We start from the raw sequence: 56,119 nt of genomic DNA, 5'->3' as shown, positions 1-56,119 counted from the left end.
CCCAGTCTTCGTAGAAATATTCGGCGAGCAGCGGGATGACCTTGTGGCGCATGACCTCGTCGACGTCAGCGCGGGTCGCGCAGCGGATGAAATAGGCGTGGCCGATCTGATGCTCGCGGTCGAACAGATACTCGATCCGCTCGTTGATCGTGGCGAGCAGGCTGGCAACGTCGATGCCGTCGACCGGCTTGAGCAGGCTGGCGTCCGGCATCAGCTCACGAAACTCGAACCGGCGGCGCAGCGCGGTGTCGAGCAGCGCGATCGAGCGGTCGGCGGTGTTCATCGTGCCGATGATGTGCAGGTTCGCCGGCACGCCGAACCGCGCCTCGCTATAGGGCAAGGTCAGCCGCATTCCCTCATCCATGCCTAGCCGCTTGTCCGGCTCGATCAGCGTGATGAGCTCGCCGAACACCTTGGAGATGTTGGCGCGGTTGATTTCGTCGATGACGAGGACGTGCTCCTCGGCGCTTGCCTCGGCCGCTTCGGCCATCTGGCGCAGGATGCCGGGCTTGGCCTTGAGCGTGAAGCCGACGCCGTCCGCCAGCGGTTGCGGGCGCAGGCCCTCGACGAAGTCCTCATAGGCGTAATTCTGGTGGAAGGTGACGAAGCCGATCTGCCCCTGAATTCTCAGTTCCTCATACGCCCTGCGCAGTTCCTGCCGACGGTCGACATCGGTCAGCAACAGGTCGTTCACGGCCAGCCCGCGGCATAGCCGCACCGCCTCGGCCATCGTGCGATAGGTCTTGCCCGTGCCCGGCGGCCCGTAAAGGATCAGGTTGAGCGGTGAACGCTTCACCGGGTCCGGCGCGGGCGCTTCCTCGGCCGGCAGGCCGCCCCAGTGCGACATGTTGCGCAGGAACCAGTCGTAATCCTGCGGCGCGTCCATGAAGGCGAAGCGGATCAGCCGCTGCGCCATCTCGTTGGTCGGATACACCTCCCAGATCGTCGGCTGATAGGTGTAGTGATACCATTCGCGCGGGGTGTACCCTGCCTGCCAGTCGACGGACACGCGCTCGCCGTCACCGGCATTGGCGGTGATAGTGCCGATCGCCTTGATCGACATGACCGACACTGATCGCCCGCGCCCGTCGAACGGCAGACCGTTCTTGCGGACATAGGTCGCCTTGATCGCGATCCGCTCGCCCGGCTGCATCCGCAGCACCTGCTCGCGGTTGCGATCGCTGGGACTGTCGATGTCCCAGATACCCTCGGCCAGGAACCGCTCGACCTGATCGTCGCGGCGGCCATAGGATGCGCCGACGAACCAATAGGGGCCGTCCTGCAACACCTCAGCCTCGACCGTCTCGACTGGCGTAGCCGGCGGCGGCGTCTCCTCGCCGTCCCATTTGTCTTCCAGCGCCACCCACACAAAGCCCTGCACGTCGAACAGATCGAGCGGATCCCAGCCCAGCTCCTCCCCGAACAAAGCGAACAGCGCCCGCAGCAGCTGAAGATATTCGTCGAGATCGGTCGGCTCGAACTGCGGATGGGCGAACAGCTTGCGGCCGAACAGGGTCTTGCCCATCGCTTCGACACGGCTGACCTTGAACCAGCTCGCCGCTTCCGGGTGGATCGTGCCGACGACGCTGATGGTGATCGCCAGCACCTCACCGCGACGCAGGCCGGCGATACCGTCCGCCTTCAGCTGTTCGAGCGTACGGGCGCCATCGGTAATCGTCGCCAGCGGATCATCCTCGCTGCGCGCCAGCCGTGCGACGATCTCGAAGAAGCTGTCGCGCAGGGGTGCGTCAGCCTTCTGCACCTCGTCGAGCGTGCGCCAGCTGAGCGGCAGGCCCTGCACATCGACACTGAGCGCGCGATAGATCTGCTCGCCGGCAGTGCGATCATCGGCGTCCGACGCGGCAAGCGCGCGAACCTTGTCGATCGTCTGGTCCTTGTAACGGCGTTCGATCGTCCAGTAATCGCCATCCTGTCGACGAAAGTCCTCGAACCCCGTCATGCGGGATAGGAAGGTATCGCGTACCGCCTTGAACGCCGGCCAGTCGATAACGACGAAGCCGAGTGCATCGAGCGCGGTTTTGCACTGCGCGCCACCGGGCAGTGCTTCGCTGCCGGTGTGCGCGAGGGCGTCGCGGACGATGGCCTTGCTGGGATAGCGCTTGCCACGGTGAAGCAGCCAGAACTTGGCGGGCAGACCCAGCCCGTCATGGTCGGCGATGAACGCCTCGACCGATCCGGCGGCATCGCACCGCGCGATGGCGTCGAGGATGTCCTGTGCGGTTAGTCCAAGCCTTGCGCTCGAACTCTTTGCACCGGCGTCGTCCCGGCCGACGATCGTGTAGCCCAGCGCTTTTAACAGAGCATAGGACTGGCTTTCACCAAAGCCACCGAAAAATTCGCTGGCGGTCCTGGGCATTTCGCCGGGCAGTTTGCCGACCGCGATCCCGACGATGGCCTTCGCCGGATAGCGCTGGCCGTTCGACGGGCGAATGGCCCAGTTCGACGGCCGGATAAATCCATGGGCGCGCAGGAAATCATCGACGCCAGCAGCATCGCAATCATCCATCGTCGCCTCGATATCCGCCGCGGTCAGGCGAGCGATCAGCTCGGCATGACCCCGATCGCGGGCGGATGTGCTGCCGCCTTCGAGGAAGCGACGATAGTATCTCAGGCTCGTGGGCAGGTGTCCCCGCTCGCCATCGTTGCCGATATCTTCAGGCAGGTCGTTGCCAGCCTTCAATCGCGCCTCCAACTCGTCGAGCCTTCCATCCGCATGAAGTTGATCGAGATCACCGAAGACGCGGTCGAGCTTTCTAACCTTGCTCATCTGGGTGTTGATCGTGTTGCGAGAGTAGCCCTGCGCTTCCATCCACGCTTTGAACTCAGCTTCTTTCACAAATCCTCCCGCCTGTTTGCGCTCAATGCAGCCACATGTTCGGCCCACGCCTGGCATTCGTCTCGTTGTGTTGTGAACCAGGCAGCGAGCGCCTCGGTCGCCCGCATGCCCAACTCGATCTGTTCCCGCTGAGCACCGAAGTCGGCGAGATTGTCTATCGTGGGCGTGTCCGTCACGATCATGAGTCCCGCACGTCCGCCGGCCCTTTTGTTGATGGTTGGCACGATCCGATATGGGGTGTCGGCAAGCGCTGATGCCATCTGCCCAGCGAGCCGGGAAAAATGGTCCCCCCAACCGTAGAGGCAGATATTGGCATTGCCCTCCCGCAACTGATGGACCAGCCGCGTTTGTGGCAGGAAATCCCATTTCGGCAACGCGGACGGCGCGAAGATCATCGTCTTGCTTTCAGCCGGCGCTTCCTTGAGCATGCTGGGACCGGGCGGAAGCGCGATCCCGAGTTCGCCCAGCATCGCGACATAGGCGCGGGTGAAGTTGCCAACGGCAGCAAGCGGAACGGCCTGATATCCGCGCCGTCCCTTTTCAATAGCCTGCGACATTAGCTCGGCGCGATGTTGCAGTCGGAGAGCCAGTTCACCGGTTTCCGAACCTGCGCGCGCCTTCAACACGGCAAGAACACGCTCGTAGGTGAAAACGGCATCGAACTTTTCCGCGAAGGCCGGTGCCTTCGCAGCATAGGCTTCAGGACAGACGAGCACCGTCAATGCTTTGTGAAATCCCTCCGTAACGAGTGCCGTCGCTTCCATTCGATAGGACTCCGCCTGCTGCGGCTGCTCGGTGGTGTCGAGCTTGTTCTCGATGAGGACGGCATATCTGCCGTCATCGCCATCGATCTCGAGAAGCACGTCGATCTCACGTCGACTGTGCATGCGCCGTCGGCTATGGGAGACCCGGCCGCCGCGATGGCTGAGCGCAGCGCCGGTGAGCAGCGACAGCTCCGAAATGAAACGATCACGAAAAGCGTGAGAGCAGCGCAATTCCTCGACAAGCAACAGATCGATATCCCGTTCGGTCGCATGGCTCAGCGTCAGAATGTCGTCGGTCACGGTTGTGTTGCTCCGGTTAGCCGCCGCGCCAGCATGATCATCGCTTCGGTATCACGACCGCAATAGGCGCGGAGCGCGGCGTCCAGCGCCAGCCGGCGTTCGGCCGAGCAATCCGTGGCGATCGCTTCGGCATAGGCTTCCTGCGCGCTGCCGCCGTCCTTCACTTCAAGCGCGGCGTAATCCATCTCGGCGGCGATCGTCGGCAGCACGGCCTTGATCGACCAACTGCCGCGCTGGTCACGGTGATACCAGTTGGCACGGGTGACCGGTAGCAGATCGACGACGCGCGCCGCCATCGCGGTCAGCGCGTCCGCAAGGTCCGGGAACGCGGCGGCCAGTTCGAGGATGCGCCCCTTTTCGAAGCTGGCGTTGTAGCCGATGACCGCGCCGGTCGGCGGCACCATCTCGACCAGCGCCTCGGCGCACGCGCGGCGAGGATCACTCCCATCAAGGCTGAGGAATTCGCGGTGCATGATGACGCCGTCCGCGGTCTCGACATGGGCCGAGAACTGGAACGGCACTTGGCTGTACGGTCGCGTGCCGATCCAACGCGGAACAGCGAAACCAATCGTCTCGAAGTCGAGCCAGGTGCGTGGGAACGCCCAGCCAGCCATCGCTGCGCGGGCGCCCTCGACATCGTGATACACCTCGCCTGATATGGTTGCGCGATGGACGCGAGCGTGGACGGCGTTGGTCAGCGCGGCGGGATCGACGGCCAGCAGATCGACGACACCCTGCTCGATCCAGCGCTTTCCGCCGCCATGCGGCAGCACTGTCACCGGCCATTCCGGTTTGGCCGGCAGCGCCGCATGGCAATAGCAGGCGAACTCGCACGTAAACGGTGCATCGCAGTGTGCGCCGGGCGCGTTATCCGGTTCAGCACCGGCCAGCGTCGCCCGCGCGGCTGCGACGGTCTCGCCTCGACCGGCGATGATCGGCTCGGCCTGCGCCATCAGATCGGTGTCGGCGAACAGGCCATCGTAATCGCCATCGCGTTCGAGGACGAAGCTGCTGTCGATATGGCGGATCGCCGCGCTGCTGATCGGTACACCGGCGTTGCGCGCGACCCAGAGCTGGGTCGCGAGGTCGCCGACGTGATAGTCCTTGGCCTTGGTCGAGTTCTTCACCTCTGCCATTTGCCAGCCGCCTGCACCATCCGGCTCCAGCACGTCGATGCGCACGAGGACGCCGTCGTGCTGGAAGGTCGCCTCAAAGATCGGCTGATTATGACCACGATCGAGCAATGCCCGCGTCGTTGCGAGCGCGGCGGCAAGATCTGGTTCCGCCTCGACCATAACGCCATCCGGCAGCAATGCGCAGGCGATCGCGCCGACCTCGTGCCCAGTGGCGAACCGAACCTCGGCCCCATGATCTTGCTCTGCCAAGTCCGGGCGATGAACGGATAGCCACAGCCGCTTGGGGCATTGTTCGAATGCGGTGATGCGCGACTTGGACAGGCCGTGACGGCGCAGAACGGCCGTCATGGCGTGATCTCTTCCTCGACGAAAAGCGCGGGCAGAAATTCGGCAAGCGCCGCGTCGCCTGCGTAGATGAGACGGCGTTTCACGACGCGGATCGGCCAGCCAGGACGAGCTGATCGAACAGGTGCAGAGCCTGCTCTGCCACGCCCAGGACCGCCATTAGCGGGGCGAGCACCACGTCAAAATCCTCGTCAGCAAACGCCGCGCCCAATTCGCCCGCATCAAGGATTACGGGATATGCGATGGTACCGGCGCGCGTGTCAGTTTCGAACTCGCGCTCGCGTAATTGCTGAAGCAGTTCGTCCGACTGGCTGAGCAGCGTCTGCCACGCCCGCTTCTTCGGGCGCTCGCGCTCGAACGAGAGGACATACCGGTTGCCGTGCGCACTGGCGCCAACGAACGGAGCGAGCGCCGTCACGTCTTCGCCATTATCCCCAGACGTCACGGTCAGCGAGAACCAGAACTCGGCATCGTCCTCGTCGTCCGGCGACTGCCACGCGCGGGGCGCCAACCAATAGTCACCTTCGGTTTGTGGATCGACGTCCTTGATCCAATCGCGCTCCGCCGCCCAAGCCTCCATCCGGTTCGAGACGGCCTCCCAAAATTTGGGTTCGAGAACGCCCTTCACATGGCGAACCGCCCCCTCGATGTCGCTGAGGTGCCTCATGACAATTGTGTCCGCGGTATCAGGTTCGGTCATTGGCTCTTTCCTCAGAAACCGCCGACGTGCGCCGCAAAGCTGCGCAAAACTCGGCTGATTGGGTTGGCGGGATCGGTCGCAGCGATTTCACGAGCGGCTGACGCCACGTCGCTCCAATCGGCCGCTATTGCATCGGGCACCTTCATTCGGCGCCGCGCAAGGATGACGACGTGCGCTGATCGATCCCCGTCGCGAGCGCGACGGGCAATCGTCCGCACATAGCGGCCGAATTGGTCATCTCCCTCCGGGGCGTCGATCTTCACCTCGATACCGAGAAGAAAGCTGGGGCCTTCCAACGTCAGGTCGACGCGCTCGCTTGCAAGCCCGAGCGGACAATCTTCCGTTCGTACGCGATAGCCATGCCGGAGCGTGGCCAGCGTCGGGAGTGATCCTTGCGGATCGTCCAGTCGACGAAGCAACGCATGTAGAAAACGATACGCGAAATCCCCTGTCTGCCTTGGGGTCAAGAATGCTGCGAGCACCGATGCGTTGCGGACCTCGTCGCGCCGCAACCGGGCGGCAACCCAAGGATCGAAGGCATCCCCACGATTGAGGATATCACGCACTGCTCCGTTCAAAGCCGTCAGCGCCAGGGCGAGCTGCTCAGCGCCCAATCGTTCCGGCACCTCTGCTGTTTTGACGGATGCGATTGGCTGGCCCGCCCGCCATTCGGCGCTGAAACCCGACAAACCTTTCATCCATTGCAGATTCCGCCGCGGCGAATGATCAGTCGACCACGCTTTGCCGAATAGAGCGAGGCCATTTGACCAGCAGGGAATTTCCGCGATCATAAGGCAATCCTTACTTCAAGGCCGGAACTGATCGGCGAATGCGCCGGCATGGACACCGGCAACACCTCTCGCCGGCCAGTCGAGGCACATGAACGGCGCGAATGAGTATGAGCGTGTTGGCCATTTCCTAAACCAGCCGAAGACATTCACTGCCAAGGCGGCGCGAACGAAATTCTTTGGCACGCCAAGCAGGGAGGCGGATCGGTGAGTCGTCATGCCGAACCGATCGCATGCTGTTGCGACAGAAGCGGTCGCACCCCGATCTGCGGCAGCATCGTCTGCGCCGCGTCGATGCGCTCGCGCATCACGTCGATCAAGGCATCCGGCCCCTCGATCACCAACTCACCGCCCCAGGTGAATAGATGTTCGGCGAGTTCGCGCATGCCCCCGGTCGTGAACCGGATGCGCAGCCCACCATCGTCCAGCTCCTCGACCTGCTGGAGCCGATGAAAGCGCCAACTCCGCGCTCGCGCAGCAGAAGATGTCGGTACGCGTAGCGTCACGTCCTGCTTTTTGTCGCGCCAGACCGCGAAGCTCTCGGCCAGCCAAGCGTCGATATTCCAGTCGTCCGGTGCGCAGCCAAGCGTGTCGCTCACCTCCGCGCCCGTCATTCGATCGAGCCGGTAATAGACCGGCTGATCGTCCCGACCCGGCATCTTGCCGAGAAGATAGGTCAACGGGCCATGGACGAGGCCATAGGGGATCACGCGTCGCCACCGAGGTTCCGGTCGATCATCGGTCACGTAATGAAACTCGACGCAGCGGCCGGCGAGCATCGCGCCTTGGACCATCGCGACTGTTTCAGGTGCCACCGCTGCGATCGGCCCGGCTGTCACCAGATTCCGCTGAAGCCGGACAAGTGCGTCGAGGTCCGGGTCGATCCGACGTTTCTCGCGATCGTCCAGCGCACCTTTTACTTTCGCCAGCAGGCTGCCCAACTGACTGGCGCGCGCCGCCTTACCCGCGGCGCGTTGTCCCTCGACCTCTGCTTGTAACGCCGCCACCTCGCCCGGTGTCGGACGGGTATAGGCTCGACGAAGGCTGTCGCGGATGAGAAAGCGCTTGCGGCGGTCGTCCGCGATCTCGTCGAGATCGAAGTGATTGGCGATGATATCGCGCATCCGCTCGGCTGTTCGTCGGTTGACGCCGAGCCGCTCGGCCATCCCGTCTAGCGTCAGACCGTCGGTCGTTTCCGAAAGCGCGTGAACCAGCGCCAACAGCCGGTCCAACTTGGCCATCCTGTCCGTCATTGACCACCCCACGTCCAGATTTGTCGTAGACTTCGATGGCTAAGGGGCGATTGGCAAGGCCTGATGATGCATGGGCGGAGGCCGCGATGACTCTGACATCGCGGCCTCCGCCAGTCACGCGGCGTCCTGCTCCAGCCAGGGGGCTAGCCGCACGGCGTCATTCGCAGCCTTGTCGTACTGGGCGGCGAACCGGGCGGCTCGGCGCGCCTCCAATGCGGCGATATAGCCACGTCCGGCACGCAGTTCGCACACGCGGCGGAGGATGCGGTCTTCGGCCATATCGGCGTCGACACGCGGATCGTGCAGCTTGCGCCAGCGGCACAGCAGCAGGGCCGTTGCGATCACGTCCCCCTCGCACTGCTCCTGCACCAGATCCCATTGGCCGCTCTCGATCAGCCGGGCGACGGCGAAGGCGGGCGCCGACAGTTTCGATGGTATGTCGAAGGCGGCCAGCAGCTCGGACTCATGGATCGGCTTCATCTTCATGTTGGCGGTGGCGACGCGGGCGAAATCGACATGGCGTTGGCGCCCGTCGCCGCCGAAAGCCAGCCACTTCCAGTTGTTCGGCAGGGTCAGGCCATGACGCATGGCCGCGCAGACCAGCATCGGCAGATCGTGGAACGACCCGGCCCAACTGACGAGGTCCGTGTCGGCGGGCGCGTCGGCCAGCACCTGCAGAAGCCCCGCGACGATCTCCTTCTCGGTGTGATCCGGCGCCGACATGGTCACGAATCGGCTGACTTCGGCGTTGCCGTCCGGATGTTCGGTCAGCACCATCGCGCAGGCCGTGGTGATCGACTGGAATATCCAGCGCGGGGTCCTGAGCGGGTCTTCGCCGCGCTTGTAGCCGCGACGGCCGGGCTGATCGTCGCCACTGTCGCGGGGCACATATCGCTCCATCTGCTGGTAGCGGCGATGCCCGGTTTTGTCGATCACCGCGCTTTCGATGTCGAAGATGATCCAGCTGCGGGTGCGGGTTTCGGATTTGAAGTCGATGTGCATAGGGTGTCTCCGCCGGGATGCGACCGGCAACAAGGGAAGATGATGGGCGGGCCTCGATGATCGAGGCCCGCCCTAGCGGCGGTCAGCCGAACCGGACGACTGCCCCGAAAGGCGCCTCCGGTTCGATCCAGTCCGCACCGGGCGGGACGAATTGGTTGTTGGCGAGCAGTTCGTCACCCATCGTGCTCGCCGACGCCTTGATGCGCTTCATCGCCAGCGCCTTGCCCTTGCCGATGCCGATGCCTTTCGGCTTGCCCGCGACCCGCGCGAGTGACCCGCGGCGATCGATGGCGAAGAATTCGTCCGCGTGGGTGCTGACGAGGATGATCGGCGAGCGATCGCTCGCGGCGAAGGGTACGAGGTTATCGACGACGTCGATGGTCAGCATCTCGCGATAGGCGATAGCGATGCTTGTCGGATCCTTGGCGCGGGCGCTGGCCCACCCGGTGTAGATCACGTCCCGGCCCGCCATCTGCGCGACGCGGGCGAGCTCGTTCCCGACGTCGAAAGAAAATTCCTGGCCGGATGCCCAGGAGATACAGTCGTTGGCGGGCCTGAAGCTCGGCCAACCCATCTCTTCGCGGAGGGCGATCATTAAGTTCTGGTGGTGCAGGATCATTGTCATGTGGGTCGTTCCTTTCTGTGGCGGCCGGTCGGCCGGAGCATTTCTTTTCCGCTCCTTCGCGGTGCTCGTTTCTCTTGTTTCCGAATGTGGGATCGGCGCGCCTGATGGCGCGCCTCTGATTGTCAGCGGTGCCGCTCGTTCCAGGTCAGTGGCCGGGTGCGCGGCGTCGGTCCCCACGGCGTCACCTCGCGCTGGATCCATAGCCTCTCATTTTCGAGGTCCTCGGCCGGGATCTCGATCCACCACGCCCTGGCGGCAGGATCCCAGCGATAGCCTCGCCCCTTAAGGATCGAGCGCTTGTCGAAAGGCGCGCCGGTCGCCTCGATGCGGACGGTCGGCCGCTCCGCATTGGCGAGGATTACGCCGATGACGGTCGATCCGTCGGCCAGTCGATGCGCGAGTAGGTGGAGCAGGCTTATGACGTCCGCCATCGCGCGGTGGCCGTTGTTGAAGCGCCCGATCTGCATCAGCAGGTGACCCAGCTTTGCGCCGTCGAAGCCGTATTCGAGCCAGTCGAAGTCCCGGGCAGAGCACGCCCAGGCGGCCCCCGCGAGGCCGGGGAGCAGCCATTCGACGAAGGCGATGTCGAATGCCGCGTTATGGGCGATGCGCACGTCCGCGCTGGCGATCAGCGCCTCCAGCGCGTCGAGGTCGATGACCTTGTCGCACACATCCGCGTCGGTGATGCCGGTCAGCCTGGTGATAGCGGAAGGGATCGGCATGCCGGGGTCACGCAGCGCCTGCCCCGCGCGGTCGATGCGCACGATCTGTCCGACCGGATCCACGGCGACGATGACGACGGCGATGTCGATGATCTCGTCGTGATCCGGGTCGGTGCCGGTGGTTTCGGTATCGATGACCGCCACCGTGCGGATCGGTCCGTCGCCCGGTTCGGCGAGGGGAAAGTCGCTGAGTGACGACACGCGGTGCAGGATCCTGATGTCTGCGTCGCCCGCGAATGGAGAAAGCGCTGCCTCGCCCGAGGCGGCGCTGGTGATGTGCGTCATGGTCGATATCTCCTGATATAATCGACCGAGCGGATGCGAGGCTTTTCCTCTCAACCTTCCTGATCACAGGAGTTGCCGTCGAAGCGGCTTTTCCTTCGATGCTGCACAAAAATGGCGAACAGTGACATCGGTCGGCCGCGATGCTTGGTGGCGGCGAGAAAATTTCCTATAAGGACCGCATGATTTCACCGATCCATCCTTCCTCGACAGACGGCGCCGCGTCGACGTCGGCGATGGACGTGTCGGTGCTTCAGGTGCTCGGCCAACTTCTCGCCGCCGCCGCGCGTATATTGGATGGCGATGCATTCCGCCGCCTTGGTGGACCATGACTGTACCGCCGACTCGTATCCGTCGTGATGGCATTTCTAACGTTCGCCATCGTCATGCGCGTGCGTCAGCGCGCCAGCACCGCGGGCCGGTGCTTCCTCCATAACGTCTGCGAAGCCCGGCGGCATCTCAGCCACCCACCCGCTGGCTGGGCGGCACCGTAACCCCCCATCGTCAAGGCTAGCTGCGCGCCGCCTTCGGGCGGTAGCGCGTCGATGACGATGTGTGGACGATCGCTCCTGCGATAGATGCGACACCTGCGATAGCGCGGGTATCGCAGGAGCGTCGTCTCGCAAGGTGCGAGACAGACCGTGAGGAACAGTGATGAATGGGTCCGCCAGCCGATGGTGAACAAGGCCGCCGACGAGATCGTCGCGGCCCGTGGGTGCACGCCGGGCGAGGTTACGCCGTATCAAGTGGCCAAGCGCCTGAGCAGCGAGCCAAATGGAGCGCTCTATGCCAAAGTTCGGAATTGGCGCCGGCGTCGGCAGGACGAGATGGGGCTGGCGGCGATCGATATGCCGGCCGGCGCGGAAGCCGATTTCCGGGCGCTGCTCGAGCAACTGACGTTGCAGGCGGTCGACCATTTCGTCCGGACGGTGCGCACGGTCGGCGGTGACCTCGATCGTACCGCGGCGATGCGCGTCGCCGATGCCGAGCGCCGCCGTGTCGAGGCGGAGAGCGAAACCGCCGAAGTGCTGGACATTTGCCAGAAGGCCGAGGCCGAACTTTCGGCCGCGACCGTCCGGATCGGCGCGCTGGAGGATTCGCTGGCACAGGCGCAGCGCCGCGAGGATGTGCTGCGCGGGCGGCTCGACCAGCGTGAGGCCGATGCCGCGAGGCACGACACGGCCGCCGAGCCGGAAGAGATCGCCACGGCGACCGGGGCCGCCGGACCGTCCCCCAGCGATGCGGTGGATGCCGATGCGCCTGCGCAGCAGTCGATTGCGTTCGGCGAGCATGGAGAAGCGTCCGAATGATTCGACCGGCATCGCTCCCGCCGGAATGCTCTTTCGGCAGAAATCCGCGCGTTTTCGACGGGAACATCCGAGCCAAGGCGACCGGCACGGTGATCTCCTTCTGCAAGGAGATCACCGTGAAAAATTCCGCCGCCCCGTTTCCGATCGCGATTCCTCACGAACCGGTCGACCGTTTGAACGCGCTGATCGCCGCCGCACGCGCCGATATGGCGGCAGCCGATGCGGAGGCGGCGAAGGCCGAGGCGGACATGGCCGCGATCGAGCCGCACCCCCATGCGCACGGCTATACCGCTGGCGGCGACTGTCGCTATGCGGGCCTCAAGCCGCGGCATCGCCTCGCGCTGGCAGGCCTTCTGGCCCGCCCGTGGCGCTCTCCTCTGGTCACGCTGGAGGTCGCCAAGCTCAATAAACGGCTGGACTATCTGCTCGCGGCCTTTCCTTCTGTCCTCAATGATGGCGGCGATGGTCTTGCGGAGGAAGGCGCGACGGCGCTGATCAAGCGCGGTGCAGCGGCTACCGATAAGGTCGCGCACAACCCCATGCTGGGGTTCGGCATGGTCTGGCACCGCTTCGGCTTCCACCACCGCAATCGCATCGCATGGGTCGCCGCCTTCGCCTATCGCGGGGGGCTCTCCCAGCTCGTCGATCGCACGGCTGGCATCGACAGGGACACGCCGCTCGGCGACGCGCTGACCGCCACGGTCAAGACCCACGCGACGCTTCTCGCCCCGATCGGCGAGCGTGAGCTCCTCGCACGCGCGGCGCGCCGGGACGCGCAGCGACAGGCATCGTGGTCGGCGGTGCCGGAGCCCTATCGCGAAAATGGCCAGTGGCGTGACCGGGCGCCGACCAAGCGCCAGCGTCACATGATGCAGCGGATCGAAGCGGCGCGTGGCCTGCCGATGATCGAGCTCGGTCGCCGCGGAGACAGCTCCGAATGGATCGCCGATGCGGGCGGCAATCCCCGTTTCCAGCAGTCCGACGAGGAGCAGCGCTAATGGCAGACGATCAGCCGTGGTCGATGCGGCCGATGGTCGTCACGGTCACCGACAAGGGAGAAACGTTTCAGGTCGCCGACGTGCAGCGCTGGATCGACGAGCGTAAGCAGCTGCTTCGGCGGGCCCGGGAAATCATGAACGCCTATAACGGGACGACGGCATCGCTCTACAGACATTACGCCACGCTGGTCGGAATCGCGTCCCGACTGGCCGAGATCAAGCAGATCTTCGATACTTTCAGTGACGAACGCACCCGTCACGCCGATGCCAATATCGCCGCGCTGGTGGCCTATTTCAGCGACCCGAAGACAATGGAGGGCATCGATGATTGACCTCGTCGATCCCGTCCAGCGTCATATCGCCGCCATCGTCTTTCGCGATACCGTCGTGCCCGACGACGCGTCGGATATGGCATCGTGTTCTGAGGCGACACCGAAGCAGGTCGATCGCCAACTGCGGGCAATGCTGCCCGGCGTCGACGTCCCATGGAACAGTGGCAACGGCATGCTTGATGACCCGGTCGGCCGTCGTGTCGGCCGAGCCGCCTTCAATGCCGCAATCCGTGCGCTCTGGCGAGATGGCGTCTGGACGGGCGGGACGCCCGCACCGCATCGCCTGCCCGAGGACGCGGGCGGCATTGAGCGGTTCATTCGCGCGCAGACCCTTCTTGGCGTCGGCAATCCCGATGACGCGAGCGGCGACGACCTGAGCGAACAATTGCTCGGCTTCAGCATCGGCGACCACGCCCGAACCTCCGACATCCTGCGCGCCAATGGTTGGCGGGCGAAGCTGTTCGTCGCTGCATCGATGATCGCGGCGGCCTGTGCATCCTATGAAACGAGGCGGCGCAGGTCCGACAAGACCGGCCGCAACAAAGGCGCTGTAGAGCTTGCCGCGCTTAATATCGAAGCCGCGGTCATCGGCGCGGCGCGGATCGCGACCGGCATTTACTTCTCAGACGAACGGCCGGTCGCCGCACGGCGCATAGCCATGCTCCTCGCGGAAGAGGTCGAGCGCTTCCGCCGGGCGCGCGCGACCAAGACCGTCGTGCATTCGATCAGAGTAGCCGCAGGTGCCGCCGATGCGATCCACGTCTATATCACGCGCGGTACGATGCGCGGCATCCCGCCCGAGCATGACCGCAACGCCGGGCGACTGCCGAGCCGACTGGCGACGCGCAACCCCGCCATGGAAACCGCAGTGCAGGCGATGATCGAAGAGGTGACTGCGGTCGACGCCCCTGACGTCTACCGCCTGCTGATGGCACGGCGGCTCGACGTCGCGCTGGCCAGGCATCGCTGGCTGGCGGCCCCGCACCCGATCTTCCGGCTCAGCTATGCGTATATCGACGCCCACGCGGCGTTCGCCGAATTCGAGCGGCTGGGCGCTATCTCGATTTGGGAGCCTACCACCGAGCGGTCACAACCGGCTTCATCAGGCGGAAGGTGTATTTGATGGGCACGACGGTGCCGCGCTACACACATCACGCCTATGCGTTGGGAACACGGATCTGCGATCTGGCCGCTTCCGCGGCAGATCACGCGACGCATGATTTCATCCGCCGATCCGAACTGGACAAGCCGACTGAGCGCGGCGTGCGTGCGAAGCACCTCGTCCTGTTCTACGGCCTCGACGTCGAAAACACGGTTATCCTCGCCGTGCGTCAGATCACGGACAGGCTCAGTCACCGCGGTGTAAACGGGGCCGACTGGCGGGTCGCCTTCGGCCTCATCGTATATCGGATCCTGTCACACACGATGCCTACGTTGGCCGGTCGCTTGGCGGCGACATCCTCGCTCGATGCCGACGAAGTCACTTGCAAGGGATTGGTGAATAGGGCGAGCAATCTCGCCCAACGGTTCGACGATCACGACTTCGACCGCCCATGTGGAGCCTTCTTCGACTATGGGGGCTGGTTCGATCGCGACCGGGACGTCGACTTCTGGGACCGGCTTCAAAAGGATGCGAAGGTGTATGGCGCCTCGTCCTCCACCTTCGTTAAAATGCATGAGGAGCGGGAAGCCCTGCCTAGCCGTCAGGGACGACCTTCGACGCCAGCCGATGCGCCGCCCTCGCGCTGGCAGCAGATCATGCTCGAAGCGAAGAAGGCGGTTCACGCCTACCTGCCGCTCTACGTTAAAAGCCGTCCGACCCGCCTGACCGCGCGAATCATGGCGAGAATGAGCCAGGGTTATTCGGCACTCGCCTCCGATCCGCAATTCTGCACGATCTTCAGGACGTAAAAATCCCAGTTTTCCGCGGACTTTTGGCGGGAACCTCTCCCGGATCGCCATCTGCACCACCGGCGCATGGACCCGCCGACGCAACCTCCAACACCACGCCAGCCGCCTAAACCGACTCATTCCGGGACGGTCACGCGGCTGGTCCGCATTTTAGCGCCGGCGCCCGACTTTGTGCCGCCACTGAAGGGGGAATCTGATATGCTGCTCCACCTGCTGGGTCAGGCGTTCACGGACCTGATCGAGGGAGCGTAACTATGCGTATCAAGCCCGAAGCCGAACGGATCGTCGGCTATGTCCGCGTCTCGACCGACGATCAGGCCGATCATCGCACCTCGCTCGACAGCCAGGAGGCGCAGATCCGCGCGGACGCCGAGGCGAAGGGCCAGATTGTAATCCGGATCTTCGTGGAGCCGGGCGAGAGCGGGCAGGATGCCCGCAGACCCGAGTTCAACCGCATGCTCGACTTCGTCGAGGATCCCGCCAATGGTATCTGCGAGATCAAGATCCTCTCCCTGTCGCGCTTCGCCCGCAGCATGGAAACCCAAATCCCGACCTTCGCGCGGCTCAAGCGCGCCAAGGTCAGACTGGTCTCGCTGACGCAAAATTTTTCCGACGATCCGATGGGCGCCATGATGCGCAACGTCATCGCCGCGTTCGACGAGTATTTCGCACTCGAAACGGCCAAACATACGCGTCGAACGATGCGGCGGAACGCGGAGGAAGGCTTTTTCAACGGCGGCCCCGTGCCTTTGGGCTACGAAAGTCGAACGGTGGAAATGCGCGGGACGAAGGCTAAGAAAAAGCTCTTCATCCACGAGAATGATGCGCGGACAGTCCGGTTGATCTTCGACCTCGCCACTGTTGGTAAGGGCAGCGGTCCGATGGGCGCCCGCGCGATCGCCGAATGGGTCAACGAGCGCGGGTACACGCTGTCCAATGGCAACAGCTTCAGTAACTCGAACGTCGCCGGCATTCTCGGTCGTTGTCACTACCGCGGCTATTATTTCGACATGACCCGCGACGAACATGGCGGGAAGGCACCCGAGGAGACGTGGGTCCGGGTCGAATGCCCGCAGATCATCCCGGAGGAGACGATGGATGCGGTCGCGGCGCTGCGCGCCGTGCGTCGGCCGACCGTAACCCCACCGCGTGTCGTCAACGGCCCGACGCTGCTGACGAACGTCGCAAAGTGCGGCATCTGTGGCGAGGGCATGACGATCCACACCGGAAAGGGTGGTCGCTATTCCTATTACTCCTGCAATGCGAAGGTGAACAAAGGCGCCTCCCGGTGTGGCTGCCCGAATATCCGCGAGGAGCGGCTTGATGCTGTCGTGCTCGGTGCGCTTGGGAAGCAGATCTTCGCACCTGAACGCCTGCGAATGCTGCTCGCCGAAATGCTGGAAGCGTCAGCCGAAGCGGACGAACGTCGTTCCCGCGATCTCACTCAGGCCCGTCTCAACAAGACCCAGGCCGAGACGCGCCTGCGCAACCTGTACGAGGCGCTGGCGGACGGCAAGGCATCGCTCAAGGATCCGATCTTCACCAGCTTGTTGGCGGAAACGAACAACCGCATCGCCTCGGCGACCGCGACGATCGAAGCGCTCGAACGGCAGATCGGCAAGACCACGAAGCGTGTGACGCCGGAGATGGTGGATGCTTTCAGCGCACTCGTTCGCGACCGCCTGAGCGGAAACGATCCCGTGCTCCGCAAGGCCTATGTTGCCCTCTTCGTCTCCAAAGTGGCGGTCGATCAGGAAGCTATCACAATTTCCGGCTCGTCCCAGCTGCTCGAGCGAGCCATCGGGAGAACGGAACCGGCCGTAATGGGCATGGTACCCATTTTTGACCGGAAGTGGTGCCCCTGGCCGGACTCGAACCAGCATGCCTTGCGGCGTTCGATTTTGAGTCGAATGCGTCTACCAATTTCGCCACAGGGGCAGCGAAGAGGCGCTGCTAGACGAGGGTGATGCGTCGCGCAAGCGGCGATTGTCGGGGGTCGGCGGCTATCGTGGAAAGACACCCCTTCTTCTGCCCCGCGCGGGGGGCAACAATCTGGTTATGGCGTGCGCAGCCAGACAGTTTCTCTTGCCGAGATCTCCAGCAGCGCGGCGTCGCTCCGCCGCCTCCAATCGACGTCATATTCGATCAGATGGTACCGGCGACCACAACTCCGCCAGCTTTTGCACGGGCATCTGTTGGGCGCCTCATCCCATGGTAGCATAGCCAGTCGGCGAAGCTCGGCCATCGCATCGGCCTTCGTGGCATATTCGGTGCCTGGTTCGCCATGCCACTCGTCCTGGATCACGAACATCCCTTGCCCCTCAATTCACCGGCGGGCGCTGGCGATAGCTCAGCGCCTCGGCGACGTGGATACGCCCGACCTGCTGGGTGCCCGCCAGATCGGCGATGGTACGCGCCACACGCAGGACGCGGGTATAGCCGCGTGCGGTCAGGCGCATCCGTTCCGCCGCTTCGGCCAGCAGCTTGCGGCCCGCCTCGTCCGGCGTGGCCCAGCGTTCCAGAAGCGTGCCGTCCGCCTCGGCATTGGTCCGGACCGTCACCGGCGCGTCGCGATAGCGGTCTCTTTGACGCGCGCGCGCCGTCGCTACCCGCTTGGCGACGACCGCCGAGGATTCGGCCGCAGCGGGGGCGAACAGGTCGACCGCGCGGACCGGCTGCACCTCGACCGACAGGTCGATGCGGTCGAGCAGCGGCCCGGAAATCTTCGCCTGATAGTCCGCCGCGCAGCGTGGTGCCCGAGCGCAGGCCAGCGCCGCGTCGCCCAGATGACCACAACGACACGGGTTCATCGCCGCGACCAGTTGCACCCGCGCGGGGAAGGTCACATGGGCGTTGGCCCGCGCGATGCTGACCGTGCCGGTCTCCAGCGGCTGGCGCAGCGAATCGAGCACCGCACGCTGGAATTCGGGCAGTTCGTCTAGGAACAGCACCCCCAGATGCGCCAGGCTCACCTCGCCGGGCTTGGCCTTCAGCCCGCCGCCGGTCAGCGCCGCCATCGAGGCCGAGTGATGCGGCGCGCGGAACGGGCGCGTGCGGGTGAGCCGCCCCCCGGCCAGGGTCCCCGCGACGGACTGGACCATCGAGACCTCCAGCGCCTCGGCGGCGTCGAGCGGCGGCAGGATGCCGGGCAGGCACGCCGCCATCAGCGACTTGCCCGATCCGGGCGGGCCGCTCATCAGCAGATTGTGTCCGCCCGCCGCCGCGATCTCCAGCGCGCGCCTGGCATTTTCCTGGCCCTTGACCTGGGCCAGGTCGGGGCCGGGCACGCCGTCCTCGACCATGCCGCCCTCGGGCATGGGCAGGACCGAATGGCCCTTCAGATGGTTGATGAGCGACAGCAGGTCCGGCGCGGCGATCACCGATCCGCCGCCCGCCCAGCTTGCCTCTGCCCCTTGCGCCGCGGGGCAGATCAGCCCCTTGTCGAGCGAACCGGCATGGAGCGCGGCGAGCAGCACGCCCGGCGATGGCCCGATCCGCCCGTCCAGCGCCAGTTCGCCGACGACGACATGATCGCCGAGCAACTCCGCGTCGATCACCCCCATCGCCGCCAGCAAGGCCAGCGCGATCGGCAGGTCGAAATGCGAACCTTCCTTGGGCAGGTCGGCGGGCGACAGGTTCACCGCGATCCGCTTGGGCGGCAGCGCCAGGCCCATGGCGGCAATGGCCGCGCGCACCCGCTCGCGACTCTCGCCCACCGCCTTGTCGGCCAGCCCGACCAAGTTGAAGGCGGGCAGCCCCGCGATCAGCTGTACCTGCACCTCCACGGCGCGCGCCTCCAGCCCCAGATAGGCCACTGTCGAGACGATCGTCGCCATGATTCCCCCTGTACGGGCGCTCCCCTGCCCGCTTATGCTTCCTGCAAAGGATAGGGCCGCCCCGCAAGGGCAAGATGGTCGTTCGCGGCGTGCGTTCACACGATTGACTTGCCAGATTGACTTGGACGCCCGCTTTGCGTAAGCGGCTTGCCACCAAGGCCGTCCTCGTGGCGGCCGTTTTTATTCAGACGTATCCAAGGAATGAACGATGAAGCGGACCTTTCAGCCGAGCAATCTGGTGCGCGCTCGCCGTCACGGCTTCCGTGCGCGGATGGCGACTCCGGGCGGCCGTGCGGTGATCCGGGCGCGTCGCGCGCGCGGTCGCAAGAAGCTGTCGGCGTAATCACGACGCTGACCCGCCGCCGCGATTTCCTCGCGGCCAATGGCGGGCGACGCGTGGCGATGCCCGGCTTCGTGCTGCAGGTGCGCCCGCGTGACGATGGTGAAGCCACGATTCGCGTCGGCTTCACCGTCACTAAGAAGATCGGAAACGCGGTCGTTCGTAACCGGATGAAGCGCCGGTTGCGGGCGCTCGCGCGCGATCTTTTGCCGGCAAAGGGCATAGCGGGCGCCGATCATGTGCTGATCGGACGGCAAGGCGGGATAGAGCGCGATTATGCCGCGCTCACCGCCGAACTGGCCAAGGCGCTGACCCGCGCCGCCTCCCCCGACACCAGCGCCCATGACCGTCCGCGCGAACCGCGCGTGCATCATGGCCGTGGCAAGGGACGCGGGCCCCGGGGCGGCGCACATCGCAGCCCCGAATCGCCCAAGGAATCGGTACAGGAGCCGGCGCGACCGTGATCGCCCGGCTCCTGATTCTGCTCGCGCGGGGCTGGCAACTGGGCCCTTCGCTGATCCTGCCGCCCTCTTGTCGCTATCAACCCTCCTGTTCGGCCTATGCAATTGAGGCCATTGGCCGCTATGGCGCGGTCAAAGGGGGCTGGTTGGCGCTCAAGCGCATTGCGCGGTGCCATCCCTGGGGCGGGCACGGACCCGACCCGGTGCCCTGACATAACTGGGGTTTCGACGTGAACGAAGACCGCAAGAATTTCGTCGTGTTCGCGGTGATCGCGGCGCTGATCCTGTTCGGATGGCCGCTCATCCAGAACAAGTTCTTCCCGAGCAACCCGCCCGCGACCAAGATCGTCGACGGCAAGCAGGTGCCGGTGGTGAACAGCTCGGCCAATCCGACCGCCACCACGCCCAGCGCGATGCGCGACCGCAAGGTCGTCCTGGCCGAAACCCCGCGCGTGGCGATCGACACGCCGCGCCTGAAGGGCTCGATCAACCTGAAGGGCGCGCGGATCGACGACCTCGTCCTGCTCGATTACAAGCAGACGGTCGACAAGAACTCGCCGCCAATCCGCCTGTTGTCGCCGGCGGGTGCGGAAGGTGCGTATTTCGCCGGGTTCGGCTGGCGCACCGACGGGCTGAACCCGCCCGCCGCCGACGCCGTCTGGACCGCCAGCGCGCCGGTGCTGCGTCCCGGCCAGCCGGTCACGCTCAGCGCCGCCAATGCGACCGGCCAGCGTTTCCAGATCACCCTGTCGGTCGACAAGGATTACATGTTCACCGTCCAGCAGACGGTGGCCAATGGCGGCAACGCGGCCGTGCCGGTCGCGACCTATGGCTATGTCAATCGTGGCATCTCGGCCGATCCCAGCAGCTATTCGATCCATGTTGGCCCGATGTCGGTCAATGACGGCTCGGCGCATTACGGCCCGGACTGGAAGGACGTGGACAAGGCGCCGACCCGCTTCACCACCACCGGTGGCTGGCTGGGCTTCACCGACAAATATTGGCTGACCGCGCTGATCCCGGATCAGGCCAAGTCGTTCGACGGCCAGTTCCGCGCGGGCGGCAACCAGACCTATCAGGCCGACGACACGGTCCAGCCGCAGACGCTGGCACCCGGCAAGCAATTGACCCAGACCACGCGTTTCTTCGCGGGCGCCAAGGAAGTCGCGCTTCTCGACCGCTATACCGACAAGGAAGGCGTCGCGTTGCTCGATCACGCGATCGACTGGGGCTATCTGCGCCAGCTCGAAAAGCCGATCTTCTACTATCTCGACTGGCTCTTCAAACTCGTCGGCAATTTCGGCGTCGCGATCATCCTGCTGACCATCACCATCCGCGCGCTGATGTTCCCAATCGCCCAGCGCCAGTTCGCCTCGATGGCGGCGATGCGCGCCGTGCAGCCCAAGATGAAGGCGCTCCAGGAACGCTATAAGGACGACAAGGTCCGGATGCAGCAGGAGGTCATGGCCCTCTACAAGCAGGAAAAGGTCAATCCGCTGGCGGGCTGTCTGCCCGCGCTGATCCAGATCCCGATCTTCTATGCGCTGTACAAGGTGCTGATGCTGACGATCGAGATGCGCCACCAGCATTTCGTGCTGTGGATCAAGGACCTGTCCGCGCCGGATCCGCTGACCCCGGTCAACCTGTTCGGCCTGCTGCCCTTCGTGCCGCCGCACTTCATCGCGATCGGCGTGGTGCCGATCCTGCTGGGCATCTCGATGTACTTCCAGTTCAAGATGAACCCGCAGCCGATGGACGATGCGCAGAAGCAGGTCTTCGCGATCCTGCCCTGGGTGCTGATGTTCGTGATGGCGCCCTTCGCGGTCGGCCTGCAGGTCTACTGGATCACGACCAACTGCATCTCGATCCTGCAGCAGCGCCTGCTCTACGCCCGCCATCCGGGCCTGAAACAGCCGGTCGCCAAGTGAGCGAGCTTCCTCCTCATCCCTCTTCCGAAGAGCCTCAGGGCTTTTCGGAGGAACTGGTCGAATCGGCGCGCAAGCTGTTCGCCGGGCCGGTCACCTTCCTGAAGTCAGCGCCCGCGCTGAAATTCCTGCCCGATCCGATCGTGCCGGAAGTGGCGGTGGCGGGGCGGTCGAACGTTGGCAAGTCGTCGCTGCTCAACGCGATGACCAACCGCAACGGCCTGGCGCGCACCTCGAACACGCCGGGGCGGACGCAGGAGTTGAACTTCTTCGACGTGGGCACGCCGCCCACGCTGCGGCTGGTCGACATGCCGGGCTATGGCTTCGCCAAGGCGCCCAAGGACATGGTCAAGCAGTGGCGTTTCCTGGTGAACGACTTCCTGCGCGGGCGGCAGGCGCTGAAGCGCGCGCTGGTGCTGATCGACTCGCGCCATGGCATCAAGGAAGTCGATCGCGAAATCCTGGAAATGCTCGACCGCGCGGCGGTCAGCTATCGCATCGTTCTGACCAAGGCGGACAAGGTGAAGGCGACCGACCTCGCCGCCGTGGTCGAGCGCACCGAGGCGGAAGCGCGCAAACGTGCCGCCGCGCATCCGGAGATTCTGGCGACTTCGAGTGAGGGCGGCATGGGCATTCCCGAACTGCGCGCCGCGGTGCTGGAAGCGATCGGCTGAACACTCTTTCCTCCCCTGTAAGGGGAGGTGGCAGGGCGGAGCCCTGTCGGAGGGGTGTCGCGCTTTCGATAGCGGTTACACCCCTCCACCATGCTTTGCATGGTCCCCCTCCCCTTACAGGGGAGGAATCGGATTGCGCCGAAACCCCAACCTCAGCGACTTTTGCCCGGTGGACGGCTGCCAGCGTGGCCGTTACCCCTTGTCCCCATGAAGCTGATCATCGGTAACAAGGCCTATTCCTCCTGGTCGCTACGCGGCTGGCTCGCCTGTCGGCAGTCGGGCATTCCGTTCGAGGAAGTGGTCGTGCCGCTCTACGATGCCGACTGGGACAAGCGCAGAGAGGGCGCCGAGTTCGCGCCGTCCTCGGGCAAGGTGCCGATCCTGTGGGACGGCGAGGCGGTCGTCTGGGACAGCCTCGCCATCATCGACTATCTGGCCGACAAGGTCGGGCGCGACCATTTCTGGCCCGCGGACGAGGCCGCGCGCGCCATGGCGCGCTCGATGGCGGCCGAGATGCATTCCAGCTTCGTGGCGCTGCGCCGCAAGCACAGCATGAACATCCGCCAAGTCTATCCTGCGCAAAAGCCCGACGAGGACGTGATCGTCGACCTGAAGCGGATCATGGAACTCTGGGCCCAGGCCCGCGCGCGCTTCGGCGGCGGCGGCGATTTCCTGTTCGGCGCGTTCGGCGCGGTGGACATCATGTTCGCGCCGGTCGTGACCCGGATCGTCACCTATCAGCTGCCTGTCGCGCGTTTTGCGGTCCCCTATATGGACGCGGTGCTGCGCCACCCCTTCATGCAGGACTGGATCGCCGCCGCGCGGGAAGAGGAATGGGTGATCGAGCGGTTCGAGCAGCCGGTGAGGTGATGTTGGCCCTTGGCCTTCGACTTCGCTCAGGCTGAACGGAGGTCGGGGTGCTGGCCTTCAATACCCCCTCCGTTCACCCTGAGCGAAGTCGAAGGCCACGCCCCCTCCCCTACCGCGCGGCCGCTGACACGTCGTTGAGCGGCGCCCGTTGTTCATTCGCCGGCTCCGCAACCCGCGACGTGAAGGTGTAGAGCAGCACGCCCGCAATCGCCAACGCAACGACCAGCCATAGCAGCAGCCGCGTTCCGGCCTTGTGGCCCTTGTGATCGGGATCGTTCATCGAATCGCTCCTGTCCTTTGGGAGCAGGAACGATGGCGGGCCGCATGGGGTCCGCAACCGCGATCAATCGCATGATTGCCGTTCGCCCGCCCGCTGCCTATGCGCATCGGCATGACCGACGCCCTTGCCCTCGCCCAGAAGCTGATCCGCGCCGACAGCGTCACGCCCGCGACCGGCCATGTGTTCGACGTGCTGGAGGCCGCGCTGACGCCGCTCGGCTTTACCGTGGATCGCTTCGTGGCGGGTGAGGCCCCTGACGGCCCGGTCGAGAATCTGCTCGCCACGCGCGGCGGCACAGGCACGCATCTGGCCTTTGCGGGCCATGTCGACGTCGTGCCGGCAGGCGAAGGCTGGCAGGGATCGCCCTTTTCCGGCGAGGTGCGCGACGGCCTGCTCTTCGGACGCGGCGCGGTCGATATGAAGGGCGCGGTCGCGGCCTTCATGGCGGCCATCCCGGCCGAACCGAGCATCCCCCTGTCGCTGATCATCACCGGCGACGAGGAAGGCCCGGCCATCTATGGCACCCGCGCGCTGATCGACCGGATGGCGGAGCGCGGCGTCGCCCCCGACCTCTGCCTGGTCGGGGAACCGACCTCGGCCCAGCGACTGGGCGATATGATGAAGATCGGACGGCGCGGCTCGGTCAATATCTGGATCACCGTGCCGGGGCGGCAGGGGCATGTCGCCTATCCGCACCTGGCCGACAATCCCATCACCCCGCTGATCGCGATGCTGGCCGAGATCGAGGGGATCACGCTCGACACCGGCAATGCCTGGTTCCAGCCGTCCAATATCGAGATCACCGACCTGCATGTCGGCAACCCCGCGACCAACGTCATCCCCGGCGCGGCGCAGGCGCGGCTGTCGATCCGCTTCAACGACGAACAGAGCGGCGAGGCACTGGTCGAGCGGATCACCGCGATCGCGCAGAGCCATGCCCCCGCCGCGCAGGTGACGGGCCGCATTTCGGGTGAGGCCTTCCTGACCCAGCCCGGCGCCTTTTCGGCGATGATCGCCGACGCCATCCGGGCCGAGACCGGGATCGAGCCGGAACTGTCGACCACGGGCGGCACCTCGGATGCGCGCTTCCTGTCGAAGCTCTGCCCGACGGTCGAGTTCGGCCTGCTCAACGCGACGATGCACAAGGTGGACGAGGCAGTGGCCGTCGACGACCTCCATGCCCTGACCCGCATCTATGCGGGCATCATCGCTCGCGCGGGCGCCTGAAGACGATATAGAGCGCGCCCTGCCCGCCATGGCGCGGATGGGCGTTACGAATAGCGGCGATCGCATCGGCATGGCGCGAGGCGCCCAACCAGTCGCTGATCGCCGCGCGGATCGCGCCGCGCGCATGGGGACGCTCGCTCTCCGGACGCGGCGGCTTGCCCGTCACCAGCAATAAGACCCGGTCGCCCCGCGCGATCGCCCGCCCCAGCCCCTGGTCGAGCAGCGCATGGGCGGAGGCGAGCGTATGGCCATGCAGGTCGAGCGAACTGTCGGGCATCACGCTGCCCCGCGACAGGCGCTTGTCCCAGCCGCCGTCCAGCGTCTCGCCCGGCCCCTTTTTTGGCGCAGGCGGCGGGGCGCTGGGCTGGCGCAGCGGCGGCACCCGGCCCTTCACCCGCACCTTGGGCGCGCCGGGCGTCTCCTGGAACACCGCTTCCATATTCGGTGGCGGCGGCGCAGGCCGGGCGGGGACGACGGCGGCACGCAAGGGGCGCACCGTCTCCATCACCCGCGCCCAGAGCTGCGCCTCGTCAGCGTTGAGGGGGCGCACCGGGCGTTCCGCTCGCGCTCGTCAGACCCGCCCGCGCCAACGTCCCGACCGGCAGCAGCAGGAAGGCCGTACCCCGCGCCGACATGCCGCCCGCCACGGCGCGTGCCGTATCGCCGGCGCCCCAGAAGGTGTCGAAGCGGTTCGCGCCCTTGATCGCGCCACCGGTATCCTGTGCGACCCACAGGCCGCTAGCGTCCTGCCGGTCCATCGACAGGAACACCGGCGCGCCCAGCGGCACGAATTTCGGGTCCGCCGCCGCGCTGACCTGCCCCGTCACCGCATAGCCCATCGCCCCCTGCGGTGCGCCGTTCAGCTCGCGGAAGAACACGAAGCTCTTATTCTCGCGCATGATCGCGCGACCTTCCTCGGGATGGTCGTGCAGCCAGGCGACGATCCCCTGCATCGAGGTCTGGCCGGGCCCCAGCAGCCCGCGCGCCTTCATGAGCGCGCCGATGCCGGTATAGTCGCGGCCATTCTGGCTGTCATAGCCGATCCGCATGATCCCGCCATCGGGCAGGCGGAGGCGTCCGGAGCCCTGGATCTGCAGGAAGAACACCTCGATCGGGTCCGCGCCCCAGGCCAGGACCGGCGCCCGGCCCTCCAGCGAGCCCTGTTCGATCGCGGTACGGTCGTCATAGGGGACGAGGTTGCTCCCCTGCACCTTGCCGCGCACCTTCTTGCCCTTCAAATCGGGGGTGAAGGCGCCGAGATCGACGTCGATCAGGTCGCGCGGCCGGGCATAGATCGGCACCTCATAGCCCGACCGCCGTTCGCGCGAGCCCGCAATCTCGGGCTCGTAATAGCCGGTGGCGAGCGACCGGCCATCGCCGACCTGCACCGCCTCGAAATAGCGGGCGAAGAAATCCCGTGCCTGCCCACGCGGCACGCTCGCGGCGGCCTGGCAGGCGGCCTGCCAGTCGGCGCCCTGCGTCAGACCGCTGGCATCGGTGCGCCGCATCAGGCCGGGGCAGGACAAGGCAAAGGCGGCCCGTGCCGCCTCGGCCTGATCCTCGGTCATCGGCAGCGAAGCGACCGGCGGTCCCGCCAGGATACCCGCCTGCGCCGCCGTGGCCGCGCCCGGAACCGCAACCACCGGCGTGGCCGGCAAGGGCGTGGCTGGCAAGATCCGCACCGGCCCTGTCGGCACCCGCGATACGCCGGGACCGCCCGGCTGTGCCGCCGGTCCGGTAGGACGCGGGCGATGGGCCGTAGGAGATGGCCCCTGGCCGCGCGGCGGTGCCGGATAGTCGGATACGCCCGCCGGGACGATGCGTCCCGCGCAGGCAGACAGGCTGACCGAAAGCGCGACCATGGTCGCGATGCGATACCCCCTCATCGCGGATCGTCCCCCTTATGTGCCGGTCAGGCTTCGTCGGTATCCACGAGCTTCCAATTCGGATCGCCGCTCTTCAGCGTCCGGGCGAAGGTCCAGACGTCATGCGTCTCGACCGCATCGCTCAGCGAACCGGCGATCACCTGACCCTCGGCATCGCGGGTCACGGCGGCGATGTCGGCGTCGAAGCGCACGGTGATCCGCGCCTCGCGACCCTCGACCTGCGCGTCGACGATCCGGGCGCTCTCGATCCGGATTAGGCGGTTGTCGAGCGTCTGCCCGGCCTCGCGCCGCTGTTCGATCGCCTCGGCGAAGGCGGCGAGCACGTCCGCCTCGACCAGATCGCTCAGCCCATCCTCGTCGCCCTTCCAAAAGGCTTCCAGCGTCATGCGATAGGCCGCCTGCGCGCCGTTCAGGAACTGCGTCACGTCGAAACCGGATTCGCCCGCGATCACCGCGCGCAAGCCCTGCTCGGCACGCGGGTCGATGTTGCGGTTGATCACCGGTGCGACCGCCTGCGCCTGCTCGGGCGCGCGGGGCAACGTCACCGGCATGGGCCGATCATCAGCGCTGCGCGGCAGCGGCTGCTGTTCATGACCGGTCCGCTTGCCCAGCACGCTGTAGAGCCTCAGCGCGAGGAAGAGCGCGACCATCGCGAGAAGAACGACGTAGAATAACAACGCGGCAAGCCTTTCACTATCAGCACCGATATAGGCGCAAGGTCCGGCAATGAAAACCCGGCCGCCCCGACGAAGCAGGCAAGGTTGAAACCGTGCCGACCCGCTGCTACGCGCAACGGCCATTGGGCCGAACGCGCGAACCAGCCCTTTCGGTTCCCTAAAGGTCTATACTCAATCAGGACGGGGTCGTGACGGAGCCGATTTTGGTTCAGGGCAAGGAGCGAGGAGCGGAGCGATGCGATTGCATCGTGACCGACGAGCGACGCCGCCCTGGGCCCAAATCGGCCCGCCGCTTTAGCGGTCGCCCGCCGGAAGGCGCTGAGCGGCGTCGCTTGCTTGCAGGTAGCGCCGCTACCTGCTGCGCTGCGCTTCTTGCCAGCACCTTCCGGCGGGCGATCACGATCCCCGTCCTGATCGAGTATAGACCCTAATCCCCTTGATCTTACGCAAGAAGGTATTGACGATGGACGAACAGGGTTTGCCGCAGGGCTTTGAAGCGCCGACCGGCGAGGGCGAGGATGCAGGCCCCGCCGCGGGCATGATCTCGCAATATGTGAAGGACCTGTCGTTCGAGAACCCGAACGCGCCCGCCATTTACCAGGCGCAGACGGCCCCCGGCATCGACGTGCAGTTCAACATCTCGGCGGCACAGGTCGGCGAGGAAGTCCACGAACTGACCCTGAAGATCGAGGTTCGCGCCGAGTCCGAGGGCAAGACCGCCTTCATCGTCGACCTCAGCTATGCCGGTCTCTTCGGCTTCCGCAACGTGCCCGCCGACCAGATCCAGCCCTTCATGCTGGGCGAAGCGCCGCGCCTGCTCTTCCCCTTCGCCCGCCGCGTGCTGGCCGATGCGGTGCGCGACGGCGGCTTCCCGCCCCTGATGCTCGAGCCGATCGACTTCGCGCAGCTGTACCTCCAGCAGGCCGAGGCGCAGGCGGGCACCGCCCAGCCCAACACCCCGGAAACCGGCCACGCCTGACCCGGACTGACTTATGAACCTGACCAAGGCGCTGGGCTCGGTCGGCGGGCTGACTCTGGCCAGCCGCGTGCTTGGTCTGGTTCGCGACTCGCTGTTCTTCCGCTTCGTGGGCGCGAACTTCGCCTCCGACGCGTTCCAGATCGCGTTTCGCCTGCCCAACATGTTCCGCGCCCTCTTCGCCGAGGGCGCCTTTTCCGCCGCCTTCATCCCGATGTTCAACCGCAAGGTGGCGGAAGGGGATCAGGCGGCGGAGGGCTCGGGCCTGTCCCACGGGCTGGCCTTTGCCGAAAACGCGCTCTCGGTCCTGCTGCCGATCCTGATCGTCATGACCGCGCTGGTCGAGCTGGCCGCCTGGCCCGTCACCTGGGTCCAGACCTTCGGTTACGGCAAGGGCAGCGCCGGACAGTTCGACTACATCGTCCTGCTCAACCGGCTGACCTTTCCCTATCTACTGTTCATCAGCCTGGTGTCGCTGCTCGGCGGCATCCTCAATTCGCTCCATCGTTTCTGGGTGAATGCGGCGGCGCCGATCCTGCTCAACCTGACGCTGATCGTGGCGCTGTTGTTCTTCCATACGCATGATCCGATGGCCACCGCCCGCAACCAGGCGATCGCGGTCACGGTTGCGGGCATCCTGCAATTCGTCTGGCTCTGGTGGGCGTGCCGCCGTGCGGGCGTGCGCCTGAAGCTGAAGCGCCCGGTCATCAACGATGACGTCAAGCGGCTGATGAAGCTGATCCTGCCCGCCGCCGCCGGTGCGGGTGCGGTGCAGATCAACCTCGTCATCTCGACCGCATTGGCAGCCCGTTTCCTGCCCGCCGGATCGGTATCCTATATTTATGCCGCCGACCGGTTGAACCAGTTGCCGCTGGGGCTGATCGGTATCGGTCTCGGCACCGTCCTCCTCCCGACCGTCTCGCGCCTGCTGGGGGCGGGCAAGGACGCGGAGGCGATGGAGATGCAGAACAGGGGCATGGAGCTGGCGCTGCTGCTCACCCTGCCCGCCACCGTCGCGCTGGTCGTCTGCGGCCAACCGATCGTCGCCGCCCTGTTCCAGCATGGCAAGTTCAACGCGACCAACAGCTATTATACCGCGCAGGCGCTGGCCGCCTTCTCGGTCGGCCTGCCCAGCTATATCCTCGTGAAGGTGCTGACGCCGGGCTATTATGCGCGGGCGGACACTCGTACCCCGGTCCGCTATGCGACCTGGTCGATGCTGGTCAATCTGGTGCTCAACCTGATCTTCATCTGGTGGCTGGGCCATATGGGACCGCCGCTGGCGACCGCGATCGCCTCGACCGTCAATGTCGTGCTGCTCTATCGCACGCTGGCCCGGCGCGGGCATTTCGTCGCCGATACGCAGCTGCGGCGGCGCAGCTGGCGAATGCTGGTGGCCGCCCTCCTGATGGGCGGGGCGATGGCGCTGCTCAACGAACGGTTCCAGCCCTATGTCACGGGCAGCAACCTCGAGCGCTGGGGCGCGCTCATCATACTGGTCGCGACCGGCATGGTCGTCTATGCGGTGGCCACCTTCGCGACGGGCGCCTTCCGTCTCGGAGACATCAAGCGGCTCGTTCGCCGCAACAGTTGAGGACCATCATGCGCGTCGTTTCCGGCATCAAGCCCACAGGGAATCTCCATCTCGGCAATTATCTGGGCGCCGTGAAGCAGTGGGTGGCGATGCAGGACGACATCCAGGCCAAGGGCGGCGAGACGATGTACTTCATCGCCGACCTGCACGGCCTGACCGAGTGGATCGCGCCCGAGGCGATGGCGGCCAACACCATCGAGATGACCGCGACGCTGATCGCCGCCGGGATCGACCCCGAGCGCTCGATCCTGTTCAACCAGACCCGCGTGCCGGCGCATAGCGAACTGGGCTGGCTGCTGAACAATGTCGCGCGGGTCGGCTGGCTGAACCGCATGACCCAGTTCAAGGACAAGGCGGGCAAGAACCGCGAGGGCGCCAGCGTCGGCCTGTACGACTATCCGGTGCTGATGGCCGCCGACGTGCTGCTCTACAACGCGACTCACGTCCCCGTCGGCGAGGACCAGAAGCAGCATCTGGAGCTGGCCCGCGACATCGCGACCAAGTTCAACAACGATTATGGCCGCGAGCTGTTCACCCTGCCCGAACCGTTCATCAGCAAGGCGGCACCGCGCATCATGTCGCTTCGCGACGGTGCGTCGAAGATGTCCAAGTCGAACCCCTCGGAAATGTCGCTGGTCAAGCTGATCGACAGTGATGACCAGATCGCCGAGAAGTTCCGCAAGGCCAAGACCGATCCGGACGTGCTTCCCGAGACGATGGACGGACTGGAAGGCCGGGCCGAGGCGCGCAACCTGATCACCATCTATGCCGCCATGGCCGACCGCGAACCCGGCGACGTCCTGACCCAGTTCGCGGGCAAAGGCTTCGGCGCGTTCAAGCCCGAGCTGGCCGACCTGGCGGTCGCGACGCTGAGCCCGATCCGCGAGCGGCTGACCCGGTTACTCGACGATCGCGGCGAAGTCGGCCGGATCCTGGAGCGGGGAGCCGAGAAGGCCCGCGATCTGGCCGCGCCGCTGCTGCTGGATGTGCAGCGGACCATGGGCCTGCAAATCTGATGAACCCCGGTCCCGTCACCCGCATCATGGTGATGGGGCCGCCGGGCAGCGGCAAGTCGACGCTCGCCCGGCACTTGGGCGAACGATTGGGTTTGCCGGTCCATCACGCCGATGCGCTGTTCCACGCGCCCGGCTGGACCATGCGGCCACGCGCAGACTTCATTGCCGACATGGTCGCCATTGCGGCCCAGCCTGGCTGGGTGATCGACGGCAATTATTCGAGCGAGAAATATGGCGCGGCGATCCGCGATCGGCTGGCGAGCGCCGACCGGATCATCCTGCTCGACCTGCCCCGCCGGGTAACGATCCCGCGCATCCTCCGGCGTCTGGCGCGCTACTACGGGCGGCAGCGTCCCGACAGCGCGGCGGGATGTCCGGAGCGGCTGGATGGGGAATTTCTGGCCTATTGCTGGAACTGGCCGCATCGGGTGCGCCCGGGGATCTTGCAGGTTCTGGAAACGGTGGCCGAGCGGGTGATCCGCTATGAGCGGCCACCGATGCTGGAGCGGGTGCTGGCCGGTCTCGGTTGAGCGGATTCCCTTGGCCTTCGACTTCGCTCAGGCTGAACGGACCTTTTGGCAGAGGACCAACAGCCGTTCAGGCTGAGCGACGTCGAAGCCCACGCCCCGAGCCCGCCCAAAAGGGCCTTCAGCCCTCCAGTTCCTTCATCAGCACCCGCACCGCATTGTCGATGTCGCGGTCGGTATCGCGCAGTTCCTCGATCTTGCGCACCGCATAGATGACCGTCGAGTGATCGCGCCCACCGAATTTCCGCCCGATCTCAGGCAGCGACCGGGTGGTCAGCCGCTTGGCGAGGTACATGGCGATCTGACGCGGACGGGCGATCGCACGGGCGCGGCGGGCCGAGACCAGGTCGAGCGGCTTCAGCTCGAAATGGCGGCTCACCAGCTTCTGAATCTCGTCGATGGTGATCCGACGCTGGGCACCACGCAGCACCTCGCCCAGCGTGGCCACGGCGAATTCCAGGTCGATCTTGTCGCCGGTCAGCTGCGCATAGGCGACGACGCGGTTCAGCGCGCCTTCCAGTTCGCGGATATTGCCGCGAATGCGCGAGGCCAGCAGGTCGAGCACATCGGTCGGCACATGGATCTCGGGAAGATCGGCGACCTTGCGGTTCAGGATCGTGCGGCGCAGCGTTAGGTCGGGCGCCTTGATGTCGGCAACCAGCCCTGCCCCCAGACGGCCGATGATGCGCGGCTCGACCCCGTCCAGCGACTGGGGCGAGCGGTCGGCCGAGATGACCAGCCGCTTGCCCGCGCCGACCAGCTCGTTGACCGTGTGGAAGAATTCCTCCTGGGTGGAATCCTTGCCCGCGATGAACTGCAGATCGTCGATCAGCAGCAGATCGGCCGAGCGGAGCCGCGACTTGAAGCTGTGCGTGTCGCGGGCACGCATCGCCGCGACGAAGTCGAACATGAACCGCTCGGCCGACATGCACAGCACGATCGCTTCGGGATGCGACTCGAGGAATGCATGGGCGATGGCATGCATCAGATGCGTCTTGCCCTGCCCCGTGCCGCCATGGAGGAACAGCGGGCTGAAGCGCGGCGGGCCCGGCTCGGCGAGCGACAGCGCGGCGTTGAAGGCGACGCGGTTCGACGAATCGACCACGAAACGGTCGAAGGTCAGACGCGGGTCGAGCGGCGGACGGTCGCTGACCACGCGCGGCGCGGGCGCCGCGACCGGAGCGGGCTTGGCCGCAGCCTGCGCCGCCGGGCGACGCGCCGCCGGCGCGGGTGCGGCCGGCACCACCCGCAGCGGCTTGGGCGCGGGTTCGCCGAACAGCGAGGGTTGTTCGTCGTCCTCGATACGCGGCGACTCGACCGGCGCGGCGGCGCGCGGTGCGGGTGCCGAGTCGAAGGTCTCGACGCTGGTCAGCCGGGCGACCTTGCTGGGCGCGCGCGTCTCGATGACGACCGAGCGGACCTCTGGCAGCACCGCCTTGAATTCCAGATGCAGGCGATCCGCATAATGGCTGCGCACCCAGTTGGTCGCAAAGGCGGAGGGGAGCGCCAGGCGGACCGTATCGGGCTCGTCACCCTCGATCAGCTCCATCGGCTTCAGCCACTGGTCGAACAGGCGGGCACCGGCCGATTCGCGCAGGTTCGCGCGGACGCGCGCCCAGGCACGGGCCTGGTCGGTCGTCGGTCGCGTTGCCTGCCAATTGGTCACCCGTGTACTCCACTAATGTCGGCCGCGTACGCTGCGACCGAACCCCCGTTCCACTCGGCGACACGATCCCCATGGTCGAATCGAAAACGGATTCGGCCGGGTCCTGTCACTTCGCGATTACCATGACGCGGGCACGAAGCACCGCTGCTGGGATACCGATTATGAGCCATGGGGGGGTCCGATCAAGACCGACTTCGGCCATAAATCTGAAATAAATCGGATTGACACGCCAAAGCCCGCAGAATCCCGTCCAACTATCTCACAAGTCACTGAGATCGAACGATATTAAGCAAGACGCCAAGTTGGCCCGGCAAACCCGAATCACTCGAATCGCGGATTAAGCTGGCGTTGCGCGAAATCGTGGAAGGTTCCCCCGGATCGGCTCCGCAACCGTCGTTAATTTGCAGCACCGCGCACACGAAAAAACCCGCCGGGGCCGTCCCCGGCGGGTTGATTTCGTCGCTTACCGAGAGGCTTTAGGCCAGAGCGGCGATGCGCTTGGTCAGACGCGAGAACTTGCGCGCAACCGTGTTCTTGTGCAGCACGCCCTTGGCGACGCCGCGCGCCATTTCCGGCTGCGCCGCGGCCAGAGCGACCGTCGCGGTTTCCTTGTCGCCCGCGGCCAGAGCGGCCTCCACCTTCTTCACGAAGGTGCGGATGCGGCTGACGCGGTTGCCGTTGATGACGGCGCGACGCTCGTTGCGACGGATACGCTTTTTGGCCTGCGGCGTGTTCGCCATGAAAACCTCTAAATCTCGATCAAAAGGGATAGCGGCGCGACGCACCAGCTTTGAAGCCGCGCCCCTTACCGGTTGGCGAGCATCCCGTCAACTGCGCTGGCAGCTCGCACACCAGAAAGTCGAGCGCCCCGAATCGGTTCGCCGCCGCACGATCGTGCCGCATTCGCACGCCTCGCCCTCCCGGCCATAGACGCGCCATTCCTTGGAGAAATAGCCCAATTCGCCATCGGGGCGCACATAATCGCGCAAGGACGATCCGCCCGCCAGGATCGCGGCCTCCAGCACGGCCCGGATCGCCTCGACCAGCCGGACGAGTCGCGCCTTCGAAATCTGGCCGCCCGCGCGGCCCGGCGTGATCTTGGCCAGGTGCAGCGCTTCGCAGACATAGATATTGCCGAGCCCTGCGACGATCCGCTGGTCGAGCAGCATCGCCTTGATCGGCGCGGCCCTGCCCTCCAGCGCCCCCGCCAGATAGGCGGCGGTGAAGTCCGGCCCCAGCGGCTCGGGCCCCATGGCCAGGAACGGCGGATAGCTGGTCAGCTCGGCGGTCGGCCACAGATCGACGAACCCGAATCGCCGGGGATCGTTCAGCGCCAGCCGCCGCCCCGCCCTTGTCTCAAGTAACAGATGGTCGTGGGCCAGCGGCTCGCCCGGGTCGATCCGCCAGCGCCCCGACATGCCGAGGTGAAAGACCATGGTATCGCCGCGATCGGTGTCGATCAGGCCGTATTTGGCGCGCCGCCCCAGTCTGGTCACGGTCGCGCCCGTCATCCGCTGTCGCAGGTCCACCGGAAAGGGATGGCGCAGGTCCGGGCGGCGCGGCTCAACCAGCGTCAGCCGCTCGCCCGCCAGCACGGGGGTCAGGCCGCGGACCGTTGTTTCGACCTCGGGAAGTTCGGGCATCGTCTCTCTGGAATGGCTTTCGTCGCCAAACAGCTAGGTAGCGTTTGCCCCGCCAGCAAGGCCGGGCTAGGGCAAGGCCATGAGCGATACCGTCTCCTTCGGCTATGAAGATGTGCCCCGCGACGAAAAGGTCGCCCGTGTCGGCAGCGTGTTTACCAACGTCGCCGCCAAATACGACCTGATGAACGATGCCATGTCGGGCGGGATGCACCGGCTGTGGAAAGATCGCTTCGTCCGCCGGGTGAAGCCGCGCGCCAGCGACCAGATCCTCGACATGGCGGGCGGCACCGGCGACATCGCCTTCCGCCTGGCCGAATCGGGCGCCAGCATCACGGTCGCCGACATCAATCCGGCCATGCTGGAAGTCGGCATGAAGCGCGCGGCGGAGCGTGGGCTCGACGGGCTGGTCTGGACCGAGGCCAATGCCGAAGTCCTCACCTTCCCCGACAAGTTCTTCGACGCCTATACGATCGCGTTCGGCATCCGCAACGTCACCGATATTCCGGCCGCGCTGAAGGAAGCGCACCGCGTGCTGCGGCGGGGCGGGCGGTTCTTCTGCCTGGAATTCTCGACCACCGTCTGGCCGGGCTTCTCGGAGGTGTACGACGCCTATTCGCACAAGCTGGTGCCCAAGCTGGGCCAGATGCTGGCGGGCGATGCGGACAGCTATCGCTATCTGATTGAGTCGATCCGTCGCTTCCCCGACATGCCGACCTTCGAGAAGATGATCCGCGAGGCGGGCTTCATCGAGACCAAGGTCGAGCCGATCATGGGTGGCCTGGTCGCGATCCATTCGGGCTGGAAGATTTGATGCGGGGACGTCCGGGCGGGCACGCCCTGTGAGGCTCACGCTGTGACCCAGCCGGTGGTGCATCTCTGGCGTCTGCTCAAATGGGGGCGGACGCTGGCGCGGCATGGCGCGCTGAAGGGCATCGAGCGCGATCCCAACACGCCCGCCCCCGTGCGGCGGCTGGCGCGTGTCGCCCGGTTCGGCGCGCGCGTGCCCGCCAAGCCGGCCTATGCCGATGCGTTCCAGGCGATCGGCCCGGCGGCGATCAAGCTGGGCCAGACGCTGGCGACGCGCCCCGATCTGGTCGGTGACGACGCCGCGCACGACCTGCTGCGGCTCCAAGACCAACTGCCCCCCGTCCCCTTCGCGACGATCTGCGCCGCGATGGAGGCCAGCATGGGTCGCCCGCCCTCGCACTTCTTTTCGTCGATCGAGGAAGTGCCGGTCGGCGCCGCCTCGATCGCGCAGGTGCACCGCGCGGTGACGACCGATGGCCGTACGGTCGCGGTCAAGGTGCTGCGCCCCGGCGTCGAGGAAGACTTCGCCCGCGCCATCGACACCTACCAATGGGCCGCCGCGCAGGTCGAGGGAATGAGCGGCGAGGCCGCGCGCCTGCGCCCGCGCCTGACGGTCGAGAATTTCCGCCGCTGGACGCTGCGTGAGCTGAATTTCCGGCGCGAGGCGGCCTCGGCCTCCGAGCTCGCGGAGGCGATGACCGCCGAGCCCGATTTCATGGTGCCGCAGATCGACTGGGCGCGCTCGACCGCCAAGGTGCTGACGGTCGAGTGGATCGACGGGATCAAGCTGTCCAACCGCCAGGCGCTGGTCGAGGCGGGTTACGACCTGCCGCACCTCGCCCAGACGCTGGTGCGCGCCTTTCTGCGCCAGGCGATCGCGGAAGGATTCTTCCATGCCGACATGCACCAGGGCAATCTCTTCGCCCTGCCCGGCAACAAGATCGCCGCGATCGACTTCGGCATCATGGGCCGGATCGACCGGCGCGCGCGCGTGTGGCTGGCCGAAATCCTCTATGGCCTGATCACCGGCAATTATAAGCGCGTCGCCGAGATTCATTTCGAGGCAGGCTATGTGCCGCCGCACCACAATGTTGCCGAGTTCGCGACCGCGCTGCGCGCCGTGGGCGAGCCGATGCGCGGGCTTCCGGTAAAGGACATGTCGATCGGCATGATGCTCGACGGCCTGTTCTCGATCACCCGCGATTTCGACATGGTGACGCAGCCGCATCTGCTGCTGCTGCAAAAGACCATGGTCATGGTCGAGGGCGTGGCGACCAGCCTCGATCCCGACATCAACCTGTGGGACTCGGCCGCGCCGTTCGTGCGCGAATGGATTCGCACCGAACTGGGGCCCGAGGCCAAGATCGCCGACCGTCTGATCGAGGACGTCCAGACGCTCGCCCGCCTGCCCGAGCTGGTTCGCCGGATCGAGGCGCGCTACCCCGCGCCCGGCGGCGAGCCGCCCGCGCCGCCGCTAAAGGCAATCGAGGTCGTGCGGATCGGCGGCGGCTGGCGCTATGCGCTGCTGTCGATGGTCTCAGCGGCGATGGGCGTCGCCGCGACCCTGGCCGTGCTCCGGTAGACATGCCGGGCAGCGCGTCCCCTGCCCCCTCGCGCCGTGGTTCGCGGCCGCTCTGGTTCAACCAGCCGGGGGGGATGACCGGCCTGTCGCCGATGCTGGCGCGCGGGGTGCTGGCGCTGCTGATCCTGCTGACCGTCATCGGCTATGCCTCGCAAGGCACGTTCGATCCGGTCGCGGATCGCCTGCCGCCCGTCGCCACGACGATCCTGGACCATGTCCGCCATGGCGTGTCCTTCTATCCCGCTGCGCTCGACGCCCTGCGCGAGAATGAACGGGCGCTTCGCCCGGCGATGTTCGCCGTACCGCTGCCCGCGCTGTTCGTGACGCTGGGCATGATCCCCGCCTGGGCCTGGCATCTGGGGTTGATGCTGCTGGGTCTGGCGATGCTGGCAGGGTGGCTGAGGCGGGTCGCGCCGCTGCTGGACGGACGCGGGCCGATGGCGCTGGCCGCGATCCTGCTGCTTGCGGGCCTGTATCCGCTGGTCGCCCGACCGATGATCGCCGTGCCCGAAGCATGGGCGGGCGTGCTGATCGCGCTGTCGCTGGTGCAGCGACGGCCGGAGGCGGGTCTGAGCGCCGTCGCGCTGGGCCTCGTCGCGATGATCCTGACGCCGGTGGCGCTTCCCTATGCCCTGGTGATGCTGGTCCTGGCGGCCCGCGCCGGTGCCCGGCGCGAGGCGATCGGATGGATGAGCGCGATCGCGGTCGCGCTGCTGGTACTGGCGGCGCATGGCCATGCGCTGGGGCCGCTTGTGACGCCGATCGACCCCGCCATGGGGGGGCCGATCCAGCTGATCGCCCCGGGCACGCTTATCGCGTCGATCGCCTCGGTACAGGCGGTGGGTGTGCTGCCCATGGCCGTCGTCGTGCCGCTGGCCGTGCTGGCGGCGCTGGGCTGGACGCATTGGCGGCAGCCGGTCGCACGCCGCGCGGGTATCACCCTCGCGGTCTATGCGCTGCTTGCGTTGGTGACGGGATCGCCCGCCATGGTGCTGGGCGTGTCGCCCCTTCTCTTCCTCGGCGTCGTCTTCGCGCCCGATGCGGTGCGGGAGCTGATCCTGGCCGCACGCGGGCAGAGGCGACGCATCACCGTGACGCGAGTCGTGCGATGAGCCATATCCTGTTGATCGTCGGCGGCGGCATCGCCGCGTACAAGAGCTGCGAACTGATCCGCCTGCTCCGCCGGAACGGCCACAGCGTCCGGTGCGTCCCGACGGAGGGGGGCAGTCATTTCGTCACCCCGATGACCTTGGCCGCACTGTCGGAGAATCAGGTCTTCACAACGCTGTGGGACCTGAAGGACGAAGCGGAAATGGGTCATATCCAGCTGAGCCGCGAGGCCGATCTGGTCGTCGTTGCGCCCGGCACCGCCGATCTGATGGCGCGAATGGCGAACGGTCATGCCGATGATCTGGCGACGACATTGCTGCTCGCCACCGATACGCCGGTGCTGGTCGCGCCAGCGATGAACGTGCGCATGTGGCTTCACCCCGCGACGCAGCGTAATGTCGCACGGCTGCGCGCCGACGGTATCGAGGTGATGGCCCCGGACGAAGGCGCAATGGCATGCGGCGAGTTCGGCCCCGGCCGCCTGCCCGAGCCGCCCGCCATCCTCGCCGCGATCGAAACGAAACTGACGCCTGCGAATCGCCCGCTGGCCGGCCGCCATATACTGGTGACGGCGGGACCGACTCACGAGCCGATCGACCCGGTCCGCTACATCGCCAACCGCTCCTCGGGACGGCAGGGATTCGCGGTGGCGAGCGCGCTGGCCCGGCTGGGCGCGCAGGTCACGCTGGTCGCCGGACCGGTCACGCTGCCCACCCCGCCGGGCGTCACGCGGGTCGATGTCGAGACGGCACGCCAGATGGCCGAAGCCGTCGCCGCCGCCCTGCCCGCCGACGCGGCCGTGATGGTGGCCGCCGTCGCCGACTGGCGGGTCGAGGCGGCGGGGCAGAAGATGAAGAAGGATGGCGGCGCGGCACCCGCCCTGGCCCTGGTCGAGAATCCCGACATCCTCGCCACCCTCGCGGCCTCGCCCGATCGGCCGAAGCTGGTCGTCGGCTTCGCGGCCGAGACCGAGAATGTCATCAACCATGCCGTCGCCAAGCGCACCCGCAAGCGTGCCGACTGGATCGTCGCCAACGACGTGTCGGGCGACGTATTCGGCGGCGACGCCAACCGCGTCCACCTGATCACGGCCGACGGCGTTGAAAGCTGGGAGCGGATGGGCAAGGACGATGTCGCCTGGGGGCTCGCGCAACGCATCGCGGATGCGCTACAAGCCATGTCATGACGCTGCCCCCTATTTCCATTGCCCTCAAGCGCTTGCCCCATGGTGAGGGACTGCCCCTGCCCGCCTATGCCACGCCCGGCGCGGCGGGCATGGACGTGGTCGCCGCCGAGACGCTGACGCTGGAGCCCGGTCGCCGCGCCGCCGTCGCGACCGGCTTCGCCATCGCCATTCCGCCGGGCTATGAGGTGCAGGTGCGGCCCCGCTCCGGCCTCGCGCTGAAGAACGGCATTACCTGCCTCAACACGCCCGGCACCATCGACGAGGATTATCGCGGCGAGGTGAAGGTGATCCTCGCCAATCTGGGCGACCAGCCTTTCGAGGTGGTGCGCGGCGAACGCATTGCCCAACTCGTCCCCGCCCCCGTCCAGCGCGCGACCTTTACGCAAGTCGAGGAACTCGACGCGACGCAGCGGGGGGACGGCGGCTTCGGATCGACCGGGCGATGATCGCGCCGCTGCTGATCGCCGCCCTGCTTCAGGCTGCCACGCCACCCGCTGTCACGGCCCCGGCGCCCCCCGGCGAGCCGCCGCACGACTGGTCGCCGCTCGCCTCGATCACCCTGCCCCCCGCCGGGCCCGACATGGTGCGCTTCGTGCGCGACGAGGTGGCGGCCGGGCGCTGCACCCGCGCGCGTCCGGCGGACGACCAGATGGTGCTGGTCGTGCCCATGGCGGTGCGGATCAGCGCGGACGGCAGCACCGAAAGCGTGGTCCCGCTCGCCATCGGCTGCCCCACGGTCGAACAATATAGCGCGGGCGCGGCACAGCGGATGATCCGCCACCTCGCGCACCGCACGCTGATGGAGGGCGATCGCTGGTATCGCACCGTCATCACCTATACCTGGCCGGGCACGGGGCCAGGATGATCCTGACCGACGACGAACTCGCCCGCTACGCCCGCCATATCGTGCTCCGCGAATTCGGCGGGGGCGGACAGCTTCGGTTGAAACAGGCGCGGGTCGCGGTGATTGGCGCGGGCGGGATCGGCTCCCCTGCTATCCAATATCTCGCCGCCGCCGGGATCGGGGCGCTGACCCTGATCGACGACGATGTGGTCGAGCCATCCAACCTGCAGCGCCAGACCATCTTTACGACCGATGATCGCGGCACGGCCAAGGTCGAGGCCGCCGCCGCCTATGTCGCACGGCTGAACCCGCATGTCGCCGTCACCGTGCATCGGACCCGCGTGGGCGTGGAGAATGTCACCGCGCTGATCCAGGGCGCGGACGTGGTCCTCGACGGATGCGATAATTTCGCGACCCGGCTGGCGGTCGCCGACGCCGCGTTGGCCTTGCATATCCCGCTGGTTTCGGCGGCGGTCGGGCAGTTCGAGGGGCAGCTGGCGGTCTATCGCGGTTGGGAGGCGGATCGCCCCTGCTATCGCTGCTTCGTCGGCGATGCGGCGGACCAGGCCGGGCTGACCTGCGCCGATGACGGCGTGCTGGGGCCGGTGACCGGCGTCATGGGCAGCCTGGCCGCGCTGGAAACGTTGCGCGCCGTTGCCGGTTTCGGTCGCGATACGGCGGGAAGCATCATGCTGGCCGACATACTGACGATGCGCTTCCGCACCCTGGCCTTGCCCAAGGATCCCGGTTGCCGCTGCGCCCAGGCCGTGGCGGCGGCCGCATGAGCCGGCGGCCCACGCCGCCGCCCGGCTGGTTCGACTGGACGGGGGACAAGGGCTGGATCGGCCAGGTCACCGGCCTGCCCGACAGTACGCTGCACGCCTATGCGGGCATGGCGATCCTGACCCTTTCGGCGCTGGTCCTGCGCCGCAAGCCCTGGGACTGGCGCTGCTGGCTGACCGTGCTGGTGATCGAGACGGTCAACGAAGCCTATGATCTGCTCCAGCCCTTCTATGCCACCGACGAAGGCAATCTGCCCGCCAGTTGGTTCGACATCTGGAACACGATGCTGTGCCCGACGGTGATCCTCCTGACCTTCGGCTGGCTCGCGCGGCGGGGACGGTAAACGCAAATCCTCCGCAGTAGGAGAACCGGCGGGCCCCTGCCCGGGGTGAAGGGGAAAGGCCACTCGCGTGGGGTAATGCCCCTCCACCATCGCTGGCGCGATGGTCCCCCTCCCCAAGCATAGCTTGGGGAGGAATAAGAAAGGGACGGCATCTTGACGCACGCCTGCACGCCGGGCGTGATATCCGCACGTGACGGGGGAGCAGTGCGAACAGCAAACGCAAATCCTCCCCATCTCCGATGGGGAGGGGGACCGCCGGGCACCAGCCCGGGGGTGGAGGGGCAAGACCCTGCACTCGCCCATCATCCCTTCGCGCGGGGCACTGCCCCTCCACCATCGCTAACGCGATGGTCCCCCTCCCCAAGCATAGCTTGGGGAGGAATGGAAAGGGGCCGGCGTCTTGACGCACGCGTGCGCGCCTGACGCGATATCCGCAAGTGACGGGGCAGCAGTGCGGCCAGCAAACGCCAATCCTCCCCATCTCCGATGGGGAGGGGGACCGCCGGGCGCCAGCCCGGGGGTGGAGGGGCAATGCCCTGCATCCGCCTATCATCCCTTCGCACCGGGTAATGCCCCTCCACCATCGCTGGCGCGATGGTCCCCCTCCCCAAGCATAGCTTGGGGAGGAATAAGAAAGGGGGCGGCAGCCTTTCGGCGCCGCCCCCTTTTCCTCAGTAATGAGACGGAAATCAGCCGAGCAGGGTCTTCGCGAACGCGCGGACCGCCGGACCGATATCCTCGCGCGCCAGACCCAGCGCCAGGTTGGCAGTCAGCCAGCCCGCCTTGTCGCCGCAATCATAACGCTGGCCATCGAAGGTGAAGCCGTGGAAGGGCTGCCGCCCGATCAGCTTGGCCATGGCGTCGGTCAGCTGGATCTCGCCGCCCGCACCCGGCTCCTGCGCGTCGAGGATCTGCATCACCTCGGGCTGGAGGATGTAGCGGCCCGGGATCATCAGGTTCGACGGCGCCTTGCCCTTGGGCTTTTCCACGAGCGCGGTAACCTCGGTCAGGCGACCGTCCTGCTTGCCGGGCGAGATGATGCCGTACTTGTCGGTTTCGCTGTCGGGTACTTCCAGCGCGCCGATGACGTTGCCGCCGACCTGGTCATAGGCCTCGACCATCTGCTTCATGAAGCCGCCAACCATCAGTTCGTCGGGCAGCAGCACCGCGAAGGGCTCGTCGCCGACGATCTCGCGCGCGCACCACACCGCATGGCCCAGGCCCAGTGGCTCCTGCTGGCGGACATAGACGGGGCTGCCCGGCTTCTGGCGGATGCCCTCGATCACGGCGAGGCTCTTGCCGCGCGCCTTCATCGTGGCTTCGAGTTCGTAGGAGATGTCGAAATGATCCTCCAGCGCGCCCTTGCCGCGGCCGGTGACGAAGATGATCTGCTCGATCCCCGCCTCCAGCGCCTCTTCGACCGCATATTGGATCAGCGGCTTGTCGACGACGGTCAGCATCTCCTTCGGCATCGACTTGGTCGCCGGCAGGAACCGCGTTCCCAATCCCGCAACCGGGAAAACCGCCTTGCGAACCTTCTTGATCGTCATGAAACCTCCCTAGATCGCACAAGCCCTAGCCGGATCGTGCGACGCAACATAGTCCTAGACGGATGGGATGCGATTAGGGTGTCCTTAAAAGCGACAGGTTACGAATCGCCCGATGACGCAGCCCCCGATCCTCCCGCCCGTCCTGTTCGTGTTCGGCACAAGACCGGAGGCGATCAAAATGTTCCCGGTCGTCAACGCCTTGACGCGCGCGGGCGTCGTCCCGGTGCGGACCTGCGTGACGGGTCAGCACCGCGGGATGCTGGACCAGGTGCTGCGGATCGCGGGGCTGACGCCCGATCATGATCTGGACCTGATGGAGCCGGGCCAGTCGCTCGACCGGCTGACCGCGCGGCTGCTGACCGGGCTGGGCGCGGTGATCGACGCCGAGCGGCCCGCGATGGTCGTCGTGCAAGGCGACACCGCCACCGCCATGGCAGGGGCGCTGGCGACCTATTATCGCAAGGTGCCGGTGGCGCATGTCGAGGCGGGGCTGCGCTCGGGAGACATCTATCAGCCCTGGCCCGAAGAGGTGAACCGGCGGATGATCGCGCCGATCGCCGCGCTGCACTTCGCCCCCACCGACACCGCCGCCCAGGCGCTGAAGGCCGAGGGGGTCGACCCTGCCCGCATCCATGTGACGGGCAATAGCGTGATCGACGCGCTGCACTGGACCAAGGCCCGGATCGCGGCCGACCCCGCGCTGGCCGGGGACCTGGACGCCGTGCTCGCGCGAATGGCGGGCAAGCGCATCGTTTTGGTGACGACCCATCGGCGCGAGAATTTCGGCGAAGGCATGGCCGCGATCGCCCGGGCGTTGCGCCGGATCGCCGAGCGGCCGGGCATTGGCATCCTGTTCCCCATGCACCCCAATCCCCAGGTCGCCAGCGTCATGGAGACGGTGCTGGGCGACCACCCGGCCATCGCGCGGATCGAACCGCTCGACTATCCGCATTTCGTCCGCGCGCTCGACGCCGCGCATATCGTACTGACGGACTCGGGCGGCGTGCAGGAAGAGGCGCCCGCGCTCGGCAAGCCGGTGCTCGTCATGCGCGAGACGACCGAGCGGCCCGAAGGCGTCGCGGCCGGCACCGCCCGGCTGGTCGGCACCGATGAGGAGCGGATCGTCGGCGAAGTGTTCGCGCTGCTCGACGAGCCCGCCCGCTATGCCGCCATGGCACAGGCGCACAACCCCTATGGCAACGGCGACACGGCCGACCGGATCAGCAGGATCATGACCCATGCCCTTGGACTCTGAACTCTCGGTCACGGTGATGGGACTGGGCTATATCGGCCTGCCCACCGCCGCCGTCATCGCCCGCACCGGCGCCATGGTGACGGGGGTCGACGTGACCCCTTCGGTGGTCGAGACGATCAATTCGGGCCGCGTCCATATCGAAGAGGTCGATCTGGACGGCCTGGTTTCCGGCGTGGTCGCGCGCGGCAGCCTGAAGGCCTCGCTGAACGTCGCGCCCGCAGACGTCTTCGTCATCGCGGTGCCCACACCCTTTACCGACGACCGACAGCCCGACATCACCTATGTCCTCGACGCCGCGCGAGCGATCGCGCCGGCCCTGAAGACCGGCGACACGGTCATCCTCGAATCGACCTCTCCCGTGGGGACGACCGAGCGGGTGCGCGACCTGATCGCGGGCGAGCGCCCCGACCTGAAGATGCCGGGCGCCACGCGCACGGGCGAGCAGGCCGATATCGCCATCGCCTATTGCCCGGAGCGTGTGTTGCCGGGGCGCATCCTGGTCGAGCTGATCGACAATGACCGCGTCATCGGCGGCATCACCCCGCGATGTGCCCGCAAGGCACTGGCCTTTTACCGGCGTTTCGTGCGCGGCGCCTGCGTCACCACGACCGCGCGTGCGGCAGAGATGACCAAGCTGACCGAAAACGCCTTTCGCGACGTCAATATCGCCTTCGCCAACGAACTCAGCCTGGTGGCCGACACGCTGGGCGTCGATGTGTGGGAAGTCATCCGGCTGGCCAATCGCCATCCGCGCGTCAACATCCTGTCGCCCGGCCCCGGCGTCGGCGGCCATTGTATCGCGGTCGACCCCTGGTTCCTGGTCGCCGCCGACCCCGCCAACACGCCGCTGATCCGCACCGCGCGCGAGGTGAATGACGGCAAGACCGACCATGTCATCGCGCGCGCCGCCGCGATGATCGAGGCGCAGCCAGACGGCAGCCCGGTCGCGTGCCTGGGCCTGGCGTTCAAGGCGAATATCGACGATTTCCGCGAAAGCCCGGCCCTGAAGGTCGCCGCCGCGCTGGCCGCACGGTTTGGCGACCGCATCCGCATCGTCGAGCCCTACGCGACCAGCCTGCCCCGCCCCTTTGACGGGACCGGCGCGCAGTTGATCGACATCGACACCGCACTGGAAACTTGCGGCGCGATGGTCGTTCTGGTCGATCACGATCTCTTCCGTTCCGTGCCGATCGACGAACGGCGCGGCAAGGCGGTTCTGGACACGCGGGGTCTTTGGCCGGACCAGGGCTGACCACCGCTTCACGTTGCGTGCGGGATTGGCGAGGACTAAGGACAACGGCCTGTTGCGGACATCAGACCATTCATGCTTGCCAAGTTACTGAATCTCCGAAAGCGTCAGCCCGAATTCGTCCCCCTCATGACCGCCGGTCGGCGTGTCTATGCGGTGGGCGATATTCATGGTCGGCTCGACCTGCTGGACCGGATCCTGACCCAGATCGACGCGGATCACGCCGCGCGCGGTTCGGCCGAGCGCCATATCGTCTTTCTGGGGGATCTGGTCGATCGCGGCCCCGATTCGGCGGGTGTGGTGGAACGGATCAGCGCGTTGTGCGCCTCGGACCCGCACGTCCATTGCCTGATGGGCAATCACGAGGAGATCCTGCTTCGGTCCATCGAGGGCGATGACAAGGCGCTGCGCCTGTTCTGCCGGATCGGCGGGCGCGAGACGCTGATGAGCTATGGCGTGACCGCCCAGGACTATGAGCGGCTCGATTATGCCGAGGTCGCGGAGCGGCTGGCCGCCCTGGTGCCGCCCTCGCACCAGCAGTTCCTGGCGAAGCTGGACGAGATTCTGGTGATGGGCGACTATGTCTTCGTCCATGCGGGTGTCCGGCCGGGCATCGCCATCGCCGACCAGAAGCCCGCCGAAACCCGCTGGATTCGCGACCCGTTCCTGGATCACCGCGCCCCGCTGGAGAAGATGGTCGTCCACGGCCATACGGTCGCCGAAGAGGTAGAAATCCTGCCGCATCGCATCGGAATCGACACTGGGGCCTATCAGAGCGACCGCCTGAGCGCCTTGATGCTTGAGCATGGCGAGCGCCACGTTTTTTCCACCTGAAGCCTTTTTACCGGGGCGAAACGTTTTTCGGGGCATTGCCGTGCGGCAGCAAAGCACAGTATAGCCGCAGAGCGGCGAAGTAATGTTGCATTGCCGCACCAGTGTGGGAGCATAACTGCCCCATACTCGTTGGTAGGGTTGCCATGTTGCGGTCTCCGTGCCATGGGTCCACTGACAAATTTAAGGGAGTTCGACATGCGTCTTGGGAAGTTTCTCGTCGCCGCTGCCGCCGTTTCGATGACCGTCGCTCCGGCGATGGCTGCGAATCCGGCCGCCAGCCTTTCGGTTGCCAAGTCGGTCCGCGCTTCGGCTCCGGCCGCTAAGAAGAACGGCCTGGCCGGCGGTGGCATCCTCGTTGCGGTTCTCGCAGCGGCTGCCGTTGTTGCGGGCATCGTGGTCGTCGCCGATTCGGACGACTCGGCCGCCAGCAACTAAGTTGCTTCAGCTTTAGGGCTGAAAAGGAATAGCGGCCTTCGGGCCGCTATTTTTTTGCGTGTTCGAAATGGGTTATCAGGCCAAGGCGGACGGAAACGGAAAGCCTTTCCCCACGCGAGGCAAACCCGCCTTGACCGGATCATGGATCGGCCATTCTTACATGCGGATCATCGCCGATAACGGATTAGGCGCGATGTAAGGGCTTTGATATACCCATCATCGAGAGCCACGCTACGTCCTCTATTTGAAATGCGCCCCACCCAGGGAAGCCCACGGTCCAAGCACACATCGCTGACCGCCCCTCTTCCCTCGCTGAGCTCAAGATGCCCTGAGCAATGCTCAGGCGGGAGCCAGCGCCTTGCCGGGAGCACCAGAGCCTCCGCCTGGGTCGTGCTGCAGCGCGCAATCTCGGCGGTGCTGAAGATCGCTTGTAGATAGGGGCCGCTGGCACCCTACGTCGGCCAAACTACTCCAGCGCGAATATGACGTGCGAGCTTTGCCAACGCCTCATCATCGGCACGCTCATAGTCATGCGATGAGATATACCCCTCATATCGCTCGAAATACTTGGAGACGTTCGATTTGCGCGGGGCCCACGCGGACGCCTTGGTTCCGTGCATCGGAAAGAGTTTGGCGTGCAGGTGATCCACGCCAAAGCCTTCGAACATCATCCCTGTCCGGCCGACATCCGCCAGTCGGCGATCAAGCAGCTTGGCCACCTGCCCGCTCGCCAGAACCAGGTCGGAGATCACCTCGGGCGGCTGGTCGAAGAGATAGCTCGTATAATGCGCCTTCGGGATCACGACCGAAAACCCTTCGGTGTTCGGAAAGATGGACAGGAAAGCGAGATGTCGCTCATCCTCCCAGATCACATGGGACGGCGCCTGCCCCGCGACGATCCTGCAGAAAATACATCAGATGCCGTCATGAAATCCTGTCCCCAAGCCGATGGATGCCCGCCCCGAAGCCCTTCCTGCCAAAGAGAAATGGGCCAGACGGTCAACAGCTAGCATGTTTGAGAGACTTGTCTCACGAATGAGACAGGATAGGATTTCGCCGCAAAGGCCATCTCGGACCCAACAAAAATCGCCGGAACCCATGGGGCTCCGGCGATCCTGTTCCGATCAGAAGTCTGATCAGGCCGCGTCGATCAGCGGGGCGACGGCGCGCCGGGAACGCCGCCAGGAACCCCACCGGGCATCCCGCCCATCATCGACTGCTGCGCCTGCATCTGCCGCAGGACCGACTCGGGGATGAAGTCGATCATCTCGACATCGAACACCAGGGTCGAGTTGGCCGGGATCGGGCCATTGGCGCGATCGCCATAGCCCAGCTTCGACGGCAGCCAGAAGCGGTACTTCGCACCCTTGGGCATCAGCTTCAGCGCCTCGGCAAAGCCGGGCACGACGCTGGACACCTGCATCGGGGTCGGCTGCTTCGACGCTTCGAACACGCTGCCGTCGATCAGGCGACCGGTATAATTGACCAGCGCCACATCGGTCGCGGTCGGATGCGGGCCACCCTGACCGGGCTCGATCACCTTATACTGAAGGCCCGAGGCAGTTGTCGTAACGCCTGCCCCACGCGCTTCGCGCAGCAGAGCGGCATCACCCTGACGCGCCAGCAGCGCGGCGACGACGATCGCGGCCGCCACCGCCACCCATATCCAGACCAGATAGGAACGCCGGACGGGACGAAGGGGAACAGCGGTTACGGACATGCCTGCTTCTCGCTTTGTGCTTGGGCGTTCAGCGGGTCGCCCGGAATGACGACCCTGAAGGCGCCGGCCGATTCGCTATGCACGCATCGGCCGCCGGTCCGATCAGGGCGTCGTTCCGGCCATCGCGGCCATGGAACGACGATCCCCGATCGCTCGGTCTATTACCGGGCGCCGTCGCGCTCGGCGCGCTTGCGCTCCAGCTTGCGCGCACGACGCACCGCCGCCGCACGCTCGCGAGCGCGCTTTTCCGACGGCTTTTCATAGTGGCGACGGAGCTTCATTTCGCGATACACGCCTTCCCGCTGCAGCTTCTTCTTGAGCGCGCGAAGGGCCTGATCCACATTGTTGTCGCGAACGATGATCTGCATAAAAACGAATTGCTCCGGCAAAACAGGATAAAGCGGCCGCAGAACAACTGTGGCCGCATCGTCGGGCGCTCCTAGCAGCGCGGCCGGTCGATGACAACCCGTTGGATCGCAAATCGCACCACCTCTTCAGAAGACGGCGCGAGGAACGGGACAGCCTAACCCAATGACCCAACCCAATGACCCAACCCAATGACAATGTCATGTGATGGCCATGCCATGGAGAGGTGGCCCGACCTAGAAGCCACCCGTCCGGCTAACTCCCGTATGCCGGACACCCTGACACGTTCCCGTCTCTTGACCAGGCGCAGGAACGAAACGGCGCGGTGCCTCCCCTGTCATCGCGTCAGCCCCGGTCCGACTTCCACCGGACCGGGGCCCTCAAGCGGGGCGCGAAACGCGCCTTGGCGTGCTTCCCAACAGACTCTAAGGCAAGCGGCATGACCGCGACCGCTTCCACCCCCCGCATCCCGCTGACCCTGTACAATAGCCTGACCCGCGCGGCGGAGGCGTTCCAGCCGATCGACCCGGCCAATGTCCGCGTCTATTCCTGCGGGCCGACCGTCTATAACTACGCGCATATCGGCAATCTGCGGGCCTATGTCTTCACCGACACGCTATCGCGCGTGCTGCGGTGGAAGGGCTGGCCGCTCACCCATATCATCAACATCACCGATGTCGGCCATCTGACGTCCGACGCCGATGCGGGCGACGACAAGATGGAGGCCGCCGCGAAGAAGAGCGGCCAGGACATCTGGGCGATCGCCAAACATTATACCGACGCCTTCAAGCGGAACTTGAAGGATCTGGGCATCGCCGAGCCGACCCGCTTCCCGCTGGCGACCGAGCATGTGCCGGCGATGATCGCATTCGCGAAAGAGATCGAGGCGAAGCATTGCTATCGCCTGCCCGACGGCCTGTATTTCGACGTGACGACCGTGCCCGACTACGGACGCCTGGCGCGACATCAGGACGATGAGGGCGAGAGCCGGATCGACCCCGTCGCGGGCAAGCGCCACCCGGCCGACTTCGCCATCTGGCGCGCCTCGGCGCCGGGCGAGCAGCGCCAGATGGAATGGGACAGCCCCTGGGGCCCCGGCGCACCCGGCTGGCATCTGGAATGCTCGGTGATGAGCAAACAATATCTGGGCGCGCAGTTCGATATCCATACCGGTGGCATCGACCATCGCGAGATCCACCATCCCAATGAGATCGCGCAGAACCAGGCGCATGGCTGCTCGGCGGAGACCGGCGCCAATATCTGGATGCACAACAACTTCCTGGTCGACCGGACGGGCAAGATGTCCAAGTCGTCGGGCGAGTTCCTGACGCTGCAGGCGCTGATGGATCGCGGTTTCCACCCGCTGGCCTATCGCCTGATGTGCCTTCAGGCGCATTACAGGTCGGAGATGGAGTTCGGCTGGGACGGCCTTGCCGCCGCGCAGGTACGGCTGAAGCGGCTGGTCCAGACGGTCGAGGGCCTGCGTGCCCGCGCCGACGCCCCCGAAAAGGGCGACGCCAGCGCCTATCGCGAGCGGCTGGACGCCGCGCTGTCGGACGATCTGGCGACGCCCCGCGCGCTGCCGGTGCTGGACGAGATGCTGGGCGACAAGAAGCTGTCGCCGGGCGTGCGGCTCGCTGCACTGACCGATTTCGACGCGACGCTGGGGCTGCAACTGGCGACGCTGACCCGCGCCGATCTGCGTATGCGGCCCAAGGCCGCGACGCTCGACGAAGCCGAAATCGAGGCGCATCTGGCCGATCGCCGCGACGCCCGCGCCGACAAGGATTTCGCGCGGTCCGACGCGATCCGCGACACGCTGCTCGCCGCCGGGGTCGAGGTGATGGACGGCGATCCGCTGGGCTGGGACTGGAAGCCGGTACTGCCGGAGGGGTGAACGCCCCCGGCCGTCACTCCATGCTTATCGCCGCCCGCTCGGCGTTCGCATTCTGAGGCCGATGAACAGCACCGTGGGCCAGAACATGGTATTGGCGATGTCGCCCAGCGTGTCGCCCCAGCGCCACGATCCATAGTGCAGCCGGTCGAGAATCTCGTTTCCCGCCTCCGCCAGCGCGACGCAGGCGAGCGGGATCGGCGTCGCCAGCGACTTGCGCGTCAGGATGCGCGCCAGGAACAGCACCGCCATGCCCGCATGAACGTGCAGCAGGCTGTCGGCCATGCCGGTTCCGTCGCCGATCCACTGAATGAACTGGGCATAGCGTTCAGGAATATCCATGGCTTTCGGATTGCCCCGCCCCGGGTCGGTTGACAATCCCCCGGGTCGGCCGTGCATCGATTCCCGACCGAATTGGATAGGAAGATGCAAAAAGGGCCCGCCATCTCCCGGATGGCGGGCCCCTGGCATCGGCGGGGCATCAGTGCCGGATCAGAAGCTGCTCCAGTCGTCTTCATCCTGCTTGACGGCCAGATTACGGCGAACCGTCCCCGGCGCGCGTCGCGCCGGTGCCGCAGCCTGGGCGGGCGCGCGATGGATCGCCGCGACCGGTGCCAAGGGTACGGGCACCGCACCGTCGACGCGGAAGCGGTTGATCTGCTCTTCCAGCGAGCGTGTCTCGCTCGACAGGGTACGCACCGCCGCCGTGACCTCCTCGATCATGGCGGCGTTGGACTGCGTCACGCCGTCCATGTCGCTGACCGCCAGATTGACCTGCTGGATGCTGGTCGCCTGTTCGGCGGCGCTGCCCGCGATCGCGCCGACCAGCCCGGCGATCTCCTTCATGCCGGTGGCGATCAGGCGCAGCGACTCGTCGGTCTTGCCCGCCAGATCGACGCCGCTGCGCACCCGCTCGACCGTCGTGGTGATCCGCGCGCTGATGTTGCGCGCGGCCTCCGCCGAACGCTCGGCCAGCGCCCGCACTTCGGAGGCGACGACGGCAAAGCCCTTACCTGCATCGCCGGCGCGCGCCGCCTCGACGCCCGCGTTCAGCGCCAGCAAATTGGTCTGGAACGCCAGCCCGTCGATCACCGCGATGATCTCGGCGATCTCGTTGGACGAGCGCTCGATATCGCCGATCGCCGATACGGTGCGGCGGACGATGTCCTCGCTATTGGCGACATCGGCGGTCGCCTTGCGGACGATGGTTTCGGCCGACTGCGCCTTGGCAGCGGCGGCGGTGACCGACTGGGCGATCTCGCTCATCGCGGCCGAGGTTTCCTCGATGCTCGCCGCCTGCTGCTCGGCGCGGCGTGCCAGATCGTCGGCGGCCTCGTGCATCTCCACCGTGCCGCTGGCGATCCCGGCGGCATTCACCCGGACGCCGGACAGCGCCGTCGACAGCCGCGACACCGCCATGTTGAAGTCCCGCTCGATCGCCCCGTACGAGGCCGGGAAGCCCGACAGCTTGGCCGTCAGGTCCGAGTCGGCGAGCTGGCCCAGCGCCGCCCCGATATGCGCGACGACCTGATCCTGCTCGGCATCGGCCTTTTCCTTGGCGACCGCGGTGTCGCGGAAGACGACGACCGCACGCGACATGCCACCCAGTTCGTCGCCGCGATCCACATCCGGAATGGCGATATTGTTACGGCCGCGCGCCAGTTCCTCCATCACCTCGGTCAGGCGAACGATCGGCCGCCCCAGCGAGCGCGACAACAGCATCGCCATCGCGGCCGCCACGCCGACCAACATGACGCCGCCGACAATCAGGCTCCACTGGCCCATGCGCACGGCCGTCATTCGGGCCGCGCGGATGACGACCATGCGATCGCGGGTCTGCGCCCGCACATCGCGCAGCGCCTGGAGGACCGAGGTGACCCGAACCTTCGCGCTGTTGGCCCGCAACCAGTCCTGCGCCCCGTCGCGATCCGTCCGGCTCCGCGCGATCAGCGGATCGCCAATGGTCCGCCGCCAATCCTGCATGTTCTCGTGGGACTTGGCAACAAGGGCGCGGGCCTCCGGTTCGTCGGCCAGCAGAGCCGACAGCTTGGCGGCCGCATTGGTCTCGGTTTCACGCGACTCGAAATACTGCTTCAGATAGGCTTCGTCCAAGGTGATCAGAAAGCCGCGCATCTGGCTGTTTTCGCGTTGAACCCCGCCTTCCATCTCCAGCGTCAGGCTATAGACGTCCTGCGCCTTCACACTGACGGCAGTCGTCGATTCGATCCGGGAAAATGCCCACCACAGAATGCCGCTCATGACGGAAACCGAAAGGATGACGGCGGCGAACGCCAATCCGATTTTCTTGGGTATGGGCAAAGATGACAACATGGTGCTTCCCGGCAAATCGCGAGCCCTCTGCATGCGATTTTGCCAAGTGATATGGTCCCACTTACAAAAAGTTCGTTAAGCGCTTGAAATAGCGTCGCACACCATGCGCGCTTCCTATTGGAGCGCGGCCCGCGCCTGGTCGATCAACCTGGGGTGATCGGGCACCGGCGCATCCGGCGGAATCGCCGCGATCTCGGCCGCCACGGCATCGGCCCGCGCCGAGGAGGAGGGATGCGTGCGGCTGCGGAAGATGCCGCCGTCCACCTCGCCGCCATGCTCGCGCCAGAAGCGCACCGCGTCCTGGGGATCATAACCCGCATTGCGCATCAGGTGCACGCCGAGCAGATCGGCCTCGGTCTCGGTCTGGCGAAACAGCCGCCCGTTGCGCCCGAATTCGGACAACATGCCACGCTTCACCCCCGCAGCGTCCAGCCGTTCGCGGTGGTGCAGGATATTGTGCGAAAATTCATGCGCGACGACGACGGCGATCATCCGGTCGTCGAACCGCTCGAAAAAGCGCGATCCGATCTGCACGATATCGCCGTCCGCCGATGCGGTCAGGCCGGGGCCCATCAGCATCTCGAAGCGCGATCGACAGCCGGGCTGGGCGGGAACGGTCACCTCGCGCGTCTGGCCGTGACGCAGGATCGTCAGGCGCAGGGGGCGGTCGGCGGGTTCGGCGGCGATCTGGCGCTGGGCGGCGTCGCGCGTCGCGGTGCTGGCTTGGTCCGCCCCTGCCAGGTTCACGACCAGGGGCTTGCCGTCGACCGCCACGACCGTATCGTTCGCGGCGATCCCGGCCTTTGCCGCCGCACTACCCGGCACCACCGCCTCGACCGCGACCGGCCCCTCGAAACCGAAGATCGCGGGCAACTGCTGGCGCACCGCCGGATCATATTGGTCGATCGCATGGAGGGTCAGGCCGGGCGTCGGCGCCCGGTCGGCGCAGATCGGCGCATTGGCCGTCGCCAGCCGCCACGCGATCGTCCCCAGCCGCAGATCGACGTCGCGCATGGCCCCGAACAGAACCGAATCATCGTCCTTCGCCACCACGACCGGTGGCGCGGCGGGCGCGGGGGACGGCGTGGCGATCGACAGGGTCGACACCATGGCGGACAGGGCGATCAGCCCCGATGACAGGATGGAGAAACGCGACATCGCCTTCCTGCTACCCGCTTCGCCGCGTCATCGCAAAACCACCCGGCGCAATCCGCATCAGTCCGGCGCAAAGCCGTATCACGCGCAACAATAGGCGCGACTTGCCCGTCCCAAACGCCAACTTCATTGCGTATGGGCGCGATTCGGCGCATGGGCGATCCCTCAGACCATAAAGACGAAAGAGCAGGACGATCATGGCCGCGAACTGGGCCCCCGACAGCTGGACCAATGCCGAAGCGCGCCAGCTTCCCCGTTACCCCGACCAGAATGCACTGGACGCCGCGACCAAGACGCTGGCGACCTATCCGCCGCTGGTCTTTGCGGGCGAGGCGCGCAACCTGACCACCGAGCTGGCCGAGGTGGCGGCGGGCCGGGGTTTCCTGCTCCAGGGCGGCGACTGCGCCGAGAGCTTTGCCGAGCATAGCGCCAACAATATCCGCGACACGTTCCGCGTCATCCTGCAGATGGCGGTCGTCCTGACCTTCGCCTCCAAGCTGCCGGTCGTGAAGCTCGGCCGCATGGCGGGCCAGTTCGCCAAGCCGCGCTCGGCCGATACCGAGGTGATCGGCGGGGTCGAGCTGCCCAGCTATCGCGGCGACAATGTCAACGACATCGCCTTCACCGCCGAAGCACGCGTGCCCGATCCGCAGCGGATGCTGCGTTCCTACGCCCAGTCGGCGGCCACGCTGAACCTGCTGCGCGCGTTCGCGCAGGGTGGCTATGCGAATCTGCATCAGGTTCACCGCTGGACCCACGACTTCATGGGCCGCAGCCCCTGGGCGCAGAAATATAGCGAGATGGCCGACCGCATCGGCGAGGCGCTGGACTTCATGGCGGCGTGCGGCATCGACCCCGCCTCAGTCCCGCAGCTGGCGCAGACCAGCTTCTACACCAGCCACGAGGCGCTGCTGCTCCCCTATGAGCAGGCGCTGACCCGGCAGGATTCGCTTACCGGCGACTGGTACGACACCTCGGCCCATTTCCTGTGGATCGGAGACCGCACCCGCTTCGAGGGTTCGTCGCATGTCGAGTTCCTGCGCGGCATCGGCAACCCGATCGGCGTGAAGTGCGGGCCCAGCCTGGAGCCCGAGGCGTTGCTGCGGATGCTCGACACGCTGAACCCTGGCCGTGTGCCGGGGCGCATGACGCTCATCACCCGCTACGGCCATGACAAGATCGAGGCGCATCTGCCCAAGCTCGTCCGCGCCGTGACGCGCGAGGGCCATCCGGTCGTCTGGTCCTGCGACCCGATGCACGGCAACACGATCAAGGCGGCGACCGGTTACAAGACCCGCCCCTTCGACCGGATCCTGGCCGAGGTGCGCGGCTTCTTCGCCGTCCACCGCGCCGAGGGCACCCATGCCGGCGGCATCCATGCCGAGATGACCGGTCAGAACGTCACCGAATGCACCGGCGGCGCGATCGACGTGACCGAACAGTCGCTCGCCGACCGCTACCACACGCACTGCGACCCGCGCCTGAACGCTGGCCAGAGCCTGGAACTGGCCTTCCTGCTGGCCGAGATGCTGAACGAGGAAATGGCCGAGCGCCGCAAGGACGCCGCCTGATCCGATGGAAAAAGGGCGGGGACGACACCAGGTCGCCCCGCCCTTTTACTTTTATGCGACTTTCCACCGGAAGCGCTTGACGCCCCTCCCCACCCCCGCTAACAGCGCCCCTCCACCGCACACGGCCCCTTCGTCTAGCGGTCTAGGACGTCGCCCTCTCACGGCGAAAACACGGGTTCGA

Annotated in this window: 56 protein-coding genes, 1 tRNA gene and 1 pseudogene (1 of these 58 cut by a window edge); 32 read left to right on the top strand and 26 right to left on the bottom strand. The window is 66.2% G+C overall.

Annotation, left to right across the window (positions count from 1 at the left end; all coding sequences use genetic code 11):
* From QZ546_RS15620 to QZ546_RS15580, 9 genes are all read right to left on the bottom strand, one after another.
* Positions 1-2,788, bottom strand: partial view of an AAA family ATPase gene (locus tag QZ546_RS15620; protein ID WP_294239550.1) — the 5' portion only. The gene continues 179 nt to the left of window position 1, outside the view; 2,788 of the gene's 2,967 nt are visible here — the first part of the coding sequence; it begins with the start codon at positions 2,786-2,788; its stop codon lies beyond the left edge, outside the window.
* A gap of 65 nt (positions 2,789-2,853) precedes the next feature.
* Positions 2,854-3,921 carry a hypothetical protein gene (locus tag QZ546_RS15615; RefSeq protein ID WP_294239548.1) on the bottom strand — a complete coding sequence of 356 codons (1,068 nt, stop codon included), beginning with the start codon at positions 3,919-3,921 and terminating at the stop codon, positions 2,854-2,856.
* Positions 3,918-5,405 (bottom strand): DUF2779 domain-containing protein, encoded by a 1,488-nt coding sequence (locus QZ546_RS15610; protein WP_294239545.1) that lies wholly within the window; start codon positions 5,403-5,405, stop codon positions 3,918-3,920. The genes QZ546_RS15615 and QZ546_RS15610 overlap by 4 nt, the downstream gene beginning before the upstream one ends.
* Positions 5,406-5,484: 79 nt before the next feature.
* On the bottom strand, positions 5,485-6,102 hold the full coding sequence (locus QZ546_RS15605) for a hypothetical protein (protein WP_294239542.1): 618 nt from the start codon (positions 6,100-6,102) through the stop codon (positions 5,485-5,487).
* Between the two features lie 11 nt (positions 6,103-6,113).
* A complete protein-coding gene (locus QZ546_RS15600; protein ID WP_294239540.1) occupies positions 6,114-6,893 on the bottom strand; it encodes a PD-(D/E)XK nuclease family protein in 780 nt (259 codons plus the stop codon).
* 212 nt (positions 6,894-7,105) lie between these two features.
* Positions 7,106-8,131 (bottom strand): WYL domain-containing protein, encoded by a 1,026-nt coding sequence (locus QZ546_RS15595; protein WP_294239535.1) that lies wholly within the window; start codon positions 8,129-8,131, stop codon positions 7,106-7,108.
* A gap of 126 nt (positions 8,132-8,257) precedes the next feature.
* Positions 8,258-9,145, bottom strand: a complete 888-nt coding sequence (locus QZ546_RS15590) for a hypothetical protein (protein ID WP_294239533.1) — start codon at positions 9,143-9,145, stop codon at positions 8,258-8,260.
* 82 nt (positions 9,146-9,227) lie between these two features.
* Entirely contained in the window at positions 9,228-9,770 is a 543-nt protein-coding gene (locus tag QZ546_RS15585) for a hypothetical protein (protein ID WP_294239530.1), read from the bottom strand.
* 122 nt (positions 9,771-9,892) lie between these two features.
* Entirely contained in the window at positions 9,893-10,777 is an 885-nt protein-coding gene (locus QZ546_RS15580; protein ID WP_294239528.1) for a 3'-5' exonuclease, read from the bottom strand.
* Positions 10,778-10,956: 179 nt separating this feature from the next.
* On the opposite strand from QZ546_RS15580, the gene QZ546_RS15575 reads away from it, so the two are divergent.
* From QZ546_RS15575 to QZ546_RS17675, 7 genes and pseudogenes are all read left to right on the top strand, one after another.
* Positions 10,957-11,106, top strand: coding sequence for a hypothetical protein (locus tag QZ546_RS15575; RefSeq protein ID WP_294239527.1), 150 nt, complete (start codon positions 10,957-10,959; stop codon positions 11,104-11,106).
* 342 nt (positions 11,107-11,448) lie between these two features.
* A complete protein-coding gene (locus QZ546_RS15570) occupies positions 11,449-12,084 on the top strand; it encodes a hypothetical protein (protein WP_294239523.1) in 636 nt (211 codons plus the stop codon).
* Positions 12,081-13,082, top strand: coding sequence for a hypothetical protein (locus QZ546_RS15565; RefSeq protein ID WP_294239521.1), 1,002 nt, complete (start codon positions 12,081-12,083; stop codon positions 13,080-13,082). The genes QZ546_RS15570 and QZ546_RS15565 overlap by 4 nt, the downstream gene beginning before the upstream one ends.
* Positions 13,082-13,414 carry a hypothetical protein gene (locus QZ546_RS15560; RefSeq protein ID WP_294239519.1) on the top strand — a complete coding sequence of 111 codons (333 nt, stop codon included), beginning with the start codon at positions 13,082-13,084 and terminating at the stop codon, positions 13,412-13,414. The genes QZ546_RS15565 and QZ546_RS15560 overlap by 1 nt, the downstream gene beginning before the upstream one ends.
* Positions 13,407-14,537, top strand: coding sequence for a hypothetical protein (locus tag QZ546_RS15555; RefSeq protein WP_294239517.1), 1,131 nt, complete (start codon positions 13,407-13,409; stop codon positions 14,535-14,537). The genes QZ546_RS15560 and QZ546_RS15555 overlap by 8 nt, the downstream gene beginning before the upstream one ends.
* Entirely contained in the window at positions 14,537-15,325 is a 789-nt protein-coding gene (locus QZ546_RS15550) for a hypothetical protein (RefSeq protein WP_294239515.1), read from the top strand. Before QZ546_RS15555 ends, QZ546_RS15550 begins: the two co-directional genes overlap by 1 nt.
* A 254-nt stretch (positions 15,326-15,579) precedes the next feature.
* A pseudogene (locus QZ546_RS17675) lies at positions 15,580-16,659 on the top strand (recombinase family protein); the annotation flags it as partial.
* A 72-nt stretch (positions 16,660-16,731) separates the two neighbouring features.
* Here the strand turns inward: QZ546_RS17675 and QZ546_RS15540 are convergent.
* From QZ546_RS15540 to QZ546_RS15530, 3 genes are all read right to left on the bottom strand, one after another.
* Positions 16,732-17,208 carry a hypothetical protein gene (locus tag QZ546_RS15540; protein WP_294239509.1) on the bottom strand — a complete coding sequence of 159 codons (477 nt, stop codon included), beginning with the start codon at positions 17,206-17,208 and terminating at the stop codon, positions 16,732-16,734.
* A tRNA-Leu gene (locus QZ546_RS15535) sits at positions 17,179-17,263 on the bottom strand. Before QZ546_RS15535 ends, QZ546_RS15540 begins: the two co-directional genes overlap by 30 nt.
* 383 nt (positions 17,264-17,646) lie before the next feature.
* Entirely contained in the window at positions 17,647-19,161 is a 1,515-nt protein-coding gene (locus tag QZ546_RS15530; RefSeq protein ID WP_294239506.1) for a YifB family Mg chelatase-like AAA ATPase, read from the bottom strand.
* A gap of 208 nt (positions 19,162-19,369) precedes the next feature.
* Here QZ546_RS15530 and rpmH point away from each other — a divergent pair, with 208 nt between their 5' ends.
* The 6 genes from rpmH (at position 19,370) to QZ546_RS15500 (ending at position 23,431) form a co-directional block, all read left to right on the top strand.
* Positions 19,370-19,504 (top strand): 50S ribosomal protein L34, encoded by a 135-nt coding sequence (gene rpmH, locus QZ546_RS15525; protein ID WP_007404632.1) that lies wholly within the window; start codon positions 19,370-19,372, stop codon positions 19,502-19,504.
* Positions 19,505-19,512: 8 nt separating this feature from the next.
* The gene (gene rnpA / locus QZ546_RS15520; protein WP_294239563.1) at positions 19,513-19,965 is read left to right on the top strand and encodes a ribonuclease P protein component; all 453 of its coding nucleotides are present in this window, start codon (positions 19,513-19,515) and stop codon (positions 19,963-19,965) included.
* Positions 19,962-20,174, top strand: coding sequence for a membrane protein insertion efficiency factor YidD (gene yidD, locus QZ546_RS15515; protein WP_294239505.1), 213 nt, complete (start codon positions 19,962-19,964; stop codon positions 20,172-20,174). Before rnpA ends, yidD begins: the two co-directional genes overlap by 4 nt.
* An 18-nt stretch (positions 20,175-20,192) precedes the next feature.
* The gene (gene yidC, locus QZ546_RS15510) at positions 20,193-21,890 is read left to right on the top strand and encodes a membrane protein insertase YidC (RefSeq protein ID WP_294239502.1); all 1,698 of its coding nucleotides are present in this window, start codon (positions 20,193-20,195) and stop codon (positions 21,888-21,890) included.
* The gene (gene yihA, locus QZ546_RS15505) at positions 21,887-22,561 is read left to right on the top strand and encodes a ribosome biogenesis GTP-binding protein YihA/YsxC (RefSeq protein WP_294239500.1); all 675 of its coding nucleotides are present in this window, start codon (positions 21,887-21,889) and stop codon (positions 22,559-22,561) included. Before yidC ends, yihA begins: the two co-directional genes overlap by 4 nt.
* 207 nt (positions 22,562-22,768) lie before the next feature.
* A complete protein-coding gene (locus QZ546_RS15500; protein ID WP_294239497.1) occupies positions 22,769-23,431 on the top strand; it encodes a glutathione S-transferase in 663 nt (220 codons plus the stop codon).
* A 109-nt stretch (positions 23,432-23,540) separates the two neighbouring features.
* On the opposite strand, the gene QZ546_RS15495 is transcribed toward QZ546_RS15500, so the two are convergent.
* Positions 23,541-23,711 (bottom strand): hypothetical protein, encoded by a 171-nt coding sequence (locus QZ546_RS15495; RefSeq protein WP_294239496.1) that lies wholly within the window; start codon positions 23,709-23,711, stop codon positions 23,541-23,543.
* 111 nt (positions 23,712-23,822) lie between these two features.
* On the opposite strand from QZ546_RS15495, the gene dapE reads away from it, so the two are divergent.
* On the top strand, positions 23,823-24,938 hold the full coding sequence (gene dapE / locus QZ546_RS15490; protein ID WP_294239495.1) for a succinyl-diaminopimelate desuccinylase: 1,116 nt from the start codon (positions 23,823-23,825) through the stop codon (positions 24,936-24,938).
* Here dapE and QZ546_RS15485 read toward each other — a convergent pair.
* From QZ546_RS15485 to QZ546_RS15475, 3 genes are read right to left on the bottom strand one after another with little or no spacing between them, the layout of a single operon-like run.
* On the bottom strand, positions 24,916-25,443 hold the full coding sequence (locus tag QZ546_RS15485; RefSeq protein WP_294239558.1) for a Smr/MutS family protein: 528 nt from the start codon (positions 25,441-25,443) through the stop codon (positions 24,916-24,918). The genes dapE and QZ546_RS15485 overlap by 23 nt on opposite strands.
* A gap of 25 nt (positions 25,444-25,468) precedes the next feature.
* Positions 25,469-26,824 carry an MltA domain-containing protein gene (locus QZ546_RS15480; RefSeq protein WP_294239494.1) on the bottom strand — a complete coding sequence of 452 codons (1,356 nt, stop codon included), beginning with the start codon at positions 26,822-26,824 and terminating at the stop codon, positions 25,469-25,471.
* 26 nt (positions 26,825-26,850) lie between these two features.
* Positions 26,851-27,501: a Tim44/TimA family putative adaptor protein gene (locus QZ546_RS15475; protein ID WP_294239492.1), complete on the bottom strand. Its 651-nt coding sequence runs from the start codon at positions 27,499-27,501 to the stop codon at positions 26,851-26,853.
* Positions 27,502-27,964: 463 nt separating this feature from the next.
* On the opposite strand from QZ546_RS15475, the gene secB reads away from it, so the two are divergent.
* The 4 genes from secB to QZ546_RS15455 are packed head-to-tail and all read left to right on the top strand — an operon-like array spanning position 27,965 to position 31,617.
* Complete coding sequence (secB, locus tag QZ546_RS15470; RefSeq protein WP_294239489.1) at positions 27,965-28,480, top strand: protein-export chaperone SecB; 516 nt, start codon at positions 27,965-27,967, stop codon at positions 28,478-28,480.
* A 13-nt stretch (positions 28,481-28,493) separates the two neighbouring features.
* Positions 28,494-30,071, top strand: a complete 1,578-nt coding sequence (gene murJ, locus QZ546_RS15465; protein WP_294239487.1) for a murein biosynthesis integral membrane protein MurJ — start codon at positions 28,494-28,496, stop codon at positions 30,069-30,071.
* An 8-nt stretch (positions 30,072-30,079) separates the two neighbouring features.
* The gene (gene trpS / locus QZ546_RS15460; RefSeq protein ID WP_294239485.1) at positions 30,080-31,087 is read left to right on the top strand and encodes a tryptophan--tRNA ligase; all 1,008 of its coding nucleotides are present in this window, start codon (positions 30,080-30,082) and stop codon (positions 31,085-31,087) included.
* Positions 31,087-31,617 (top strand): topology modulation protein, encoded by a 531-nt coding sequence (locus QZ546_RS15455; RefSeq protein WP_294239483.1) that lies wholly within the window; start codon positions 31,087-31,089, stop codon positions 31,615-31,617. Before trpS ends, QZ546_RS15455 begins: the two co-directional genes overlap by 1 nt.
* Positions 31,618-31,735: 118 nt before the next feature.
* Here the strand turns inward: QZ546_RS15455 and dnaA are convergent, their stop codons facing one another.
* From dnaA to mutM, 3 genes are all read right to left on the bottom strand, one after another.
* Entirely contained in the window at positions 31,736-33,280 is a 1,545-nt protein-coding gene (dnaA, locus tag QZ546_RS15450) for a chromosomal replication initiator protein DnaA (protein ID WP_294239481.1), read from the bottom strand.
* 476 nt (positions 33,281-33,756) lie between these two features.
* Complete coding sequence (rpsT, locus tag QZ546_RS15445; protein ID WP_007404699.1) at positions 33,757-34,020, bottom strand: 30S ribosomal protein S20; 264 nt, start codon at positions 34,018-34,020, stop codon at positions 33,757-33,759.
* Between the two features lie 87 nt (positions 34,021-34,107).
* On the bottom strand, positions 34,108-34,923 hold the full coding sequence (gene mutM, locus QZ546_RS15440) for a bifunctional DNA-formamidopyrimidine glycosylase/DNA-(apurinic or apyrimidinic site) lyase (RefSeq protein ID WP_294239479.1): 816 nt from the start codon (positions 34,921-34,923) through the stop codon (positions 34,108-34,110).
* 79 nt (positions 34,924-35,002) lie between these two features.
* On the opposite strand from mutM, the gene QZ546_RS15435 reads away from it, so the two are divergent.
* Genes QZ546_RS15435 through QZ546_RS15400 form a run of 8 tightly spaced genes read left to right on the top strand, consistent with a single transcriptional unit; the run spans position 35,003 to position 41,578 of the window.
* Positions 35,003-35,734, top strand: a complete 732-nt coding sequence (locus QZ546_RS15435) for a class I SAM-dependent methyltransferase (RefSeq protein ID WP_294239477.1) — start codon at positions 35,003-35,005, stop codon at positions 35,732-35,734.
* A 42-nt stretch (positions 35,735-35,776) separates the two neighbouring features.
* Positions 35,777-37,312, top strand: coding sequence for a 2-polyprenylphenol 6-hydroxylase (ubiB, locus tag QZ546_RS15430; RefSeq protein ID WP_294239476.1), 1,536 nt, complete (start codon positions 35,777-35,779; stop codon positions 37,310-37,312).
* A 2-nt stretch (positions 37,313-37,314) separates the two neighbouring features.
* Positions 37,315-38,424 carry a hypothetical protein gene (locus tag QZ546_RS15425; protein WP_294239474.1) on the top strand — a complete coding sequence of 370 codons (1,110 nt, stop codon included), beginning with the start codon at positions 37,315-37,317 and terminating at the stop codon, positions 38,422-38,424.
* Positions 38,421-39,608 (top strand): bifunctional phosphopantothenoylcysteine decarboxylase/phosphopantothenate--cysteine ligase CoaBC, encoded by a 1,188-nt coding sequence (gene coaBC / locus QZ546_RS15420; RefSeq protein ID WP_294239472.1) that lies wholly within the window; start codon positions 38,421-38,423, stop codon positions 39,606-39,608. The genes QZ546_RS15425 and coaBC overlap by 4 nt, the downstream gene beginning before the upstream one ends.
* The gene (gene dut, locus QZ546_RS15415; RefSeq protein WP_294239470.1) at positions 39,605-40,054 is read left to right on the top strand and encodes a dUTP diphosphatase; all 450 of its coding nucleotides are present in this window, start codon (positions 39,605-39,607) and stop codon (positions 40,052-40,054) included. The genes coaBC and dut overlap by 4 nt, the downstream gene beginning before the upstream one ends.
* The gene (locus QZ546_RS15410; protein ID WP_294239468.1) at positions 40,051-40,473 is read left to right on the top strand and encodes a hypothetical protein; all 423 of its coding nucleotides are present in this window, start codon (positions 40,051-40,053) and stop codon (positions 40,471-40,473) included. Before dut ends, QZ546_RS15410 begins: the two co-directional genes overlap by 4 nt.
* Positions 40,470-41,237 (top strand): molybdopterin-synthase adenylyltransferase MoeB, encoded by a 768-nt coding sequence (locus tag QZ546_RS15405; RefSeq protein WP_294239466.1) that lies wholly within the window; start codon positions 40,470-40,472, stop codon positions 41,235-41,237. The genes QZ546_RS15410 and QZ546_RS15405 overlap by 4 nt, the downstream gene beginning before the upstream one ends.
* The gene (locus tag QZ546_RS15400; RefSeq protein ID WP_294239464.1) at positions 41,234-41,578 is read left to right on the top strand and encodes a hypothetical protein; all 345 of its coding nucleotides are present in this window, start codon (positions 41,234-41,236) and stop codon (positions 41,576-41,578) included. Before QZ546_RS15405 ends, QZ546_RS15400 begins: the two co-directional genes overlap by 4 nt.
* 689 nt (positions 41,579-42,267) lie before the next feature.
* On the opposite strand, the gene galU is transcribed toward QZ546_RS15400, so the two are convergent.
* Positions 42,268-43,128, bottom strand: a complete 861-nt coding sequence (galU, locus tag QZ546_RS15395; protein WP_294239462.1) for a UTP--glucose-1-phosphate uridylyltransferase GalU — start codon at positions 43,126-43,128, stop codon at positions 42,268-42,270.
* A 112-nt stretch (positions 43,129-43,240) separates the two neighbouring features.
* Here galU and wecB point away from each other — a divergent pair, with 112 nt between their 5' ends.
* The 4 genes from wecB (at position 43,241) to QZ546_RS15375 (ending at position 46,901) form a co-directional block, all read left to right on the top strand.
* Positions 43,241-44,383, top strand: a complete 1,143-nt coding sequence (gene wecB / locus QZ546_RS15390; RefSeq protein WP_294239460.1) for a non-hydrolyzing UDP-N-acetylglucosamine 2-epimerase — start codon at positions 43,241-43,243, stop codon at positions 44,381-44,383.
* Positions 44,367-45,635, top strand: a complete 1,269-nt coding sequence (gene wecC, locus QZ546_RS15385) for a UDP-N-acetyl-D-mannosamine dehydrogenase (protein WP_294239457.1) — start codon at positions 44,367-44,369, stop codon at positions 45,633-45,635. Before wecB ends, wecC begins: the two co-directional genes overlap by 17 nt.
* A gap of 126 nt (positions 45,636-45,761) precedes the next feature.
* Positions 45,762-46,466, top strand: a complete 705-nt coding sequence (locus tag QZ546_RS15380) for a metallophosphoesterase family protein (RefSeq protein ID WP_294239454.1) — start codon at positions 45,762-45,764, stop codon at positions 46,464-46,466.
* A gap of 195 nt (positions 46,467-46,661) precedes the next feature.
* Positions 46,662-46,901 (top strand): hypothetical protein, encoded by a 240-nt coding sequence (locus QZ546_RS15375; protein ID WP_294239451.1) that lies wholly within the window; start codon positions 46,662-46,664, stop codon positions 46,899-46,901.
* Positions 46,902-47,353: 452 nt separating this feature from the next.
* Here the strand turns inward: QZ546_RS15375 and QZ546_RS15370 are convergent, their stop codons facing one another.
* The 3 genes from QZ546_RS15370 to rpsU all read right to left on the bottom strand — a co-directional run bounded on the left by QZ546_RS15370 (position 47,354) and on the right by rpsU (position 48,989).
* Positions 47,354-47,800, bottom strand: a complete 447-nt coding sequence (locus QZ546_RS15370; RefSeq protein ID WP_294239555.1) for an HIT family protein — start codon at positions 47,798-47,800, stop codon at positions 47,354-47,356.
* Between the two features lie 251 nt (positions 47,801-48,051).
* Positions 48,052-48,621 (bottom strand): FKBP-type peptidyl-prolyl cis-trans isomerase, encoded by a 570-nt coding sequence (locus QZ546_RS15365; protein WP_294239449.1) that lies wholly within the window; start codon positions 48,619-48,621, stop codon positions 48,052-48,054.
* Between the two features lie 161 nt (positions 48,622-48,782).
* On the bottom strand, positions 48,783-48,989 hold the full coding sequence (rpsU, locus tag QZ546_RS15360; RefSeq protein WP_007404630.1) for a 30S ribosomal protein S21: 207 nt from the start codon (positions 48,987-48,989) through the stop codon (positions 48,783-48,785).
* 437 nt (positions 48,990-49,426) lie between these two features.
* Here rpsU and cysS point away from each other — a divergent pair, with 437 nt between their 5' ends.
* Entirely contained in the window at positions 49,427-50,884 is a 1,458-nt protein-coding gene (cysS, locus tag QZ546_RS15355) for a cysteine--tRNA ligase (RefSeq protein WP_294239447.1), read from the top strand.
* A gap of 24 nt (positions 50,885-50,908) precedes the next feature.
* Here the strand turns inward: cysS and QZ546_RS15350 are convergent, their stop codons facing one another.
* The 3 genes from QZ546_RS15350 to QZ546_RS15340 all read right to left on the bottom strand — a co-directional run bounded on the left by QZ546_RS15350 (position 50,909) and on the right by QZ546_RS15340 (position 54,370).
* A complete protein-coding gene (locus QZ546_RS15350; protein WP_294239444.1) occupies positions 50,909-51,223 on the bottom strand; it encodes a hypothetical protein in 315 nt (104 codons plus the stop codon).
* A gap of 150 nt (positions 51,224-51,373) precedes the next feature.
* The gene (locus tag QZ546_RS15345) at positions 51,374-53,140 is read right to left on the bottom strand and encodes a methyl-accepting chemotaxis protein (protein WP_294239443.1); all 1,767 of its coding nucleotides are present in this window, start codon (positions 53,138-53,140) and stop codon (positions 51,374-51,376) included.
* Between the two features lie 186 nt (positions 53,141-53,326).
* Complete coding sequence (locus QZ546_RS15340; RefSeq protein ID WP_294239440.1) at positions 53,327-54,370, bottom strand: M48 family metallopeptidase; 1,044 nt, start codon at positions 54,368-54,370, stop codon at positions 53,327-53,329.
* A gap of 194 nt (positions 54,371-54,564) precedes the next feature.
* On the opposite strand from QZ546_RS15340, the gene QZ546_RS15335 reads away from it, so the two are divergent.
* On the top strand, positions 54,565-55,938 hold the full coding sequence (locus tag QZ546_RS15335) for a class II 3-deoxy-7-phosphoheptulonate synthase (RefSeq protein WP_294239437.1): 1,374 nt from the start codon (positions 54,565-54,567) through the stop codon (positions 55,936-55,938).
* Positions 55,939-56,119 lie beyond the last annotated feature (181 nt).

Origin of the sequence: uncultured Sphingomonas sp. (assembly GCF_913062585.1) — a bacterium.
Classification (GTDB): Bacteria; Pseudomonadota; Alphaproteobacteria; order Sphingomonadales; family Sphingomonadaceae; genus Sphingomonas.
Note: the sequence above shows the minus strand (reverse complement) of the source record. Positions and strands in the feature narration are given on the sequence as shown.

Bases quoted from the DNA above. Each gene is read 5' to 3' on its own strand.
- QZ546_RS15530 (WP_294239506.1), bottom strand. From the start codon at position 19,161: ATGGCGACGATCGTCTCGACAGTGGCCTATCTGGGGCTGGAGGCGCGC.
- wecC (WP_294239457.1), top strand. From the start codon at position 44,367: ATGCCCTTGGACTCTGAACTCTCGGTCACGGTGATGGGACTGGGCTAT.
- cysS (WP_294239447.1), top strand. From the start codon at position 49,427: ATGACCGCGACCGCTTCCACCCCCCGCATCCCGCTGACCCTGTACAAT.
- QZ546_RS15485 (WP_294239558.1), bottom strand. From the start codon at position 25,443: ATGGAGACGGTGCGCCCCTTGCGTGCCGCCGTCGTCCCCGCCCGGCCT.
- QZ546_RS15600 (WP_294239540.1), bottom strand. From the start codon at position 6,893: ATGATCGCGGAAATTCCCTGCTGGTCAAATGGCCTCGCTCTATTCGGC.
- rpmH (WP_007404632.1), top strand. From the start codon at position 19,370: ATGAAGCGGACCTTTCAGCCGAGCAATCTGGTGCGCGCTCGCCGTCAC.
- QZ546_RS15410 (WP_294239468.1), top strand. From the start codon at position 40,051: ATGATCGCGCCGCTGCTGATCGCCGCCCTGCTTCAGGCTGCCACGCCA.
- wecB (WP_294239460.1), top strand. From the start codon at position 43,241: ATGACGCAGCCCCCGATCCTCCCGCCCGTCCTGTTCGTGTTCGGCACA.
- QZ546_RS15570 (WP_294239523.1), top strand. From the start codon at position 11,449: ATGGTGAACAAGGCCGCCGACGAGATCGTCGCGGCCCGTGGGTGCACG.
- QZ546_RS15595 (WP_294239535.1), bottom strand. From the start codon at position 8,131: ATGGCCAAGTTGGACCGGCTGTTGGCGCTGGTTCACGCGCTTTCGGAA.
- coaBC (WP_294239472.1), top strand. From the start codon at position 38,421: ATGAGCCATATCCTGTTGATCGTCGGCGGCGGCATCGCCGCGTACAAG.
- QZ546_RS15605 (WP_294239542.1), bottom strand. From the start codon at position 6,102: ATGACCGAACCTGATACCGCGGACACAATTGTCATGAGGCACCTCAGC.
- QZ546_RS15610 (WP_294239545.1), bottom strand. From the start codon at position 5,405: ATGACGGCCGTTCTGCGCCGTCACGGCCTGTCCAAGTCGCGCATCACC.
- galU (WP_294239462.1), bottom strand. From the start codon at position 43,128: ATGACGATCAAGAAGGTTCGCAAGGCGGTTTTCCCGGTTGCGGGATTG.
- QZ546_RS15345 (WP_294239443.1), bottom strand. From the start codon at position 53,140: ATGAGCGGCATTCTGTGGTGGGCATTTTCCCGGATCGAATCGACGACT.
- murJ (WP_294239487.1), top strand. From the start codon at position 28,494: ATGAACCTGACCAAGGCGCTGGGCTCGGTCGGCGGGCTGACTCTGGCC.
- QZ546_RS15335 (WP_294239437.1), top strand. From the start codon at position 54,565: ATGGCCGCGAACTGGGCCCCCGACAGCTGGACCAATGCCGAAGCGCGC.
- QZ546_RS15565 (WP_294239521.1), top strand. From the start codon at position 12,081: ATGATTCGACCGGCATCGCTCCCGCCGGAATGCTCTTTCGGCAGAAAT.
- dapE (WP_294239495.1), top strand. From the start codon at position 23,823: ATGACCGACGCCCTTGCCCTCGCCCAGAAGCTGATCCGCGCCGACAGC.
- QZ546_RS15350 (WP_294239444.1), bottom strand. From the start codon at position 51,223: ATGGATATTCCTGAACGCTATGCCCAGTTCATTCAGTGGATCGGCGAC.
- QZ546_RS15540 (WP_294239509.1), bottom strand. From the start codon at position 17,208: ATGCTGGTTCGAGTCCGGCCAGGGGCACCACTTCCGGTCAAAAATGGG.
- rpsT (WP_007404699.1), bottom strand. From the start codon at position 34,020: ATGGCGAACACGCCGCAGGCCAAAAAGCGTATCCGTCGCAACGAGCGT.
- QZ546_RS15585 (WP_294239530.1), bottom strand. From the start codon at position 9,770: ATGACAATGATCCTGCACCACCAGAACTTAATGATCGCCCTCCGCGAA.
- QZ546_RS15405 (WP_294239466.1), top strand. From the start codon at position 40,470: ATGATCCTGACCGACGACGAACTCGCCCGCTACGCCCGCCATATCGTG.
- QZ546_RS15575 (WP_294239527.1), top strand. From the start codon at position 10,957: ATGATTTCACCGATCCATCCTTCCTCGACAGACGGCGCCGCGTCGACG.
- QZ546_RS15340 (WP_294239440.1), bottom strand. From the start codon at position 54,370: ATGTCGCGTTTCTCCATCCTGTCATCGGGGCTGATCGCCCTGTCCGCC.
- QZ546_RS15365 (WP_294239449.1), bottom strand. From the start codon at position 48,621: ATGTCCGTAACCGCTGTTCCCCTTCGTCCCGTCCGGCGTTCCTATCTG.
- QZ546_RS15480 (WP_294239494.1), bottom strand. From the start codon at position 26,824: ATGAGGGGGTATCGCATCGCGACCATGGTCGCGCTTTCGGTCAGCCTG.
- QZ546_RS15435 (WP_294239477.1), top strand. From the start codon at position 35,003: ATGAGCGATACCGTCTCCTTCGGCTATGAAGATGTGCCCCGCGACGAA.
- QZ546_RS15375 (WP_294239451.1), top strand. From the start codon at position 46,662: ATGCGTCTTGGGAAGTTTCTCGTCGCCGCTGCCGCCGTTTCGATGACC.
- QZ546_RS15555 (WP_294239517.1), top strand. From the start codon at position 13,407: ATGATTGACCTCGTCGATCCCGTCCAGCGTCATATCGCCGCCATCGTC.
- QZ546_RS15580 (WP_294239528.1), bottom strand. From the start codon at position 10,777: ATGACGCACATCACCAGCGCCGCCTCGGGCGAGGCAGCGCTTTCTCCA.
- secB (WP_294239489.1), top strand. From the start codon at position 27,965: ATGGACGAACAGGGTTTGCCGCAGGGCTTTGAAGCGCCGACCGGCGAG.
- QZ546_RS15495 (WP_294239496.1), bottom strand. From the start codon at position 23,711: ATGAACGATCCCGATCACAAGGGCCACAAGGCCGGAACGCGGCTGCTG.
- QZ546_RS15590 (WP_294239533.1), bottom strand. From the start codon at position 9,145: ATGCACATCGACTTCAAATCCGAAACCCGCACCCGCAGCTGGATCATC.
- dut (WP_294239470.1), top strand. From the start codon at position 39,605: ATGACGCTGCCCCCTATTTCCATTGCCCTCAAGCGCTTGCCCCATGGT.
- QZ546_RS15455 (WP_294239483.1), top strand. From the start codon at position 31,087: ATGAACCCCGGTCCCGTCACCCGCATCATGGTGATGGGGCCGCCGGGC.
- QZ546_RS15500 (WP_294239497.1), top strand. From the start codon at position 22,769: ATGAAGCTGATCATCGGTAACAAGGCCTATTCCTCCTGGTCGCTACGC.
- mutM (WP_294239479.1), bottom strand. From the start codon at position 34,923: ATGCCCGAACTTCCCGAGGTCGAAACAACGGTCCGCGGCCTGACCCCC.
- QZ546_RS15425 (WP_294239474.1), top strand. From the start codon at position 37,315: ATGCCGGGCAGCGCGTCCCCTGCCCCCTCGCGCCGTGGTTCGCGGCCG.
- QZ546_RS15550 (WP_294239515.1), top strand. From the start codon at position 14,537: ATGGGCACGACGGTGCCGCGCTACACACATCACGCCTATGCGTTGGGA.
- QZ546_RS15400 (WP_294239464.1), top strand. From the start codon at position 41,234: ATGAGCCGGCGGCCCACGCCGCCGCCCGGCTGGTTCGACTGGACGGGG.
- QZ546_RS15380 (WP_294239454.1), top strand. From the start codon at position 45,762: ATGACCGCCGGTCGGCGTGTCTATGCGGTGGGCGATATTCATGGTCGG.
- rpsU (WP_007404630.1), bottom strand. From the start codon at position 48,989: ATGCAGATCATCGTTCGCGACAACAATGTGGATCAGGCCCTTCGCGCG.
- QZ546_RS15560 (WP_294239519.1), top strand. From the start codon at position 13,082: ATGGCAGACGATCAGCCGTGGTCGATGCGGCCGATGGTCGTCACGGTC.
- trpS (WP_294239485.1), top strand. From the start codon at position 30,080: ATGCGCGTCGTTTCCGGCATCAAGCCCACAGGGAATCTCCATCTCGGC.